Source organism: Mongoliitalea lutea, from assembly GCF_014652135.1.
Lineage (GTDB): Bacteria > Bacteroidota > Bacteroidia > Cytophagales > Cyclobacteriaceae > Mongoliitalea > Mongoliitalea lutea.
In genome coordinates, this window is record NZ_BMYF01000007.1 from 115344 (window position 1) to 173014 (window position 57671).

At 39.2% G+C, this 57671-nt stretch carries 52 protein-coding genes (1 of these 52 only partly in view); 27 read left to right on the forward strand and 25 right to left on the reverse strand.

What is annotated here, in order from left to right; all coding sequences use genetic code 11:
* A protein-coding gene (typA, locus tag IE080_RS07245; RefSeq protein WP_189579993.1) for a translational GTPase TypA crosses the window boundary here: on the forward strand, positions 1-1258 show its 3' portion. 548 nt of this gene lie to the left of the window's left edge; the window shows 1258 of its 1806 coding nt (coding positions 549-1806); its start codon lies beyond the left edge, outside the window; the stop codon is at positions 1256-1258.
* A 535-nt stretch (positions 1259-1793) separates the two neighbouring features.
* Here the strand turns inward: typA and IE080_RS07250 are convergent.
* Complete coding sequence (locus tag IE080_RS07250) at positions 1794-2972, reverse strand: DUF4221 family protein (protein ID WP_189579996.1); 1179 nt, start codon at positions 2970-2972, stop codon at positions 1794-1796.
* 198 nt (positions 2973-3170) lie between these two features.
* On the opposite strand from IE080_RS07250, the gene IE080_RS07255 reads away from it, so the two are divergent.
* Complete coding sequence (locus tag IE080_RS07255; RefSeq protein WP_189579998.1) at positions 3171-4079, forward strand: hypothetical protein; 909 nt, start codon at positions 3171-3173, stop codon at positions 4077-4079.
* Positions 4080-4174: 95 nt separating this feature from the next.
* Here IE080_RS07255 and hslV read toward each other — a convergent pair whose 3' ends face one another.
* A complete protein-coding gene (gene hslV / locus IE080_RS07260; RefSeq protein WP_189580000.1) occupies positions 4175-4717 on the reverse strand; it encodes an ATP-dependent protease subunit HslV in 543 nt (180 codons plus the stop codon).
* 73 nt (positions 4718-4790) lie between these two features.
* The gene (locus IE080_RS07265) at positions 4791-6608 is read right to left on the reverse strand and encodes a tetratricopeptide repeat protein (protein WP_229800543.1); all 1818 of its coding nucleotides are present in this window, start codon (positions 6606-6608) and stop codon (positions 4791-4793) included.
* Between the two features lie 51 nt (positions 6609-6659).
* On the opposite strand from IE080_RS07265, the gene IE080_RS07270 reads away from it, so the two are divergent.
* Positions 6660-6878 carry a PspC domain-containing protein gene (locus IE080_RS07270; protein WP_189580003.1) on the forward strand — a complete coding sequence of 73 codons (219 nt, stop codon included), beginning with the start codon at positions 6660-6662 and terminating at the stop codon, positions 6876-6878.
* Here the strand turns inward: IE080_RS07270 and IE080_RS07275 are convergent.
* Both IE080_RS07275 and IE080_RS07280 read right to left on the reverse strand, forming a co-directional pair.
* Positions 6867-7871, reverse strand: coding sequence for a glycosyltransferase family 2 protein (locus IE080_RS07275; RefSeq protein WP_189580006.1), 1005 nt, complete (start codon positions 7869-7871; stop codon positions 6867-6869). The genes IE080_RS07270 and IE080_RS07275 overlap by 12 nt on opposite strands.
* The gene (locus IE080_RS07280) at positions 7871-8203 is read right to left on the reverse strand and encodes a YbaB/EbfC family nucleoid-associated protein (RefSeq protein WP_189580008.1); all 333 of its coding nucleotides are present in this window, start codon (positions 8201-8203) and stop codon (positions 7871-7873) included. Before IE080_RS07280 ends, IE080_RS07275 begins: the two co-directional genes overlap by 1 nt.
* Positions 8204-8530: 327 nt before the next feature.
* Here IE080_RS07280 and IE080_RS07285 point away from each other — a divergent pair, with 327 nt between their 5' ends.
* A complete protein-coding gene (locus tag IE080_RS07285; RefSeq protein ID WP_189580011.1) occupies positions 8531-8812 on the forward strand; it encodes a hypothetical protein in 282 nt (93 codons plus the stop codon).
* Positions 8813-8881: 69 nt separating this feature from the next.
* Here IE080_RS07285 and hisS read toward each other — a convergent pair whose 3' ends face one another.
* Entirely contained in the window at positions 8882-10252 is a 1371-nt protein-coding gene (gene hisS / locus IE080_RS07290; RefSeq protein ID WP_189580014.1) for a histidine--tRNA ligase, read from the reverse strand.
* A 90-nt stretch (positions 10253-10342) separates the two neighbouring features.
* Between hisS and IE080_RS07295 the strand changes: the two genes are divergently transcribed.
* Positions 10343-10486, forward strand: coding sequence for a hypothetical protein (locus IE080_RS07295; protein WP_189580017.1), 144 nt, complete (start codon positions 10343-10345; stop codon positions 10484-10486).
* An 81-nt stretch (positions 10487-10567) separates the two neighbouring features.
* Here the strand turns inward: IE080_RS07295 and IE080_RS07300 are convergent, their stop codons facing one another.
* Positions 10568-11071, reverse strand: a complete 504-nt coding sequence (locus IE080_RS07300) for a metallophosphoesterase family protein (protein WP_189580020.1) — start codon at positions 11069-11071, stop codon at positions 10568-10570.
* Positions 11072-11127: 56 nt separating this feature from the next.
* On the opposite strand from IE080_RS07300, the gene IE080_RS07305 reads away from it, so the two are divergent.
* Together IE080_RS07305 and IE080_RS07310 are read left to right on the forward strand one after the other, a co-directional pair.
* Positions 11128-11553 carry a rhodanese-like domain-containing protein gene (locus IE080_RS07305; protein WP_189580023.1) on the forward strand — a complete coding sequence of 142 codons (426 nt, stop codon included), beginning with the start codon at positions 11128-11130 and terminating at the stop codon, positions 11551-11553.
* 110 nt (positions 11554-11663) lie between these two features.
* Positions 11664-12641: a pyruvate dehydrogenase complex E1 component subunit beta gene (locus IE080_RS07310; protein ID WP_189580026.1), complete on the forward strand. Its 978-nt coding sequence runs from the start codon at positions 11664-11666 to the stop codon at positions 12639-12641.
* Between the two features lie 58 nt (positions 12642-12699).
* Here the strand turns inward: IE080_RS07310 and IE080_RS07315 are convergent, their stop codons facing one another.
* Complete coding sequence (locus IE080_RS07315; RefSeq protein ID WP_189580028.1) at positions 12700-13599, reverse strand: sugar phosphate isomerase/epimerase family protein; 900 nt, start codon at positions 13597-13599, stop codon at positions 12700-12702.
* 124 nt (positions 13600-13723) lie between these two features.
* Between IE080_RS07315 and IE080_RS07320 the strand changes: the two genes are divergently transcribed.
* Positions 13724-14479: an LOG family protein gene (locus tag IE080_RS07320; protein ID WP_189580031.1), complete on the forward strand. Its 756-nt coding sequence runs from the start codon at positions 13724-13726 to the stop codon at positions 14477-14479.
* Here IE080_RS07320 and IE080_RS07325 read toward each other — a convergent pair.
* The 9 genes from IE080_RS07325 to IE080_RS07365 all read right to left on the reverse strand — a co-directional run bounded on the left by IE080_RS07325 (position 14476) and on the right by IE080_RS07365 (position 24741).
* Complete coding sequence (locus IE080_RS07325) at positions 14476-16251, reverse strand: SLC13 family permease (RefSeq protein ID WP_189580034.1); 1776 nt, start codon at positions 16249-16251, stop codon at positions 14476-14478. The genes IE080_RS07320 and IE080_RS07325 overlap by 4 nt on opposite strands.
* Positions 16252-16261: 10 nt before the next feature.
* A complete protein-coding gene (locus tag IE080_RS07330) occupies positions 16262-17089 on the reverse strand; it encodes a ZIP family metal transporter (protein ID WP_189580037.1) in 828 nt (275 codons plus the stop codon).
* A gap of 48 nt (positions 17090-17137) precedes the next feature.
* The gene (locus IE080_RS07335; protein WP_189580040.1) at positions 17138-17560 is read right to left on the reverse strand and encodes a DsrE family protein; all 423 of its coding nucleotides are present in this window, start codon (positions 17558-17560) and stop codon (positions 17138-17140) included.
* A gap of 50 nt (positions 17561-17610) precedes the next feature.
* Positions 17611-20157, reverse strand: a complete 2547-nt coding sequence (locus IE080_RS07340) for a TonB-dependent receptor plug domain-containing protein (protein ID WP_229800544.1) — start codon at positions 20155-20157, stop codon at positions 17611-17613.
* 201 nt (positions 20158-20358) lie between these two features.
* Positions 20359-21621 (reverse strand): NAD(P)/FAD-dependent oxidoreductase, encoded by a 1263-nt coding sequence (locus IE080_RS07345; RefSeq protein ID WP_189580043.1) that lies wholly within the window; start codon positions 21619-21621, stop codon positions 20359-20361.
* A 151-nt stretch (positions 21622-21772) separates the two neighbouring features.
* Positions 21773-22303, reverse strand: coding sequence for a hypothetical protein (locus IE080_RS07350; protein WP_189580046.1), 531 nt, complete (start codon positions 22301-22303; stop codon positions 21773-21775).
* Between the two features lie 12 nt (positions 22304-22315).
* Positions 22316-22792 carry a nucleoside deaminase gene (locus IE080_RS07355; protein WP_189580049.1) on the reverse strand — a complete coding sequence of 159 codons (477 nt, stop codon included), beginning with the start codon at positions 22790-22792 and terminating at the stop codon, positions 22316-22318.
* Between the two features lie 141 nt (positions 22793-22933).
* Positions 22934-23671 carry a LytR/AlgR family response regulator transcription factor gene (locus IE080_RS07360; protein ID WP_189580052.1) on the reverse strand — a complete coding sequence of 246 codons (738 nt, stop codon included), beginning with the start codon at positions 23669-23671 and terminating at the stop codon, positions 22934-22936.
* The gene (locus tag IE080_RS07365) at positions 23668-24741 is read right to left on the reverse strand and encodes a sensor histidine kinase (protein ID WP_189580055.1); all 1074 of its coding nucleotides are present in this window, start codon (positions 24739-24741) and stop codon (positions 23668-23670) included. Before IE080_RS07365 ends, IE080_RS07360 begins: the two co-directional genes overlap by 4 nt.
* A gap of 244 nt (positions 24742-24985) precedes the next feature.
* Here IE080_RS07365 and IE080_RS07370 point away from each other — a divergent pair, with 244 nt between their 5' ends.
* Positions 24986-27493: a TonB-dependent receptor gene (locus IE080_RS07370; protein WP_189580057.1), complete on the forward strand. Its 2508-nt coding sequence runs from the start codon at positions 24986-24988 to the stop codon at positions 27491-27493.
* 53 nt (positions 27494-27546) lie between these two features.
* On the opposite strand, the gene IE080_RS07375 is transcribed toward IE080_RS07370, so the two are convergent.
* From IE080_RS07375 to IE080_RS07390, 4 genes are all read right to left on the reverse strand, one after another.
* The gene (locus tag IE080_RS07375) at positions 27547-29235 is read right to left on the reverse strand and encodes a potassium channel family protein (protein ID WP_189580060.1); all 1689 of its coding nucleotides are present in this window, start codon (positions 29233-29235) and stop codon (positions 27547-27549) included.
* 54 nt (positions 29236-29289) lie between these two features.
* Positions 29290-31554 carry a lipid-A-disaccharide synthase N-terminal domain-containing protein gene (locus IE080_RS07380; RefSeq protein ID WP_189580063.1) on the reverse strand — a complete coding sequence of 755 codons (2265 nt, stop codon included), beginning with the start codon at positions 31552-31554 and terminating at the stop codon, positions 29290-29292.
* Positions 31551-32285: a glycosyltransferase family 2 protein gene (locus IE080_RS07385; protein ID WP_189580066.1), complete on the reverse strand. Its 735-nt coding sequence runs from the start codon at positions 32283-32285 to the stop codon at positions 31551-31553. The genes IE080_RS07380 and IE080_RS07385 overlap by 4 nt, the downstream gene beginning before the upstream one ends.
* Before the next feature lie 443 nt (positions 32286-32728).
* Complete coding sequence (locus tag IE080_RS07390; RefSeq protein WP_189580068.1) at positions 32729-33655, reverse strand: AraC family transcriptional regulator; 927 nt, start codon at positions 33653-33655, stop codon at positions 32729-32731.
* A gap of 186 nt (positions 33656-33841) precedes the next feature.
* Between IE080_RS07390 and IE080_RS07395 the strand changes: the two genes are divergently transcribed.
* Both IE080_RS07395 and IE080_RS07400 read left to right on the forward strand, forming a co-directional pair.
* Positions 33842-35368, forward strand: a complete 1527-nt coding sequence (locus IE080_RS07395) for an aldehyde dehydrogenase family protein (protein WP_189580070.1) — start codon at positions 33842-33844, stop codon at positions 35366-35368.
* A 226-nt stretch (positions 35369-35594) separates the two neighbouring features.
* Positions 35595-36008 carry a DUF779 domain-containing protein gene (locus IE080_RS07400; protein ID WP_189580072.1) on the forward strand — a complete coding sequence of 138 codons (414 nt, stop codon included), beginning with the start codon at positions 35595-35597 and terminating at the stop codon, positions 36006-36008.
* 418 nt (positions 36009-36426) lie between these two features.
* On the opposite strand, the gene IE080_RS07405 is transcribed toward IE080_RS07400, so the two are convergent.
* Positions 36427-36903, reverse strand: a complete 477-nt coding sequence (locus tag IE080_RS07405; protein WP_229800545.1) for a hypothetical protein — start codon at positions 36901-36903, stop codon at positions 36427-36429.
* A 71-nt stretch (positions 36904-36974) separates the two neighbouring features.
* Here IE080_RS07405 and IE080_RS07410 point away from each other — a divergent pair, with 71 nt between their 5' ends.
* The gene (locus tag IE080_RS07410) at positions 36975-37724 is read left to right on the forward strand and encodes a DUF5995 family protein (RefSeq protein WP_189580074.1); all 750 of its coding nucleotides are present in this window, start codon (positions 36975-36977) and stop codon (positions 37722-37724) included.
* 97 nt (positions 37725-37821) lie between these two features.
* Here IE080_RS07410 and IE080_RS07415 read toward each other — a convergent pair whose 3' ends face one another.
* A complete protein-coding gene (locus IE080_RS07415; RefSeq protein ID WP_189580076.1) occupies positions 37822-38847 on the reverse strand; it encodes a DUF4407 domain-containing protein in 1026 nt (341 codons plus the stop codon).
* A 244-nt stretch (positions 38848-39091) separates the two neighbouring features.
* Here IE080_RS07415 and IE080_RS07420 point away from each other — a divergent pair, with 244 nt between their 5' ends.
* The 5 genes from IE080_RS07420 to IE080_RS07440 all read left to right on the forward strand — a co-directional run bounded on the left by IE080_RS07420 (position 39092) and on the right by IE080_RS07440 (position 46795).
* On the forward strand, positions 39092-39376 hold the full coding sequence (locus IE080_RS07420) for an SGNH/GDSL hydrolase family protein (protein ID WP_189580078.1): 285 nt from the start codon (positions 39092-39094) through the stop codon (positions 39374-39376).
* Between the two features lie 125 nt (positions 39377-39501).
* Positions 39502-40659 carry a hypothetical protein gene (locus IE080_RS07425; protein WP_189580080.1) on the forward strand — a complete coding sequence of 386 codons (1158 nt, stop codon included), beginning with the start codon at positions 39502-39504 and terminating at the stop codon, positions 40657-40659.
* A gap of 2 nt (positions 40660-40661) precedes the next feature.
* Positions 40662-43181 carry an OmpA family protein gene (locus IE080_RS07430; RefSeq protein ID WP_189580082.1) on the forward strand — a complete coding sequence of 840 codons (2520 nt, stop codon included), beginning with the start codon at positions 40662-40664 and terminating at the stop codon, positions 43179-43181.
* Complete coding sequence (locus tag IE080_RS07435; RefSeq protein WP_189580084.1) at positions 43182-43487, forward strand: thiamine-binding protein; 306 nt, start codon at positions 43182-43184, stop codon at positions 43485-43487.
* A 77-nt stretch (positions 43488-43564) separates the two neighbouring features.
* The gene (locus IE080_RS07440) at positions 43565-46795 is read left to right on the forward strand and encodes a response regulator (protein ID WP_189580086.1); all 3231 of its coding nucleotides are present in this window, start codon (positions 43565-43567) and stop codon (positions 46793-46795) included.
* Positions 46796-46853: 58 nt separating this feature from the next.
* Here IE080_RS07440 and IE080_RS07445 read toward each other — a convergent pair whose 3' ends face one another.
* Positions 46854-48251 carry a hypothetical protein gene (locus tag IE080_RS07445; RefSeq protein ID WP_189580088.1) on the reverse strand — a complete coding sequence of 466 codons (1398 nt, stop codon included), beginning with the start codon at positions 48249-48251 and terminating at the stop codon, positions 46854-46856.
* Positions 48252-48365: 114 nt separating this feature from the next.
* On the opposite strand from IE080_RS07445, the gene IE080_RS07450 reads away from it, so the two are divergent.
* Together IE080_RS07450 and IE080_RS07455 are read left to right on the forward strand one after the other, a co-directional pair.
* Entirely contained in the window at positions 48366-49658 is a 1293-nt protein-coding gene (locus IE080_RS07450; protein ID WP_189580091.1) for a serpin family protein, read from the forward strand.
* A gap of 317 nt (positions 49659-49975) precedes the next feature.
* Positions 49976-50686, forward strand: a complete 711-nt coding sequence (locus IE080_RS07455; protein WP_229800546.1) for a hypothetical protein — start codon at positions 49976-49978, stop codon at positions 50684-50686.
* Between the two features lie 448 nt (positions 50687-51134).
* Here the strand turns inward: IE080_RS07455 and IE080_RS07460 are convergent, their stop codons facing one another.
* Positions 51135-52049 carry a glutaminase gene (locus IE080_RS07460; protein ID WP_189580097.1) on the reverse strand — a complete coding sequence of 305 codons (915 nt, stop codon included), beginning with the start codon at positions 52047-52049 and terminating at the stop codon, positions 51135-51137.
* A 58-nt stretch (positions 52050-52107) separates the two neighbouring features.
* Between IE080_RS07460 and IE080_RS07465 the strand changes: the two genes are divergently transcribed.
* The 8 genes from IE080_RS07465 to IE080_RS07500 all read left to right on the forward strand — a co-directional run bounded on the left by IE080_RS07465 (position 52108) and on the right by IE080_RS07500 (position 57662).
* Positions 52108-52671: a YdeI/OmpD-associated family protein gene (locus IE080_RS07465; protein ID WP_189580100.1), complete on the forward strand. Its 564-nt coding sequence runs from the start codon at positions 52108-52110 to the stop codon at positions 52669-52671.
* A 376-nt stretch (positions 52672-53047) separates the two neighbouring features.
* Complete coding sequence (locus IE080_RS07470) at positions 53048-53392, forward strand: PadR family transcriptional regulator (protein WP_130275182.1); 345 nt, start codon at positions 53048-53050, stop codon at positions 53390-53392.
* Positions 53393-53520: 128 nt separating this feature from the next.
* Positions 53521-54195, forward strand: a complete 675-nt coding sequence (locus tag IE080_RS07475) for a hypothetical protein (protein WP_189580103.1) — start codon at positions 53521-53523, stop codon at positions 54193-54195.
* Positions 54192-54872, forward strand: coding sequence for a hypothetical protein (locus IE080_RS07480; protein ID WP_189580106.1), 681 nt, complete (start codon positions 54192-54194; stop codon positions 54870-54872). The genes IE080_RS07475 and IE080_RS07480 overlap by 4 nt, the downstream gene beginning before the upstream one ends.
* A complete protein-coding gene (locus IE080_RS07485; RefSeq protein WP_189580109.1) occupies positions 54869-55537 on the forward strand; it encodes a hypothetical protein in 669 nt (222 codons plus the stop codon). Before IE080_RS07480 ends, IE080_RS07485 begins: the two co-directional genes overlap by 4 nt.
* A complete protein-coding gene (locus IE080_RS07490) occupies positions 55534-56265 on the forward strand; it encodes a hypothetical protein (protein ID WP_189580112.1) in 732 nt (243 codons plus the stop codon). The genes IE080_RS07485 and IE080_RS07490 overlap by 4 nt, the downstream gene beginning before the upstream one ends.
* The gene (locus IE080_RS07495) at positions 56262-56924 is read left to right on the forward strand and encodes a hypothetical protein (protein WP_189580114.1); all 663 of its coding nucleotides are present in this window, start codon (positions 56262-56264) and stop codon (positions 56922-56924) included. Before IE080_RS07490 ends, IE080_RS07495 begins: the two co-directional genes overlap by 4 nt.
* Positions 56925-56987: 63 nt before the next feature.
* Positions 56988-57662 carry a hypothetical protein gene (locus IE080_RS07500; protein WP_189580117.1) on the forward strand — a complete coding sequence of 225 codons (675 nt, stop codon included), beginning with the start codon at positions 56988-56990 and terminating at the stop codon, positions 57660-57662.
* The last annotated feature ends 9 nt before the right edge of the window (positions 57663-57671 follow it).

A 57671-nucleotide genomic window follows, 5' to 3' on the forward strand; every position in this document is an offset into this window, starting at 1 on the left:
TCCACTATTGGATGCTATCATTGAACATATCCCAGCACCAAAAATTGACGAAGGTTCATTGCAAATGCAAATCACTTCCTTGGACTACTCCTCATTCGTGGGACGTATCGCCATTGGAAGAGTAAAAAGAGGAACCATCACAGAAAATGCTCAATTAACCTTGTGCAAGGCAGATGGGGTTTTCAAAAAAGTTCGCGTAAAAGAGTTGCATGTTTTTGAAGGTTTAGGTAAAAACAAAGTTTCAGAAGTACATGCAGGAGATATTTGTGCAGTAACAGGAATTGAGGATTTCGAAATCGGTGACACCATTGCCGCTTTAGAGAATCCGGAGCCATTGCCAAGGATTGCCATTGATGAGCCTACCATGAATATGCTCTTCACCATCAACAACTCTCCTTTCTTCGGTAAAGAAGGTAAGTTTGTGACTTCCCGTCACATCAGAGACCGTTTGATGAAAGAAATGGAGAAAAACTTGGCCTTACGTGTGGAATCAACTGATTCTGAAGATAAGTTCATTGTTTACGGTAGAGGTATTCTTCACTTGTCGGTTTTAATTGAGACCATGAGAAGAGAAGGCTATGAACTGCAAGTAGGCCAGCCTCAGGTAATTTTTAAAGAAATCGACGGTGTACAGTGCGAGCCAATCGAAACTTTGGTAGTAGATGTACCTGAAGAAACTGCCGGTAAGGTAATCGAATTGGCTACTCAAAGAAAAGGTGAATTACTCATCATGGAGCCAAAAGGCGATTTACAACACTTAGAGTTTAAGATCCCATCCAGAGGTTTGATCGGTTTGAGAAACAACGTATTGACTGCTACTCAAGGGGAAGCAATCATGAACCACAGATTCTCCGCCTACGAACCTTTCAAAGGAAATATCCCAGGTAGAATTAATGGTTCCTTGATTTCCATGGAAGGTGGACAATGTACCGCTTATGCGATTGACAAATTACAGGATAGAGGTGTATTCTTTATCGAGCCAGGAGATGATTTGTATACAGGTCAGGTAATCGGTGAACATTCCCGTGACAATGACTTGGTGGTAAATGTTCAAAAGGGCAAGAAATTGACCAACATGCGTGCTTCCGGTTCTGATGACAACACCAGAATCGCTCCTCCAAAAAGATTCTCTTTGGAAGAAGCCATGGAATACATCCAAAAAGATGAATACTTGGAAATCACTCCTAAATCCATCCGAATGAGAAAAATCTACTTGGATGAGAATGAGAGAGCGAGAATGGCGAAGAAAGATTCTTGATAGAGGCGAGAAATTAGAAGCGAGAGCTTAGACAATTAGTCGATAGATAATTATCGTATAGCGATTGAAATATGCTTCGCGAAATAATTGAAATAAGCCTTCGGCGAAATAGTTAGATACAGGTAAAAGTTTAGATTTCTCTTAAAATAAATTTCACGTAAATATCAAACAGACCCCAGAAGTTGGAAGACATTTGGGGTCTTTTTTTTGATCTATAGGATTTCAAGGAATCCTAAAGATTTTGCCACCAAAGTGTACAATTTCAGAAATTAAAGTGGTAAGCATTCTGGTAGCTAGGGGCGTAGCCCTGGAATCTTCGTAGAAATTCATATCAAGAGGAAAACAGAGGCGCGTAGCGCTGATATCTTTTTAAGCCGTTAAGATTTTAGGTAAGATTGGATATTAAATTCATAAGCAAACTATAAATCTTAGAATACAAGCTCAAAAAGACCTCAAAGGTTAGCAAACTCCTTAACCTTTGAGATTTCAAAGAACCTCAAAGGTATTTCAAGGTACAAGGAAAAGAACCTCTCAATTACTCAAACTTATAAATATCCAAGACAACCTCATCCTCGCTAAGGCCTTCATAAAAAGAATTCGTTCGGGAAAGGTAGAGCCCTTCTTTACCTACAAATGAATTGTAAGGTTTATGAATCTTGCCAGGAAACCTCTTTTCAGTGAGGAAATTAAAGTCTTTATCCAATACTATGATGCTGAAATCATTTTTGACTTGAGGAAACTGTTCCTCCAGATCCGAATCATCAACTTCTCGACCAATAGTTACAAATCGGTAGTAAACATCCCTGTAAGCATCATAGATCAAAGAACTATAAGTTGTCTGAGATACTTTTTCTCTGATTTCGACGTCTTTAGGTGCACCCGAAGTAGCAGAATACTTAAGCGGCTTGGCAAATTCACTTTTAGCATGCACTGATTTTACCTGATTCCAATCTTTATCAAAAATCAACAAAGAATCCAACGCAGACCAAGAATAAACCCATAAATCCCCATTTCTGATTCTTGAATAGTTCCCCAAAGCCATGGGCCACACTTTACCATAATAAAATTCAGGAACTGTAATCTTATCAATTCTCACAACTTCATTAGTTAGCAAATCCACTTGGACGGCTGGACGAAATGATTTCATTTCTTCATCGGAATTCAAAAACCCATTCAGCGTCATGTCTGAAAAATATAAATTTCCAGCTTCATAGATGGTCATATTATTAGCTCTTGAATAATGGTTGACCAAACTTTTCATCATTTCCTGGGGATTACTCCTATCCATTTTTTGCGGACTAAACTGAGTGATTACTTCCCCTTGACTATTTACTAAGGTAGTACCATTCAATAGCATTTGGTTAAACAAAAAAACCGAATCAGCATTATGGTAAAAGAAACCATATAATGGACGTATAGGGAACTTTTCATTTCTCTCAATTACTGTCCTTTTAATCATTTCTCCTGATTCCAGATCATAATAATCTAAAGAGAAATTCACCCTATTCAACACTAAAAGTAACTCCTCCCCTTCTTCTTGGATTACCTGAAACTCAGTAAAGTCAAAATTGGAAACGGAGTCAATTGCTAGTTTCAATTGTCCCAAATGAGTAAAACTATTGTTAAAGGACACTTTTTCCAAAGAAGTCTCTTTCTTTGTACAGGCCCAGATGCAAACGCATAAGAAAATAGGTAGCAACAAATGTTTATTCATAATTTTAAGTTGTCTGAAAGAAATAAAACTAACTAAATATTTTTTCAATTACAAATTTAAAAATCGCCCCTTTGAAGAATTTCTCACCAGCTAAATCAAATTTATCTGATGAATCCACCAGAAAAAATCCTCAAAGTGGATGAAAAATACAACCAACTCTTACGTTATTCGTGTTATTAGTGGATTAAATGAATTACTATGAAGAAAGTTACACTATTAACATTTGTATGCTTAGCGTCATTTACTTTTATCACTCAAGCCCAATCAGATAAAATTATCCTAAATGGAGAAGTCAAAAATGTAATCGTAGAGGAAGTTGGAACTAACCATGTCAAATACAAATATCCTGATGAAAACGCTTCTTACACCATAAGTAAACATAGAGTTGAAAGAATAATTTTTGCATCTGGAAGAGAGGAAGTTTTTGAATCGCCATTCAAACCTGTAAGTTCGGTAAATGATTATGAAAATGTATTTCTCTCCTATCAGCCGCAGGATGTGGATGGGTTAAAACCCTTGGGACAAGTATTTTCTAAAGCCAAAGGAGTTACTACTTTAGCAAGCATCAATAATGTCAATAATCGGGCTGTCAGAAAGGTTAAAATGGAGGCAGCAATGCTTGGGGCTAATGTAGTGCTCGTAGGAAACACCTTTCAGCGAGGAAATCAATACGGAAATGAAAACGTACCTGGAAATGCTACAATGACAAGTATTTCAGGCACCGCCTATACCACAAATTCCAGTAATTATAATTTAGATGAAGTTCGGGTCTTTTTGGAGAACTACGAATATGTGCTATTTCAAACTGATCAATTCAATAGAAATGACTTTGACAAAAAATCAAAGCTTCATGAACTATACGACCAAAAATTCAACGTGAATCTGTTCAGGTTGGATGATGTTTATGAAAAGGATGGATTCTTGTATGTTAAAAGCCAAAATTTACGAACCAAAACAGGGGATTTGAAAGTATTATTCGCTTATGAGGAACACATCACCTTAATGGAGCAGCACAGAAACACTATTTACAATTACTTCCTACTAAGCGAAAAAGAACCAAGAGTGGTTCAAATGAAAGCAACCAAAGAACTAAGAAGTAAAAAATGAAATTAGACATTTATTTTCACTTTGCACCATTTTAACAAATAAAAAGCCTCCCAAGAAATCTCTTGAGAGGCTAATTCTCTTTAATCGACACTGAATTACTTAACCACTTTTTCAACCACCAAATTATGATTGGTATAAATACAAACATCCGCGGCAATTCCCAGACTTTCACGTACCATCTCCTCAGCACTGAGTTGTGTCGCAAATTTTTTCAAAGCTCGAGCAGCTGATTGCGCATACATACTTCCCGAACCAATTGTAGCGATTTCCATATCCGGTTCAATTACATCCCCTGTTCCAGAGATAATCAAAATATCTTCAGAATCTGCCACAATCATCATCGCTTCCAATCGGCTTAGCATACGGTCCATTCTCCACTCTTTTGCCAACTCCACAGCTGCACGCTTCATATTGTTACCATATGCCCCCAGCTTTTCCTCAAACTTTTCCAACAAGGTAAATGCATCAGCAGTCGAACCTGCAAATCCGGTTACGATTTTACCACCCTGTAATTTTCGTATTTTATTGACAGAACTTTTTGCCACTGTATTGCCCATCGTAGCCTGACCATCCGCTCCGATGACCACTTCTCCATTATGCTTGATCGCAACGACGGTTGTTGATTTAATTTTTTCCATTGTATTTATAGTTGATTCTTTGATTACTATTTTTTTACTAATAAGATATGAAATAACTAATTACTTTATTAAACTAACTTTCACCACGAATGGCTTTCAAAAACAAATTATCTTCAAAAAATCTATAAAAAACCATATCAGTTGGTGCTAAACTTTTTAGAAACTCATTGGTCTGCACAGCTCTACTGATATAGGTATAAACTGACTCCCTGTCTCCATTAACTGCAGCCACCATGGCAAGACCATAGAAACCATAGCCCGAAGAACGGTTCATCTGGGTACTTTCCTCAAAAGCTAAGACAGCATTGGCATAATCACTGACTAAGAAATAGGCCAAACCTTTATTAAACAGGTTTTCTTCATTTTCAGGTGCTTGCTCAAAACGGATCAATGCCAAGCGATAATCTCCATTGACTATATCCAAAGCTCCTCTTAGTGCTTCATTCATGCGAATAAATTCCCGATCTACGCTTCCACTCATCCCCGAAGCCTGAGAAATTGCGATATAGGCTTCAAAGAAGTTTTGGTTTAAAATATAGGCACGACCAAGATTATGAAACACTTGAGGTGTATTTTGAATACCATTCGCCTGCCTAAATACCCGAATGGCAGCGTTTACCAGTTCCCTACGCTTTTGTTGATTGATCTCTCTTTGGGCCTGATTGATATAAACTACACCTAAGTTATTGTAAGCCAGCACTGAGGGATATAATTCAATCAGTTTCTTGTAAATCAGCTCTTTTTCATTCAATCTTACTGCTTTTTCCCCAGCGTAGATCAAATGCTCTTGAGAAAAACCTTCCATAGCACTTCCTTCTGTCAGAAGTTTGAAGACACTCGCAGCTATCTCAGGATTGGAAAATTCATTATTAGCTAAGGTAATACTGACTTTGGCAGCACGTAGTTTGGGAAAAAGATCTCTGGAGACCTTGGCATATTGAGGCAAACGCTTCAAGCTATTCAACTTACTTTCATAGGAATCCGAGGACGTCAATACATCAAAATAACGCTCTTTCAATTTATCATCTATCCCCTGATATTCTGATAATAATAATCTGAAGTCAAACCAGTCATTCTTTCTAAAATTGGTTTCTATAGGATAATTTCTTCCAAGATTTTCAACTCGTAGGCGAAGAGATTGCGCTCTTTTCTCTGCCAAATTATGGTCCCGGGTATCTTCCACCTCCGGTGAATGCAACCCTATAATCCGGATGGATTTTAAAGTTTTTCCACGCTCTCCTCTTTGTAAGAGGTTTTGAAGAGCTGTTGGTAATTGATTAGTTGATAAGCGATCTCGTCCTAACAAAAATTCCACTTCATACGACCTGTTTTCAGTAGAGTTGATCCCAGAGAAGTCCGTCGTCAAATAAACCCCAATTTCAGGAATAGGCTGATCGCTTCTTACTTGCCCCATACGCGTTAGCAAAGGAGCGGTATTCACCCCAACCCCGATTACTTTTGGCGTACCAGTAAACAGTTTGTTTTTTAATTGATATACAGGCTTTACCTGCAGTTCACCTTTTTCCATGCCTGGAAGAAATGGAATCAGGTAATTATTGGAAAACTGGGCCTCCGTGAATGTCTGATTGAAAACTCCATCAAAGGGAATGATTTCTCCTAACCTAAGGGCATTGTCCCCATAAACATATTCTGGGTAAAGAAGAATTCTGGCGTCTTTATTGAGGAATTTAATGGGAATGGCACCTGAAATAGTGAAACGTAGGGAATCCCTATGTAAAGTCAACACTTCAGGAGATACTTTTACCCCATCTAATAATCCATCAATAGATTGAATGCGCGGACTACAAGACGACAAATAAAGAGCAGAAAAAAAAGTAACTAACAGAATTTTATAACTTTTAACCATTTGATTCACAAATAAATTGCGCATATGAAATGTATTTTATTTAATTTGCAGATATAACCAACACCACCAACTATTATGAACAAAATTAAACTCTTTTTCGAAGAAAGCGCTTTCGGCGTTTGTAGCAAGTTAGGTGAGAAACTTAACTTTCCTATTGACAGTATCCGTTTGTTTTTTATTTATAGCTCATTCATTACCTTGGGCTCTCCGATTATTGTCTATGTCAGCATGGCGATGCTCATGAAAATGCGGAAATACCTTCGCAAAATGAATAATCCGGTGTTATTTGATTAATCCCGAATGGAATTTTCGGATTCGTAGACCATAATAATGCCAAAGTATAGAATAAGGCCTATTTTTCTTCCATACTAATTTGCTACCCCCAGAAATCAACGGCTTCATATTGAGTATCCGGTAATCTCTATGGGCTTTTAAAACCGCTTTGGCAAAGCCAAATTGTCCTTTGAGTAGAAACACAGCTACTGCCAATAGGTCTAAAACTATCCGGTGTGTCCATACCCACCAAAACTCCAATCCCTGGAGATTTTTTCGGTTCATGAGCAGACTATTTCGGAAATTCAGATAAACTTTTGTGCTATTACTCCGGGAAAGTGTTCCTCCTCCAAAATGGTAGACTTGAACAGCCCCGTTGTAAAAAGGTTGTTTTCCAGCATTTCTCCAACGCCAACAAAGATCAATCTCTTCCATATGGGCAAAGAATGCACCATCGAAACCATTGAAACCAAAAAAGTCTTTTGCTCTGACAGCCATGCAAGCCCCCGAAGTCCAATCAACAGGAATCACATCATTGTATTGACTGGCATCCTCTTCTATTAATTCTAATATTCTCCCCCTACAGAAAGGATACCCAAGACTATCTAAAAACCCCCCTCCCGCTCCTGCATAATCAAATTTGGTAGGCGTTATTGCAGAAAGAATTTTGGGCTGTACACTTACTGCCGTAGGATTGTTCTCCAACCAAGAAATCAGTACCTGATCCCAATTAGGCGTAACTTCCACATCAGAATTCAATAATATAAAGTACTCGTATTCACCTCTCAATTCCTCCAAAACAAGATTATATCCTTGGGCAAATCCATGGTTTTTTTCCAGTAAAATGAGTTGTATGGAAGGGTAATGTTCTTGAAGAAACCTAACTGAGTCATCTTTACTCGCATTGTCAGCGATAATGATTGGAAAAGAAGAATACTTAACAACAGAAGGAAGATACTTTTCCAAGACCTCCCTTCCGTTGTAATTCAATATGACAATAGCTGCGTGTTGCATCAAAACATATTTCCAAAATCCATTCCTGGAATATTGGGAATCATACCTTCAGTAGCAGCCTTCATTTCGTTTTTGATCTTGCCCTCGATTTCTTCCATAGCCTTGTTAGTCGCAGCCACTATCAAATCGCTGAGCATTTCTTTGTCATTTGGATTGATAAGGGCATCATCCATTTCGATTTTCATCACTTGTCTGTGGCCATTCACCTCCACCTTGACCATTCCTGCACCGGACTCTCCTATAGCACGTAAATGCACCAACTTGGCTTGAGTTTCTTTTATTTTTGCCTGGGCTTCTTTCACCTTGCCCATCATGCTCATCAAATCAAACATAGCTTGTGTGTTTTTCTTACAAAGGTAATTTTTTAATCGATTTTCTTCTAAATCTCCTTCCTGCAATTCTTGATTTCAGCTATCTAAGAATTGAAAAACCGGACACTAGGAAGCGATATTCTTCGTTAATTATGCTAGAACACTGAAAATAAGATGTATTGATCACGATTCCTTAGGCTGCTAAATCCATACACGCACCTTACCGTTCACCCGTTTTTGCTACCACTTATACTGACCATAAAAAAATTAAATACATCAAATGTAACTATTCTCGAAATATTGAAGTAAAAATATAGTATATTGTACAATCTAATAACACTGAAACCTATGAAAACCATCGAAAATATCGAAAAAGAACTTATCACACAGTTAAGATTCTCCAAGAATGAGGTATTGGATAGTGCCGAGGCAATTAAAAAAAGAGAATTTGATTTAAACAGGGCCTTAGCGCTTGGTAATCTACTCAAAAACAAAGTTGACATCACTTTCCAAGACGCAGAACAAAGAACCTATCGCGTGCATACGACGATTTGGGCTGTCGGTTCTGATTTCGTTTGTCTGAAAGCAGATATTTGCATCCCTATTAAAAGTATTGTAGAGATTGAATGATAAAAAGCCTTGTAATGCTAGCATAACGCTGACATGTACAAGGCTTTTTTATAAAAATGGTTTCTTGTGTTATTCTAAAATTTGCTCGATAAGAGCTCCCAATGCTACAGTTTCCTGTTTTCCTGATGCCATATGTTTGATGGTTGCGGTCTGATTGACAAGTTCATCATCCCCTAAAACCAAAACATATGGCACATTTTTTTTATCAGCATAGGTCAATTGCTTTTTGAATTTGGTCACATCCGGGAATAATTCTGAACGAATACCCGCTTCTCGCAAAAGCTGTAATACTTTTAGCCCATATTCAAATCCAGCCTGATCAAAGTGACAGATCAACACCTTTGTTTGGTCCAAGTTCTCCTGCGGAAATAACCCTAATTCATCCATCACGTCATAGATTCGGTCCACCCCAAAAGAAAAACCTACACCCGATACACCATCCAATCCAAAAACACCTGTCAAATTATCGTAACGCCCACCTCCACTGACAGAACCAATCGATACATTGTTTACTTTCACTTCAAAAATAGCCCCTGTGTAATAGGATAAACCTCTCGCAAGCACCACATCTACGTCCAAATGCTCTTGGGATTCTCCATAAATCGTTAATAATCGGGTTACCTCTTCCAATTCCTGTACTCCTTGCAAGCCTACTTCAGAAGTTGATAAGAAGCTTTTCAAGAAAGCTAACTTTTCTTCATTCGAGCCATTTACTCCGATAATGGGCTCCAGTTTTTTTACTGCATCTGCTGAAAAATTACGCTGAGCTAACTCTTCTTGTACTTTTTCCCAACCAATTTTATCTAATTTATCGATTGCCACACATAACTCTCCTTCTCTACCTTGTTCACCGATAACTTCGGACAAGCCCGTTAAAATCTTGCGGTTATTCACTTTAACGCTGTAATCCGAGATACCAAGCTGCGCAAAAACACGCTTAATCATCAATAATATTTCTACTTCACAAAGTAGACTATCCGTCCCTACCACATCCGCATCACACTGATAAAACTCTCGATACCTACCTTTTTGAGGACGGTCTGCTCTCCAGACGGGCTGTATTTGAAAACGTTTGAAAGGAAAGGTGATTTCATTTCTATTCATAACAACGTATCGGGCAAAAGGTACCGTCAAATCGTAACGCAAGCCCTTTTCTGAGACTTTTGGAAGGACATGTGCTGTTCCTTTTTCCAAATCAGTAGCCTCCACATCCTTTAAGTAATTACCCGAATTCAAAATTTTAAACAACAGTTGATCACCCTCATCTCCGTATTTCCCAGTAAGTGTGCTCAAATTCTCCATAGAGGGTGTTTCCAATTGCTGAAACCCAAATAACTTAAAGGTATCCTTAATAGTATCTAGGATAAAATTCCTGCGAGCCATTTGAAGAGGGCCAAAATCACGGGTTCCTTTCGGAAGACTTGGTTTCTGAATCGACATAATTATTTTTAATTTTGCCCAAAGGTAAGTAAAATCAAAATTTTATTTTAATTTTGCGCTTCATTTGGAATCACATAAACAGATAAGACGATGGCTGTTACTACGTTAAAAAGAAAATTGAGAAGAAAAAGACAAGGTCAAAATACAAGAGTTATCAAAATTAAGCAATTGAGCGCTAAGCCGGTAATCAAAAATGTAGACATCGAAGAGTTGAAAAAAAGCTTCGAGGCCTAATCTTGTCCAACAAAAATTCAAGCACTTCCCAAAGGAAGTCAAAATAAAAGGGTTGAATCTGACGATTGAACCCTTTATTTTTTACATCCTCCCTCTCCTACCAAGTTCGACCACTCTTAGGTTTTGAACTTTAGCGTTTGCTATTTCGAATTTCAATAGCGTTCTCACTTGGTGAAACCCTTGGTGTCCAATAGCTCCGGGGTTCATGTACAAGCACTGCAGGTCCTGATCAAATACAACCTTGCAAATATGGGAATGCCCACAAACCAAGACCTTTAATCCTTCTTCTTGGATTAGTTTTTTGACTCCCTTGGCATAGCGTGGGGGATTGCCTGCTATGTGCAACATACCAATTTTCAATCCTTCGATCTCAAAAGAAGTAAACTCCGGATATTCCAATCTTGCAGCTTGATCATCAATGTTACCAGTGATGATTCTATGGGCAGCAGCTGAAGGAAGTAAACTTAATATACGGATATCACCTATGTCTCCCGCATGCCAAATTTCATCTACATCTGCACAGTGTTTGACAATCTGCTCATCCATAAAACCATGCGAATCCGAAATCAATGCTACCCGTACCAATCTGTTTATTTTAAAATGTTTATTTTTGATGTATAAACCAAAACTAGTCCTGACAAATGAAAAAGCAAACAGCCTTCACGAATTTACTTCTTAAATTCACCATAGTCTTAATCGCACTCTTCATGTACAGCTTTCAATCCTATGCTCAGGAGGGGGCAAAAGCACTAGCTCCAGATGCTTTTGAGGCTGCTGCTAAGAAAAAGAAAAAAGCTGTTATACTCGATATTCGCACACCCAATGAAGTAGCAGAGGGGCATATTCAAGATGCTGAATTTATTGACTTTTTAGGAGATGATTTTGAGAAAGGCTTGGAAAGTTTGGATAAAAAGAAAACTTACTACGTTTATTGCAGATCTGCCAAACGTACGATCCCTGCCACAGAAAAAATGAAGGAAATGGGCTTCAAAAAGGTCTACATGTTAGAAGGCGGACTCAATAATTGGGTGAGTTCAGGGAAAGAAATCGTTAAAAAAGAAGAATAAACCCTGTTAGAAGCTTTCTATTTCTTTCATTAATGGCATTTATGCCTTCGTGAAGTTTTGGAATTGAGGGATTACTTTCTATTTTTACGGGCCAAAATATAGATTTTGAAATGAGAGTTATCCAATTTAGAGAAGCATTAAGAGAAGCTATGTCAGAAGAAATGAGACGCGATAAGAACGTGTTTCTCATGGGCGAAGAAGTAGCTGAATATAACGGTGCCTACAAGGTATCCCAAGGTATGTTGGACGAGTTTGGACCGGACAGAGTCTATGACACGCCGATTGCCGAACTTGGATTTGCAGGCCTAGGTGTAGGCGCTGCGATGAACGGATTGAGACCTATCATCGAGTTTATGACTTTCAACTTTTCCTTGGTAGCTATTGACCAAGTGATCAACTCGGCTGCCAAAATGTTGGCAATGTCTGGTGGTGCTTACAGTGTGCCAATCGTATTCCGAGGCCCAACTGGTAACGCCGGGCAATTGGGTGCTACCCACTCTTCCAACTTCGAAAATTGGTTTGCAAACACCCCTGGTCTGAAAGTAGTAGTACCTTCTAATCCGTACGATGCAAAAGGATTATTAAAAGCTTCCATCAGAGATAACGACCCTGTCATCTTCATGGAATCTGAGCTCATGTATTCCGATAAGGGTGAAGTACCTGAAGGAGAATATTTATTACCAATCGGAGTTGCTGATGTCAAAAGAAAAGGTTCAGATGTAACGATCGTATCCTTTGGTAAAATGATGAAAGTAGCCTTGGAAGCAGCAGAGGAATTGGCTAAGGATGGTGTAGAAGCAGAAGTTATTGACTTGAGAACAGTCCGACCAATTGATTATGCAGCAGTGGTAAATTCTGTTAAGAAAACCAACAGATGCGTAGTCGTAGAAGAAGCTAATCCATTGGCTGCAATTTCTTCTGAAATCGCTTACCACTTACAAAGAAATGCTTTCGATTACTTAGACGCTCCTGTGGTTCGTGTCAATTCTATGGATGTTCCGTTAAGTTATGCACCTACCTACATTGACGCAACCATTCCAAATGTGAAGCGTACTTTGGAAGCGGTAAAGCAGGTGATGTACAAATAAAAATATTTTAACAAAAAAGAGGCTGTCAGAAAAACAGCCTCTTTTTTTACTTACAATTTCAATTAAATCCTAACTCTACAATTTTTTGGTGGGAGATTTGAACAGATTCAAAAGGAGTCATTCCATCAAAAGTTTGGTCTTGCTCGACAAAATAATGAACCATTCCTGCCTTGCTTTGATGGGTTAAGATTTCCGCAAAATCTATAGAACCTTGCCCAACCGGTGCAAAACGCTCTTGATCATCCATATCTTTTAAGTGCCAAGCAAGAAATCTTCCAGGGTATTTTTCAAAATAGGCAATAGGGTCTGCCCCAGCTTTCACTGTCCAATACAAGTCAATCTCAAAATTGACATGAGCAGGATCGGTATTATCCAAAATGTAATCTGTTAAAATCAGCCCATCTTCTCTAGGTACAAATTCGAAGTCATGGTTATGATAGAGCAGCTTCAAACCTGCTGCTGTACATTTTTCTCCGATTTTGTTCAAAATCTGAACAAGCTCTTCGGGAGAACCTTTCATCCCCAATCCCTCAGGACCGTAAGTAAACATCCCCATTGGTGGTACCGGAATGACAAAGTAGGTAAAACCAGCGGCTTTTGTAGCAGCAATCAGTTCATCGGCATTTTCCAAGTTAACACCTCCCATATGGGCGCTTTTAGCAGTAAGTCCTATAGATTCCACATAGTCCTTAAATTCTGCAGGCTCCATTCCATAAAATTTCCCATCGGCATATCCCGCTGCCTCAATATAAGCATAGCCTATATCTGCTACTCTTTGCAAGGTAGCCTTGGGGTCCTGACCCATAGCCTCTCTCAACGTATATAGGGCAATACCTCCTCTTTTTGAAGTGCTTTTTTCCATAGTTTCCTCCTCCTCAGCCTTTTCGGCCCCACAGGCCATCATTACTTGTGTACTGATCATTGCGAGTACTAAAATAAACGAATTGATTTTTTTCATAGTCTGATTATTTGGTAATGTAAGTTATCCAAAATGTTTCCAAAAAAAATGGATTTTTGTAAATCTCTGCATTTTCAAAGTATGAAAGGTTTCTTATCTTTCTCCAAGCTAAACCCAAAACTTCATGTTAAAAGACAACCCCAAGAGTTTTTCGCCCCTCGTAAACCCTGAAGAAGAAGCGTTTTTTGCAGGTCCTCAAACCCGCTGGAAAGAACTCAAAATGATCATCAAAGTCATGTTAGAATTTATCCGTGGATTTCGAATGCTTCACTTTGTTGGTCCTTGTGTGACAGTTTTTGGATCGGCCCGATTTGAAGAAAATGATCCATTTTACCAATTGGCTGTCCGAGTTGGAGAACAGGTGAGTAAAATGGGCTTCACAGTGATGACCGGAGGTGGGCCAGGCATCATGGAAGCAGCCAATAGGGGTGCCAAAAATGTGGGAGGAAAATCAGTTGGCTGCAACATCATTTTGCCCTTTGAGCAACATCCCAATCCTTACTTGGATAAGTTTATGAATTTCAAGTATTTCTTTGTGAGAAAAGTACTGCTTTCTAAGTATAGCTATGCTTTTGTTGTGATGCCAGGCGGATTTGGAACCTTGGATGAGTTTTTTGAAGCACTCACCTTGATGCAGACAAAGGTCATGCGAAGATTTCCGGTGGTATTGATGTGTTCAGAGTTTCATCAGCATTTGTATGACTACATCGTTCACTTGGCAGATTACGGAACCATCAACAAAACAGACTTGGAGCTATTTCTAATGACAGATTCCATTGAAGAAATGGAAGCTCATATTCGTACATATGCAGTAGAGGGATTCGGCCTCAAAAAACGGGAAGATATTGAACCACAACCACTATTTGGAGAAAACGGCTAAATTGGCCAGAATAGGAGAATCAAAGGAATGGATATTAGGATGATCAATAGCTCTAACGGAGCACCTAACCTCAAGTAATCTGTAAACTTATAGCCTCCAGGCCCCATAACCAATGCATTACTTTGATGTCCAATTGGTGTGAGAAACGCACAACTACCTCCGATAGCCACGGCCATTAAAAATGGATCTGAACTTACCTGCAAGCCCTCAGCTACATTCAGAGCAATCGGCGCCATTAAAACAACAGTGGCTGCATTATTAATCACGTCTGACAAAAACATGGTTACTAACAAAATAACTGTTAGAATACCCCAAACAGGAAAACTTTCTTGTAGCATCAGTATTTTCTCTGCTAAAAACTGTGCTCCTCCTGTTTTTTCCAAAGCAAAACCCAACGGCAATAAAGCACTCAAAAGAATTAAAACAGGCCAGTCAACAGCTGTATAAATTTCTCTCAAAGGGATTATTTTCGACAATATCATCAAAAGGGCCGCCAATGTAAATCCAACTTGAACGTCTAATACACCGCCCACGATCAACCCCAAACTCATTATAAATATTCCTAAAGACAAAAAGATGTTTTTTGGTTCTCCAAAAGAAATTCCCCTATCTGCCAGAGGAAGGCAACCCATGCTTTCAAGAGCTTCATCAATTTTATCGTTATCACCTTGCAGCAACACCACATCACCAATCTGAAATTTCACATGATCAATTCTCTTTCTGATTTTTTGGTTTTGCCTGGATATCGCCAATAAATTCACCCCATACCTGAAACTCATCATCATATCCGCCGCAGATCTGTTCAAAATAGGACTATTTTGCATCACTACAGCCTCTACTAGCTGAACACTATCCATAGATGATTGACCAGTGGTATCTTTTTCAACCTGTTCCCCTACCAAGGTGGTCTTTGTATCTTTGATAAATGCCTTTAAATCATCAGAATCTCCCTGAATACTGATAATATCACCTTCCTTAAAAACAAAATACCTGCCTGGAGCATACGTAAACTGCTTATCCCTTATAATATTCAAAATCTGAACATTCCCCTCAACAAGTTTATAGATTTGATGATGTGGCTGATCTTTTAAGGTAGACTCTTTTGTAATAATTACCTCGGTGATATAGTCATTTACATTAAACTTATTCGAATTATCTTCTTTTGAAATCCTTTGTGGAACAAGTTTCCAACCTAAAGTGACTATAAATACTAATCCAATCAAGGCTACACCAATTCCTACAGGGGCAAAATCAAACATCTTAAATGGCTCGCCTAATTGCTCTGCCCGAATAGTAGAAATGATGATATTGGGAGGAGTACCAATAAGAGTTATCATTCCACCTAAGAGGGAAGCAAATGCGATGGGCATCAAATAGGAAGATGGTGACATCTCTCGCTTTTGTGCCAAAAAAACAGCCAAAGGCATAGTCATTGCCAAAGCTCCAACATTATTCATAAAAGCAGACGCAACACATACAAATACACATAACAAAATCAATTCCTTTGAAAAACTTAGCTTTTGCTCCAAAAGAACTTTTGCTAACTGCTCGATTAAACCTGAACGAACAAGCCCATGACTGACTACTAAAATCATTCCGACGGTGATAACTGCTGGATGAGAAAATCCTAAAAATGCTTCCTCAGCAGACAGAATAGATGAAAAAACCAATAACAATAAACAAATAATAGCCACTAAATCATAGCGTATTTTACCCCAAGCAAAAAGCACTAAGGCCAAAAATAGTATCGCAAAAACAATATACATTTCCATCTCTAATTATTTACGCCCAAGCTACATCCAACACCATCATCACCACAAAACCAATCATAAAACCTAGCACAGCCAAATCAGTATATTTATCCCGTTGGGTTTCGGGAATCACTTCTTCTATCACCACAAAAATCATGGCACCTGCAGCAAATGAAAGTGCAAATGGGAGAATATTCTGCATAAAAATTACAGCAATTGCGCCTACTACTCCAGCCATAGGCTCAACAATAGCAGAGAGCTGACCATACCAAAAACTCTTTTTCCTGCTCATACCAGCTCTCCTCAGAGGCATGGATACAGCCATACCTTCGGGAATATTTTGAATGGCAATACCTAATGCTAAAGCTACAGCAGCAGTAATGGATGCACCTTCTAGTCCCAGTGCAGCGGATCCAAATAAGATACCAATGGCCAAACCTTCAGGGATATTGTGCAAGGTAATCGCCAGCAACAAAAGTGTAGATTTATGCCAAGATGTTGGAATACCTTCCTGTTCGGCCTGACCAAAATTGATATGTAAATGAGGAAGCAGTTTATCCAAAGCAAAAATAAATAAGCCCCCTAAAAGAAACCCAGCAGCAACCGGCAACCAATGCATGGTGGGAAAAATCTCCTTAGCATACTCCAAGCTGGGATTCAGAAGGGACCAAAAGCTTGCAGCAATCATAACACCTCCTGTAAAACCTAGCATGGTATCGAATACCGCACGGTTAATGGTCTTAAAAAAGAAAACGATGGAGGCACCCACAGCTGTCATCAACCATGTAAAGATAGTTGCCACCAAGGCAGCCTTTACAGGTCCAAGTTGTATTGCAGTTTCTTCTAAGAATTCGAACATAGCTTCCTTCAAAAATCAACGAAAGCTACACATTTTTAAATAAAAGTACTAAATACCTGCCTTTATGTAAATCCAACCTTTTTCTTGTTTCATGACTATCTCCAAAACACCTGCTGGCACAAACCCAGCCAGCTCCAAAAATTGCCCTTTCTCCAATTTTCGCTGAGCTAACGTGTTCTCACAAATCATAAATTCGACACCCTTCTCTACCAAAGCTGCAATCCTTTCTGTGTACAGATTATTTGTATTTCGCATCAAATCTATACCCATTCCATGTGTCACCACTTCTATCTGAGCATTGGGAGCAGCTCTGAAAATATTTTCTAATTGTCTCAAAAATTTCTCATGTACATCTACATCTCCATCTGTTAATTGATAGATGATTCTATGAGGTGCCTCTGATACTACTTGAGCATGTGAGAGGATGGATAGAGAAAATAAGAATAGGGCAAGTGGCAGGATCTTTTTCATAACCTTAAAAATAAAAAATTATTCACAAATATAGCGTGCGCAGAATCACCTTAGAAATCAATATTGACACTTAACACAAAATTCCTCCCGGGAGCAGCAATGCCCGAGCTATAGGTTCTATACCTCACATCGGTCAAATTCTCCAAACCAGCATTTATCGTAACCCATTGAGGGAATCTATATTGAGCCTTGAAATTAAGAGTGGCCCAGGCAGGACTAAAGGGGCTACCAAAAGCATCTACAGCATATAACTCAGGTTTGGCCCGCTCTTCCAAAGGCAATTGCTCAAATGTAAAAGAACCTGCATACTCCGCAAATAACTGCAAGCGAAGATTTTTTCGCTGATAATCCAAACGGGTAAGGCCAAAGGTTGGTGGTGCATGGCGACTTGGACTCTGTACACCATCTTCCATTTCTTCAATCCCACGCTGAAAATTCAGTTTTGATTGAATAGTGAAAAATTTGGACACTTTGTATTCTACGCCTATTTGGACCCCTTGAATTTGAACAAATGCAGCATTTTGCAAACTTAACACCTGACTGAGCGTACCATCATAGAAGATACTATCCTGACCATTCAACTGACCCGGTCTTCGAACCAACGCATTGTTTAAATAGGTGTAGTAGGCTGTTGCATCAACTAAAAACCGGTCTTTTATCACTTTCCCGACATTTAACTCCGCATTGTAGGCATCCTCAGCCTGCAAGGTAGGATTAGGCACCATTACAGCACCTGGTTCGGAATCGAAAAATTTCCCAATATCATCCACATTGGGAGCTCTAAAACCTTTGGATACATTGGCATGCATTACCCAACCTTCTGCTGAGGAAAACACATATCCCAAGCTTCCTATGAGTGCAGAATTTTGTAAAGATGTTTGCTCAAAAGGAAGGGGGTAAAAGGCAAGATTATTGGTGAAATCTGCATCCAAGGCAAAAAGATTGTAGCGTAGACCTCCTTGAATTAAGGAGTTTTTATTCAGTTGAAATTGAGATGTAAGATAAGCCGCTGCGGAACTCCAGGTTGCATGTGGGTACCTAGCCGGACCAATGCCGCTCTGCTCGTTGATTATATTGATATCCATTCCTTCCGAACGTACATCATTGATCACACCTTCCAAACCGTAGAACAGTTGTATATCTTTTGAGACACTTTTGGTCAAATCAACATTCAAAGAATATGCGTCTACCCGCTCCTCCCGCTCTCTACGGATGAAACTTCCAAAGTTCCGATCTATTCTACTTTCCTCAAATCGCTGATAAGCCAAATTGATTGATAATTGATCATAAAAGGATGAGGTCTTGCTTGAATGCTGCACACTGAAATGGTGCATAGCCCATATTTGGGGACCGTACATCCATTCAGCACTTTGCGGTAAACCATTCGGGCGCAGGCGAATCAACCGGTCATATCTTGGAAAATTACTGGTCTCAGAAAAATGAAATGCATATTGAAAATTCCATCCATTATCCGTTCTCAAGGCCAGTTTCTGCATAAAATTGCTTTGTTCATATCCTGAGGGAATTTGTATCAAAGGATTAGGATTTTCTACAAGCATATCCTGCCCTTGAACTCTTTCAACAAGTGTAGGTCTTAGAAATTCTTCAGGCCCTCGGCTTCCCATGCGTGAATCCCCAAAATTATATCTGGAAAAGCTGCTAACCCCAGCCCAGCGATGATTTCCATAACGCAAATGCACATGACCCGTTTGCTCCTTATTGGCAGTAATTCCACGTAAACTCACATTCCCATCAAACTTAAACTCTTTACCTTCTTGAAAAACAGGCTTCAAAGTCTCAAAACTCATCACTGCGCCGATGGCATCTGAACCATAAATAATAGAGCCTGGGCCAAAAAACACCTCTGTATTTTCAATAGCAAAAGGATCTAAAGAAATGACATTATGCAGATTTCCACTTCGGAAAATAGCCGTATTCATACGAACACCATCCACCGCATACAAAAGACGATTGGTCGAAAATCCCCTAATCATGGGGCTGCCCCCACCCTGTTGGCTTTTCTGGATAAATACATCTCCCGAAATGTTCAATAAGTCCGCAGCAGTTTGAGGATTTAAAAATAACTGTTCCTCTTTAGAAATTTGACTGATTTTATTGGGTACTTGCTGCCTAGATTGTGTCCATCGGGTAGCAGAAACTACCGCTCGCTGCAAGGTCAACTCACTGACTTGCATAACCACGGTAAAATCAGCTTCTAAAAGCTCCTCCCAAGTAAGCTGCTGAGCTTGATAACCAAATAGTCTGAACTGAACATTCCCGTTTTTAGCACTCAAAAAACTGATATCCGCTTTCCCCTCTGAATCAGTTTGAACAAAGTTTTGGCTAGAACCTAAGGAAATCATCACAAACTCCAGCCCTTCCTTGGTTTGAGCATCTTGCACCCATACCACCTGAGCCCAGACAGGTAGCAAGGAAATAAAGAAAAATACAAAGAATCCAAGTAGCTTCATCACAGGTGTAATCTTCTGTAAATGTAAGAGATTGCCTAAACGGTTAAAAATACTTTTGACTCCATAGAAAGTAACTATACGTGTGAGATTTTTTTCTAGCAAGATATTTTTAGGTAAAGATACCAAGCTATTGGTTTTATTTCAACTTATATCGCGCAAGCATATTTCATCTTGATTCTTGTTTCTTGGCTCTTGCCTCATTGATTGAAGGTCCACAGTCCACTGTCGACAGTTACGGTGGTTGTTCAAATACGATTATTCTTTTTTATTTCCTGCCCCCCTACTTGGTACATGGTACTTGGTACTTGGTACTTGGTACTTGGTACTCTAAGCTCTTCCCTTCAACATTCCTTCCCAGTACATAATCGGCAAGACATGTTTTTTCAAAAGCCACATGCTGTATTGCTCCTTGGTGGTGTCGACAAATTTGGAGATGAATGGATCTGAATCACGAACATTGTTGTATTTAAATTCCGCTAATACCATTTTACTGTAACCTGTCACCAATGGACAGGAAGAATAGCCCTCATATTTTAAACCAGCAATGGCATTAGTACGGATCAAATGAATTAAGTTACCCACCACTACTGGTGCTTGCTTTCTTACAGCAGCACCCGTTTTTGCTGTAGGCAATGCTGCCACATCTCCCAATGAAAAAACATTCGGGAATCGCTTATGCTGCAGGGTATTGATATCTACATCTACCCAACCTTTGCTAGGGCCATCTTGCATGGAAACTGAAGAGTTTCTAACAAAATCAGGTGCTTGCTGAGGAGGTGCGATATGTAACATATCAAACTTCATGACAATCTCCGAATCTCCAACCAAGCTTTCACCTAATGCAGGGACAATTGTATCCGCACATTGAGCGATGTTTTCATGGGTGTATTTGAAGGTGATCTCCTGTTTTTCAGCATCAATTTTAATTGGAGCATAATGAGGTTTGAACAAAATATCTCTTTCTATAATAATTTTATTCAAAGTTTTGGCAAATTCTTTTACACCAAAAATCACTGTTCCCGGAGTCGCAAATACCACATTTGTTTGTTCACGTACACTAGCTTTGCGGAAATACTCCTCTGCCATGTACATGATTTTTTGAGGAGCCCCTCCACATTTGATTGGCGTAGTAGGTTGTGTAAATACAGCATTCCCACCTTTAAAATTCTTCAATACTTCCCATGTATGTTCAGGATCTGTATAATTGCTACAGACTACTCCTTTTCCTAAAGCCTCTTTCAAACCTGGTATTAATTCAGGCGCCATAATCAGGCCAGGAGCAAGCACTAAATAATCATAGGTAATCTCTCCATTTGTTGCCGTCATCACAGCATTACTTTCAGGCGTAAGACTGACAGCCTTATCTTTAATCCATGTGACACCTTTGGGAATATAGTTAGCCTCAGGACGCTCGGTCTCCTTGAATTTATAAGTCCCGGCACCTACGAGTGTCCAAGCAGGTTGATAATAATGCTTATCTGATGGTTCAAGAATGGCAACTTGTAGGTCTTTTGCTTTTTTTCTTAATTGGGCAGCTACGGTGATTCCTGCTGTACCTCCCCCGATAATTAAAATTTGATAGTGGCTCATGGAGTTATTGTTTGATTGATGGTATAAAAATACCCTTCTCCATCATCAAAAACGGTGATATTCATCACAAAAAAAGGCTGTTTCCAAAGGCGCTATTTTTTTCAAAATTCACCTCCGAAACAGCCCAAAATGGGTTCTTTTATTAAGCAACTTACATTACTGGTGCATCAATGATGATATCTAAGTCCACCAACTCAGGTTCAATCTCCAACATCACAGGCGCCTCATCCTCGGATATTACACCTCTGTCGATTAACTCAGCAATCATGTCCATTTGGATACCCAACTCCAAACCATCTGCATGACCTGTTTTAAATTTCTTTAGAAGCTCCTCATCACTTACTTCTGCATACCGAGCTTTTCTAGCATCTTTAATTTTTTGCTTTTTGGCCTCTAGCAATTGCAATTTCCGGTCTTCCATTCTTTTGTTAAGTTCCTCCAAGTACTCTGCAGAAAAGGTTCCTGAATAAAAAGGAGACTCCTCTAATGGAATTTTCTCCACAGTACCATCTGTGTGTACTACCGTAAATTCTTCAATATCCTCCAAGATATACTCATCTCCAGTTTCTACATCCACAATTTTATCCGCCTCAAAAACGAAGCGCTGTTCTATACTTTTCTCGCCTGCGCATGCAGCCAAAAAAGAGGCGATCAAAACTCCAACAATCAATACCTTTTTCATAATTTCTATTAGTTAATAAAGTGTTTTATCTGATTTACTTTTCCATTCTTCAAATACCTCCCAAGCCTCAGCATTCATCAGTTGTTCAAAAGGAATTTTGCGCTGCTCTAAAGGCAACTCTAATTCCTGGTAAATAAATTGATCATCAAAATCAATACGAGCCGCATCGATTTTAGTATTTGCGTAATAGACTTTTGCTGGTCTAGCCCAGTAGATAGCTCCCAAACACATGGGGCAGGGCTCACAGGAAGTGTATAAGATACACCCGTCCAATTGAAAATGTCCGAGATTATTGCAGGCATCTCGAATAGCGACCACCTCTGCATGCGCAGTGGGATCATTGCTACTGGATACTGCATTGGAACCTTTACCTACTACTTTCCCGTCTTTGACGATGACGCAGCCGAAGGGTCCTCCCACGCCTGACCGCATTCCATCTCTGGACAGGTCAATAGCCATTTGCATGAATTTTTGATGATCTGAATGCATAGTTGAGATTTACAGTACAATATACGGAAAATCAACCGAAAATGTTCCAAATTTCCAATTGTTCTGCCCTACAATCCAACATGATTTCAGAATATTCTACTTATTTGAATCCTAAAAAAACCCGTTTATTTCAAAAAGGGGTTATTTCATCCACTTTTCGATAAATTTCAAAAACCCTTCTTTGTAGTGTTCGCTAACTGCTAAGTGGGCATCTCCCACCTGCAACATATTTTTACTGATGGCATCTATATGGTTGACATTGACGATATAAGAGCGGTGAACCCTAAGAAAATCATTCGCAGGAAGTAACTCCTCCATGTTTTTCATACTTGTCAAAGAAAGTAATGGATTAGGTTTAGACTTTAGGTGGACTTTAACATAATCCTTGTAGGCCTCTACATACAAAATGTCTGACAGCATCACCTTCACTAATTGGTATTCTACTTTTAGAAAAATGAAGTCTGATGTGGTGATACCCAGACTTACTGCTTGTTCCAGTGTTTGTTTTTCATAGAATTCATAGGCTTTTGTCGTGGCCTTCAAAAACTCCTCATAACTGAATGGCTTCAATAAATAGTCTAGTGCATCGACCTTATAACCTTCTATTGCAAACTGATTGTAAGCCGTGGTAAAAACTATTTTGGGCTTTTTCCTTCCCTGTTTACCATCAATGATCCTAGCTAATTCCATACCTGACAAATCCGGCATTTGGATGTCCAAGAAAATGAGATCTACCTCCGTGGAATTAATAAATTGCAAGGCTTCAATTGCATTGTCAAAACGGCCCAATAACTCTAAAAATGAAGTTTGTCCTATGAATTTACAGACCAATTCCAAAGCTAAAGGCTCATCATCTACTGCTATGCAAGAGATTTTCATGACAGGTCTAGGGTTAGTTCAATTTCATAATGCGCATTTTTCAAATCCTCACGTATCTGAAGGGTAAATTTACCAGGATACAACAAATCTAATCTCCGTTTGGTATTTGCCAAACCAATACCGCTAGCTTTTGCTTCGGGAGAATCCTCTGCTATTTTCACAATCGAATTCTTTGTTACAAGGGTAAGCATATGCTTTTCCTTTTTCAAATGTATAGAAATCGGACTATCTTGTTGGGAGCTTATGCCGTGTTTGAAGCAATTTTCAATAAATGGTAATAGAATCATGGGAGCAATTTCTGCTTCCTCTACCCTATCCGGAATTTGTACGTCTAATTGTACCTTGCTTGTCAAGCGTAAGCGCATCAACTCCAAAAAGTCTTTAATGAAATCAAGTTCCTTACTTAAAAGCGTATGGTTTTTCTCAGTTTCATACAACACATAACGCATCATCCTGCTCAACTTCAATAAAGCTGTTTTAGCCTTTTCAATGTCTATATTGGCCAGTGAATAAATATTATTGAGCGTGTTGAAGAAAAAATGGGGATTGATCTGGGCTTTTAGATATAAGAGTTCGGAATTGGTTTTTTCTTGCTCCAGTTCCAAGCGAAATTTTTCATCCGATTGCCACTTTAAAATAGTCGCCACACTGGTGCTGATACCGGCAGACATAAAGAAAACCAGCAAATTGGATACGTCATAGTAATAATTCCGGGGTCTCGGGGTATAGGGTATGTTAGGCCTAAATACCTGATGCATCAACTCCTGCATTCCAAATAATTCATCATAGACTATCAAAATAAGGATATAAACTATCCCAGCTGCAAAATTGTAAATCAAGAATTTAGCAATCTGATTTTTAAACAAGAACTCTTGAGTAAGGTAAAAATAATTCAAGTAAAAAATTCCAATCAACATAGCAAACATGATGATTTGCTTGATCCAATAAGGCAAAGGAAATGACAATCCTGAGGAAATCGGAAAAAGTAGGAATAAAATAAACCCAACCAATGCCCAAATGAGAATATGGACAAGGAGCGAGATATTTCTTTTAAAGGCTAAGTTTTGCATATGTTCACTGTCAATCGAATGTAAAGAAAAATATTATTTCACACAATACCCATTCTAATCTACCAAACAGGGCAACTCACCGACCAAACAGAACTTTTAAAGGATAAAATTCTGAATGATCGTATCGATTTGTTTTCATCTGTCAAAAACCCAAACTCGTCGAGACATTTCCCCAGCCTGTCTAGTTCGTTTTTTTTTGATTCCTGCCTTTTCTTCCTTTGTTGCCGTAAACTATCCACGAAAAATGAAAACGCTAAACCAACTATTGATTGCTTTCCTTATACTGAACGCTATACTTGTCCAACAGACACATGCGCAGACGACGGAAGCAGTTAAGCCCGTATATCAAATACTCGGGAAGATTTTTGAAAAAGACAAGGATGAGCCAATCCCTTATGCAGCTGTATCATTAATTGATGCGACAACAGACAAAACGGTTGCAGGCGCAGTAGCTGGATTTGATGGGGAATTCATCTTGGCAAATTTTGGCGACGGAACCTATAAAATCCAGATTTCATTTATGGGTTTTCAGTCTTACAGTTCTCAACCGATCACTATCAGCGCAACAAATTTCAGAGTGGATTTAGGAAAAATCCAATTAGAAACCGAAGCTGTAGCCTTGCAAGAAGTAACCGTAACGGGTCAGCGTGATTTATTTGAAGAAAAAGTTGACCGAACCATCTATAATGCCGAAAATGACAAAACCTTGATCGGTGGAGATGCAACTGACGTGATGAGAAGAGTGCCTATGCTATCAGTGGATATGGATGGCAATGTTTCCATGAGAGGAAGTAGCAATATTTTGGTATTGATCAATGGCAAACAGTCAGCAATTGTCGCCAGCAACGTTGCTGATGCATTGAAACAAATTCCGGCCGAAGAAATCAAATCCATTGAAGTGATCACTTCTCCATCTGCAAAGTATGATGCTGAGGGAACAGGTGGTGTTATCAATATCGTAACTAAAAAGAACAACCTACAGGGAGCAACGTTAAACATCAACTCCAGTGCAGGTCTTCGTGGTAGCAACCTTGGTTTGAATGCGAGTTTGAAAAGAGGAAAAATGGGCTGGACCTTGGGTGGTTTTGGAAGAGCGGGATATAATATTCGTGGCTTTTTTGATAACCAACAGACCGTAACCAATGCAGACGGTACTGCTTTGCAAATCAATCAGTATGCCGATACACGTAGCAACATGATTTTCGGTAGATACAACCTAGGTTGGGATTATGAGTTGGATAAATATAATTTCTTGACTGCCTCTGTAAGTTTGGGGTTACGCAATATGCAAAACTGGCAAGATGGATTATCTACAGAAACTTTCTTTGAAGAAACATTAGTCAGTTCCGTTTTGAGAGATGTAAGCGTTAACAACCTTTCTAATAATGTTGATGTAAACTTCAACTACACCAAGACTTATGAAAAGCCTTTGAAGGAATTTTCCATCTCTGGCTTATACAGTCAAAACAACCTAACCAATGATTTTATCAACAGCCTGTACAATGGCACCTTTGATGATATCCTAAGCAGAATTAAAAATAATAACTTAGGAACAAATCAAGAATACACCATTCAGTTGGACTATGTAACGCCAATAGCCAATAGCAAAAACAAAATTTTAGAGTACGGAGCGAAAAACATTTTGAGAAGAGCAACCAGTGATTTTGCTTACTTCACCGCAACGGGCTCCGATGGAGAATTTGTAGAAATTGACGATGTCAACTTTTCTAATGAATTTACCTACGATCAAAATGTAACTGCAGCTTATGCTTCTTACACTACCAATTTCCTGAAAAAATATGCTTTCAAAGGTGGTTTACGTTATGAATACACCACCATCAGTGCTGATTTTAGAAATTCAGAAATCGAAGCGGATATCCCTTCCTATGGTGTAATCGTCCCTAGTGTCAATTTGAGCAGAAGATTGGAAAATGGCAGAATGATCAAAGCTGCTTATAATAAGCGTGTGCAGAGACCTTCTCTCAACTTCCTGAATCCAAACATCAATGCGGCCAACCCTCAGCAAATCTCCCAGGGTAATCCCTTGTTGGATCCTGAATTGACGGATAACTACGAGCTTTCTTACAGTACATTCAGTAAGGGAACTACCATTAATTTCACGACGTTTTTCAGAAATACGACTGGTTCCATTCAGCCTGTAAGAACGGTGCAGGAAGATGATATCATCTTTACTACCTTCGAAAATATTGGACGTGAAAAAGCATACGGCTTAAGCATTTTCTCTAACATCACACTATCGGATAAATTCTCTTTGAATGGTAGTGTGGACGGATACTATGCACGCTTAAATAATGGCTTGGACGATCCTTTGTATGCAGCAGCTAATGATGGATTTGTATTCTCCGGTAGAATCTTCGCTAACTACTCCTTACCTAACAACTGGCAGTTACAGTCTTTCGCCTTTATGCGTGGAAGGCAAGTTCAATTACAGGGAACAGCTGGAGCCTTCGGGATTTACAGTTTGAATATCAACAAGCAGTTTAATGAAAAGAGAGGTAGTATTGGATTTGGCGCTGAAAACTTCTTTACCCCAGTGTTTAGAATCAACAACGAATTGATCACTCCTACCATAATGCAGCAAAGTACCATCGGGATGCGCAACATGAACTTTAAGGTTAACTTTAATTATAGATTGGGTAAATTAACGATGGAGCCTAGCCGAAGAAAACGAAGAGGAGTCACCAATGACGACTTGAAAGGCGGAGGTGAAGGCAATGAAAACATGAATTAACATAGATTGATAATTTGAACAGCTGCCGGAATATTTCTGGCAGTTTTTTTATGTCAAACTTTGTATTCCTTAAAAAACTTATTTTCCGCTTCCACTGTACCGATCAATACCATTTCCGTTCCTTCCTCTAAGATACAGGTAGGTTCAGGATTGACCTCCATCCCTCCTGCACGTTTCAAAGCTATTACGGTACAACCTGTCTCTTTTCGGATATCACTTTCAGCGATGGTTTTACCGGCCAAGGCTTCAGGAACCTTGATTTTTATTAAATCCAAGCCCTCTGCCACCATCAAGGTATCGCTACGGTTCAGTAAGTTCAAGATGTTGTTTGAGCCCATGGACGCATAGGAAAGCACAAAGTCTGCACCTGCACGATGAATGGTACTCAAGTTACGGTCATAGGTAGCACGCGTGATAACCTGAATATCCGGACGCAGTTTACGGCAATAGATAGTCAAATAGGTATTGACATCATCTTCGTGGGTAGAAACAATCACACAAGGCGCTTCCTGAATACCCGCTCTGCAAAGGGTCTCATAATCCGCTGCATCTCCGTAGACGTACTTGCCCGTATCTTTGATTCTTTCCTGAACTTTTTCTACGATTCTATAATCCAGGCCTCTTGCAGCAAGAGCCCTACCGGTCGCCCTACCAACCCTTCCTCCCCCAATAATTACGAGCGGTGCAGTAGTAGGCTTTTTAACACAATAATTTTTGTTATAATTTTCAATCTGTTCTTCCGTTCCTGCCAATACTAAGACTGTATTTTCTTCTATCAAGGTCTCCGGGAAAGCTGTTTCAAAATACCCTCTTTCCCAAATTCCCAATACGCTTACACCGACTTGTTCTCTTAATTGTGTTTCTCGAAGCTGTTTACCTACCAGTTGGGAGCCCTTTACAGAAGCTTCCGCAATATGTAAATCCTCAAATTTCCCGATAATCTGGGCAGAGGCATCTCCCCCACTTGCCCTTCTAGCCAAAAATATCCCCATATTTTCACCTAAACGTAATACATGATTACATCCGGCTAATTCAAGAATATCTTCTGAAGCCTCAAAATTACAGCTTGCAATGATAGGAACTCTCGGGCTAACCTCCCTAACTGTGAAGGCAACGGAGGTATTCATCACATCTGTGGTCGTGGTCGCCACCAATAAAGCATCATTGACACGGGCATTGATGTAGGTTTTTGGATCATCGAGCTCACCAAGCATCACTCGGATATCCATTTCCCTCAATTTCAAGCCTTCTTCGAAGGTTTTAACAAGTACCACATAAGGCACATTGATTCGATTGAGCTTTTTAATCAATGCCTGCGTTACAGGATCATAATTTGTTAAAATTACGTGGCCTTTCGTACCTTCCTCCAACTCCTTAGGAACTCTTGTTTGCTCCTGGGCCTTCATCCAAGGCGAATAAAAGAAATTGATAAAGGTAAATGGGAAAAGGATTAACAAAAACAACATCCCCGTCAGCAATACAAAAACACTGTAAGTTCTGCCCAAATCAGTTTCAAAGGTTATATCTCCAAAGCCCAATGTTGACATTACCGTCAACGTCCAATAAAGGCCCGTCAACCATGAATATTCCCTGCCTTCCAAATACATCAAATAATGAAATGCAGCTGTAAAAATTGCAATGATTAAAAAGAGAACGATTGTGAAATTAAAAAGCAACTTTAAATTCCTTCTATCAGGCTTGTTTTTGATGAAATAACTGATTTGGGTCAATAAAATTTTCATTTGTGTATCATTTTGTATTACCTCACTGGTTAAATGTAGAAAAAGAGAGCGAAATCACATATCTTTTTTGAACAACAAGACCCACTTTCCAAAATCTTCTTTCACATTGAACTGTTGCAGTGGAAATTTTTCAGGAAACTTTTCCAATTGGTTTTTACGCACCATGAGAATCACATTTCCCATATCGCGTTGGAATAACCATTCAGGCTCTTCCTGAAGATTGATCAGGTTTTCCTTCCAAGCATCTGTACGTTCAAATTGGGTTTCCCGATTCAAACTTTCATCCCCATCATATAAGGAGATGATATTTTTATCTGTAAGGAAGGCCATAGAAGGCATACGCTTATTGTAAATCAATACATCAGCTTTCTCTGGGAGCTCTTCTTGAATAAAAGCTGCGATTTGTTTTTGATCGTTGACCAAATCAGCATTTGCTCCAAAAAAATACGTGGAAGCAGCCGTGATGCCCATCACAAATAAATAGGCTCCAAAAACCGAACGGTCTGCCACTTTAAATGGAATCACCCGAATTGAAATTAAGACAGAGGCGGTGATGATTAACAAGAAATAAAATTTGTAACTCAGCACTAACTTCGGTTCTATCAAAGGACTAAGCGCTAATCCCAATAAAATCAAGACTTGAAAAGCAAATAAGACCCTATCCCATTTTTTTTGCGTTTGTCTTGAAAGGCCTATCCAAACCGCAACCGCTAATAAGGCAATCCCCGGATAGACCGGAAGGATATAGAGAATAAGTTTTGACTTGCTGATGGAAAAGAAAATCAAAGGAATGATCGTCCAAGCCAACAACCAAAACTGAACAGATTTTTTATCGACTAGCAGTTCTTTGATCTTCGAAAAAACTATCAGAATCCACGGAAAAGCCGTTCCCAAAACAATCGCTCCATAAAACCAAAATGGCTGACTTCTGCTAAATGTATCTGTTGCAAATCGCTGTACCGTGTGTTTAAATACGAAGTAATCCAAGAACTGTGGATCTTCCAGATAAAGTAAGATAAACCAAGAAAAGCCTATCCCTACAAAAATTAAGGAGCCCAACAAATGCCAAGAAAGCCCCAAATCACCCTTCCTCCCCTGAAATCTCCCAACTACAAGCAAAATCACAGGAACGATTAACACCACCGGACCTTTGGTTAAGAACCCTAACCCTAGCATGCAATAAAAACCCAAAAGTTGTGCAACCTGGGCATCTTTTAGATACTTCAACCAAAACCATACTGCCCCAAGCACAAAAACTGCCAAGTATGCATCCGTCGTCAGTGCTCTGCCTCCAATAATAAAAGCCGGAAAGGAGGCATACAGCATGGCTGCCAAGAATGCTTTTTTATCTGTATGTAGCAGCATCTTGCCGATTTTGTAAACCAACCAAACTTGAAGCAGCAAGGCTACTTGCAGAAAAAACCGTGCAGACCAGGAAGAAACTCCGAATATCTTGTAAGCCAAAGCAGTAATCCAATAAGTCATCGGGGGTTTGTGATAATGGTAAATCCCCATTAAGGTCGGGTGCATATAGTCCCCTGACTCCACCATTTCCATAGGGATCAGTGCGTAGCGCGCTTCTGAACTTTCTGTCACCTCCCAATTCCCTAAATTAAAAAACAACACAGCTGCTGTAAATAGCATTAATGCAGGAAATCGGTAGGCTTTAAACTTCCGAAGAAAATCCATGGAGCGCTCTAATCTTGCCGCATGATGGAGCATGAGATTTCTACCATATACAAAAAGCCCAAATGCCTGCCCTATGAATAGCACCGCATCTTTTCGGAATATCGCATAAACAGCAATGATACTTGCCCCAACCAAACTGATGTACCAAAATGATACGGGAAAAGCTGATTCTTGCTTCTTTTCCGAATACAGCCATTGAACGACGAAGCGGGAGGTAAAGATAAGTTGCCCTAGCGTCCCCCATGTTAACAATAAACCCTCAATCTCAGGGTTATCCAAAAACTTATCCCAATTATAATCAATTCCAAAAACTAAAAATAACCCCATCAATGCAGGAAGCAAAAAGGCAGTCCAACGGATAAACGTAGGCAAACCATCCCAATCTCCCTTCAATTGCAGGTTGCGGATATAAATCAGATAGCCCACCAATTGCCCCCCAACAATAACCAAATCGGATCTAAAAAATCCATATACCATTAATAATAAAGAGGCCAGTAAACTCAATTGCCAAAATAAGCTGGGTGAGACTACTTTATTTTCTCTCTCGGACTGCAACAATTGCACGATGAAACGTGCAGAAAACAAGCCTTGGGCAATCAGGCCCAAACCAATGACCAGAAAATTACTCATTTGACAGGAATCTGAGGTTTTTGGGATGCTGCAATGTTGTATTGTATGAAACGCTTTTTAAGTCTATGCACTAGGAGCGTATCCAATAAGGGTTGCACAATCCGATTGAGGGCATTAAACTTTGAAACACCAGCTTGACGGGGAAAATGCTGCACAGGAAGCACTTTCACTTGGCCTCCATAAATCTGCGTAAGGGCAGGAAAGAAGCGATGCACACCATTAAAGTAAGGCAATTTTAATGCAAACTCCCGTTGGAATATTTTTAACGGACAGCCTGTATCCTTCATCCCATCCTGTAGAAAGCTGTTCCGAAACCAATTGGCAAAATTCGATGAAAAACGCTTCCCTAGGCCGTCCTGTCTATGTTGACGCTCTCCTGTAACCAATTCATAGCTTTCAAGAAAAGGTTCGAAGGAACAAAAATCTAAAGGAGATGTTTGTAAGTCTGCATCCATATAGCCTACATAATCAGTAGTCGCATAATCTATCCCTGCCTTAATAGCAGCACTTAAGCCTCTATTCTTATCAAATGAAATAAATCCCATATGTGTGTTGGCTTTACAAATTTGCTGTATCAAAGCTAAACTTGTATCGGTAGAACCATCATTTACAAAAAGTGCACATACATTTAAAGTGGACTTTTCTAGGTATTGATTCAAGGCGTCTTGAATTCTAAAAATATTTCCTTCTTCGTTGTAAACAGGTATGATGATGGTTAAAGCTTTAGGCATAGTATGGGAACGCATATACAAAAGTAACCAACTTTTAACCTAAGGCCTATTTTTTTTGTTAAAATACCCCAACAAAGAATAAGATTTGGATTAAACCACAATTAGTACGTAAAGACCAAACAAATCAGAAATAGCCCTGATTTTAAAGCACTATGATATAAGTTTTTTACAATTTGAATTATACTAGTTAAATTTTAAACCAAAAAAATAAAATTTGATGTAAAAAAAGATATTTATGGTTATTTTTTTAACCAAAAAAAAAGGAGTCTTCAAAAAAGACTCCAGGTTTGGGTTAAATTGTAACTGACTATAGCCATATAAACTTTGGCGATTTCTTGATTGATCGTAATTTTAAAACACCAAAATTTTCTAAACCTAACAAAAACATAACAAAAATCAATAAAACTTTTAAGAAATTTTATTTAGACAATAAAAAAAAATGGTCATCCATAAGACAAATGGGATTGAAATACTTTAGGAGTCACCCCAAACTCTTTCTTAAATGTCCTTATGAAATACGTAGTATTATTAAAACCTGCCATGAAACATACCTCCTGAATTTGATGAGAGCCCAATTGAAGATACTGTCTGGCTAATTTTAATCGTTCTTTTAGTATGTAATCCATCGGACTAAGGCCTAATTCATTTTTGAAGGTCCTGCAAAAGTGAGCCTTACTCATACAGGCTTTTTCCGCGAGTTTTTCTAAGGTAAGATGTTCACGTACATTATTTTTAATAAAATCTACCACAAAACCTAGACGATTGGACAGGGCAAGCGTTTGATAGGATTGCTCCAGTAGTTCCCTTGCTTGGGTTTGGGTGAGACGAATCAGCAATTCTTTCAGGGCAAAGGATGCAATCAGGTCCTTTTCACGGGAACGTTCCTTTACGCCTATTTTGATAAATCGATTGATTATTTCTGACAAATCGTTGGTATTGATCAAATGAAAATAGGAAAGGTCCAAACCCCATTCAGCGGTAAGCTCTTTTTTGGGCAATTTCTCATTTAACATATTAAAGGTATCCTCGATCATTTCCTTGGAAATGGATAAGGCGATACACTGCGTAGGATTATCCAGTTGTGCTTCGGGGAAATCAATCTTCATCACTTCATTGGGTGGAACGATCACGGATTCTCCAGGTAGGTAATCAAAACCAGGTCTATCAATTAGGTGCATAACCTTTTTCCCCTTCAACATGGTTGTCAAGACCAAGTCACCAAAACATAAGTTGACATCGGCTGCCTGTTGATGTGTTTCAAAAATATTCAGTTCACAATTGCTCAGCGTGTAAGTAGTCCGGTTTTCCACTAATGTCCGGAGGTCCTTTTCATTCCTCCAAGGTACTCCTGCAATAAATTGTGAACTCATGATTCTTTTGGGTTTAATGTATCAATAATAAGAATTTTATTTAAGGATTACGAGCCTTGAGGCCAACTTGTTTCTAGCACAAAATTACCGATTTATCAATAGAGGTCTATAATCCCGCAATAGAGGTGGATTTTTTTAAAATTTTATAGAAGAAATTTGACGAAACCTAAAATCAACCTCAAAATTATGTCAACATTAACCTTATCACAGGCAAGCCCTGTTGAAAGACCTCAGATTAAAGAAAAGTATGACCATTATATAGGTGGTCAGTGGATCGCTCCTGCTTCAGGAGAATATTTTGATAATATCTCCCCTATTGACGGGAAGGCTTTTTCAAAAGCAGCGAGAGGCAACAAACAAGATGTAGAAAAAGCTCTGGATGCAGCACATGCTGCATTTCCTGCTTGGTCAAAGACCTCTGCTGCAGAACGTAGCCGCATCCTAAATAAGATCGCCGATGTAATTGAAGCGAATCTGGAAATGCTTGCCCGTGTGGAAACTATTGACAACGGAAAGGCACTTAGGGAAACCCGCGCAGCTGATTTGCCATTATGTGTGGACCATTTCCGTTATTTTGCAGGTGTTATCCGAGCAGATGAAAGCTCGATTTCAGAGCACGATGAACATACCGTTAGTATTGCCTTGCATGAACCACTAGGAGTTGTTGCCCAAATCATCCCATGGAACTTCCCACTTTTGATGGCTACCTGGAAAATTGCTCCAGCCTTGGCAGCTGGGTGTTGTACTGTGGTAAAACCAGCAGAACAGACACCTACGAGTATCATGGTATTGATGGAACTGATCGGTGATTTACTTCCTCCGGGGGTATTGAATGTGGTCTCCGGTTTTGGACCTGAAGCAGGAAAACCTTTGGCCACCTCACCTAGAGTGGCAAAAGTTGCCTTTACGGGAGAGACTACTACCGGTCGTTTGATCATGCAATATGCTTCCGAGAACTTAATTCCCGTAACCATGGAACTTGGTGGAAAATCACCGAATATCTTTATGAAATCCGTGGCTGATGCAGATGATGAATTCTTCGATAAAGCTGTGGAAGGTGCTGTGCTATTTGCGCTGAATCAAGGGGAAGTATGTACCTGCCCATCCAGAATTCTGGTACACGAAGATATTTATGATAAATTTATGGAGCGCGTAGTTGCCCGAACCAAAGCCATCAAAATGGGGCATCCTTTGGCTGAAGATACCATGATGGGAGCTCAGGCATCGAATGACCAGTTTGAGAAAATTCTTTCCTACTTAGATATCGGTAAACAAGAGGGTGCAGAAGTACTTTGCGGTGGTGATAAGGCTGCCTTGAACTCCGGACTCGAAGGAGGTTACTATATCCAACCAACCATCTTTAAGGGTCATAACAAAATGCGTATCTTCCAAGAGGAGATCTTTGGCCCGGTGACATCCGTAACCACTTTCAAAACTACCGAGGAAGCTATTGCTATCGCCAATGATACGATGTACGGTTTAGGTGCAGGCTTATGGTCTAGAGATGCCCATGAATTGTATCAGATCCCAAGAGCCATCCAAGCAGGTCGCGTATGGGTCAATTGCTACCATGCTTATCCAGCCCATGCACCCTTTGGAGGATACAAGAAATCCGGTTTCGGTAGAGAAAACCATCTGATGATGCTCAACCACTACCGTCAGACCAAAAATATGTTGATTTCGTATAATAAAAATAAGTTAGGCTTTTTTTAGGAGAAGTTAGATACGAGAGGCTAGAGATTAGAGAGAGTATGCAGTGACAACATTCGGTGGCTGAGCGAAGTCGAAGCCACCGAAGTGTTGACAGTGAGCAGTCTCTTTAGGAACTTTTCCAAAGTTGCAACTTTGGAAAAGTTCCTTAGTTCCTAATATTTCTTAATACTGTCTCTTTTCTCGTCTCTCGCTTCTAATTTCTCGTTTCTAAAATCTAAAACACCTCATGAAAAACCACATCCCCAGAGTCATCTTAACCGAAGCAGCTATCGAAACCATAGATACCTTGCGGAAGCGTTTTGGAACGGATCTGATGTTTCATCAGAGTGGGGGCTGTTGTGATGGTTCTTCTCCTATGTGTTTTGAAAAGGGGGATTTTAAAGTTGGGGGAAGCGATATTTGGATGGGTAAGGTTTATGGTTGTGATTTTTTTATGAATCAGGATCAGTTTGAATATTGGAAGCACACGCAATTGACCTTAGATGTTACGCCCGGTAGGGGTAGTAGTTTTTCCATTGAGATTCCAATGGGTATCAGGTTTATGATTCGGTCGCGGTTATTTACCATGGAGGAATTGGAAAATCTGATTCCAACCAAAACGGGGGAAGAAATGATGGAGAAGGGGCTTTTAAAAATGTAAATCGTGTGAAATTCAACTCCTCCGGAGTTGGGAGGGCCAAAATTGTATAATTGCTTGACCCCGAGTTGGCACTCGGGGCTAATAACCTGCGGTAGTTAACTCCTCTGGAGTTAGATCATTTGTGCTAACTCCAGAATTAGCCAACCTTAGTTTAAATCCTCTGGAGTAGGGAGGGCCAAAATTATATGACTTGCTTTACCCCGAGTTGGCACTCGAGGCTAATAAACTGCGGTAGTTAACTCCTCTGGAGTTAGCTCATTTGTTTTACATCCAGAATTAGCCAAGCTTTGTTTAACTCCTCCGGAGTTAAGGGCCAAAATTGTAAAACACCCTTTTCCCCGAGTTGGCACTCGGGGATTAATAAAGTTCAATATCACATAACAACTCCGGTGGGAGTTGAACTCATGCTATAGGTCTGTCAATCCACCTGAACCATTCTCGAAAAAAACATACGGGTGATAAATAACCCTGTACTATCTCCTTCTCCGGCATGACTTTCAACGCCTGAGGTTACATACACCAACGAAAAGCCTTCTGATTCTAGCTCCATGATACGGGCACCAATCATAGCATCATTGGATGCGATATTCTGGAAATTAATACCAACCCCGGAGAAAAAATTTAAAAGCTTAGTCTCGTCAAACTTATCCACTTTCAATTCCTTTCGGCTGACAGATCGCTGACTGGACCGCTTCCCATCTGTTCGAGAAGTTCTGAAAACCTCGGTATCAACATCCGTCATATTCTCAATTATTCGAGAGCGACCAAGGCCCATGGGTACAATGGATTCAACCACGGTTACAATTTTCCATTCTTTAACTGGATTATTGGCTTCTTGCGCAAATGTCAACATACTTCCAAAAAGGAAAATTAACAGAAAACATAATTTTTTCATACCTTAGAATTGTTTATAATATTTTGAGCAATTGACTCACAATAAAAGAAAATTTTAAGTCCCTGCAAAATATGAACACAATTACAGAAATCATTTATCGTTTAGATCAGATTATCGAGGAATGTAAGGTTCAAAAAAATCGTGTAGGGTATTTCGCGGTACTTTACCGACAAGTGACTATCCGAATAAAAAACGGAATCGACAGAAAAGAATTCGAAGACAATCCCCGCATGGAAAAGCTGGATGTGATCTTCGCCAAACGCTTTATCGATGCCTACGATGCCTATATACAAGAGGACACTCCTACCCAAAGTTGGCTGTTAACGTTCCAAACTGCGCCCAATAAACAGCTTACAGTCATGCAACACCTGCTTTTAGGCATGAATGCCCACATCAATTTGGATTTGGGAATTGCAGCGTCGGAGACAATGAATCATAAAGATTTATACCTAATTGAGGCAGACTTCAATTACATCAACGTGGTCTTAGGGGAATTGGTTGATGATACCAAACAACAGATCAGCAGATTTTCCCCGCTTTTCAAACTGCTTGTACCTTTAGCCAAAGGAAAAGATGAGATTTTGGCAAATTTCAGCATCAAAGTGGCTAGAAAAGGCGCTTGGAAATTCGCCAATGAATATGCTAAGAGCAACAACCGTAGTCACAACTTGCATCAACGGGACCTCGTCATCGCTGGGCTTGCCCAAGGAATGATTACTCCTGGAAGGCGCATCAGTTTTATTATGCGACTGATTGCACTCACGGAATGGAAATCTGTTCCTTCCATTATTGAAGACCTCGAACACATCGGAGGATCTTGAATCTAGTACCCCATGTTTGAATAATCCTGACAAAGGGGCTGGTTTTTTGAGCTCTTGGTTTTAATCTATTTCGGAAAACCCATCCTTACCCCATCATCTACCCTTCCACAACCTTCCCGAATTCAGCTATACGCTGCTCAGAAGCTTGCTCAAGCTTGAAGGTTTGCTCCTGGGCAAACACGGATACCCTTCGTTCGGTTAGTTCTAACAACTCGTCATAAGGCCCTCGGGGAGCTAATAATTTCACTAAGATGGGGGCACATTCCAGGGCAATCAATAACAACATGATCATCGTACTTGCCAAGGAAATACTGGGGCGTTCCTCTCCCACTGCTCGTAAAGCATCCAAGCGTGCACCTAGTCCATCAAAGCCATCAATAGAAGGCTGGATTTTTGCCAATTCTTGGGTTTTCAAGTCTTCCAAGTATGCAATACGTCGATCCAGGCTATCCTTTTTGGATTGAACATACCCAGAAAAAACTTCTAGCTCCCTTTGCGCAGCATCCAACTGGGCTTCTTTCTTTTTGGCATTGGTCCCCAAACCTACCATCCCGCTACTGCTGGACGATTTCACCCCAAAGCGCTCGAAGTCATATTCTTCCTGCAATTTATCCCGAAAGGCAACCTTATTTGAAAGGTCTAGATCATAGTTACTTTTTTCTTCCCGAAGCTGTTCAATTTCTTGAAAACCGGCTTCCAAGGCTAGCTTACTGGCTTTAAAAAGCTCTATACGCTCCTCATCCAGTTTTCGATCGATTTCCCGCTCAAAGACCCGCAACTCCAAAGGTTTGGCAATGACCATGGCAAGCAAGACTGCAAAGACTATTCGCGGAAAAGCTATTTTCAACTCTGACCAAAAACTGTTCTTCTTGCGGATAGAAGACACAATAAAACGATCCAAATTAAAAATCATCAAACCCCAAACTAAACCAAACACGAGTGCCAAGCCCATAGACTGAAAAATGATCCAACAAGCATAACTTGCAGCAAACACTGCCAAGAGTGCCGTAAAGAAAATAGTGGCTCCTATACCTGCTACTTTCTGCTCCTCACTGGGACAGCGCTTCAACAAAGGCAAGTAATATCCGGATGCAAATAGAAAGAATTTTTTGAGTGTGTTCATACCTGTGTTCGTGTACGTCCAACCTCTCAAAAAGCGGACAAAAAATCAATAGAATAAGAAGATAAGGAATCACTAGGGATAGAAGGGCCATTTCCGGTGATTAAATGCCTTTAGGAAGAATTAAAAAAATTGAACTCAAGGCCCTTGTTTGTTAAAATTAGCTTTTGGACTGAAAATTGTGCGTAATTTTGAACAGTTACTGTCTCATTTACGGACATTATTTTCTTCAATTAATTCATAATCCATGAAAGTAATACTTAGCATTTACTCCATCCTTTGCTTCTTTCTATGCATCAGCCGCCGGCATCTAAAAACTGAGTATGAAGAATTGAATAACCTCCTCAAGCTATTTACAGAAGGTCAGTCCTATTTAGAGTTTATCGATCGTTGGTCAGCTCTCTTAAATTCACAAGGCGAACCCAATCCTGATTACTTTATTGAAGATAATTTGCATCTCAAGGAACAAGGATATGAACAGTGGAATAAGGTAATCAAATTTTTTCTACAATCAAATGAAGATGAATCATAAAAAAGGCTAGAAATAATGACTCAAACTGTTTTTTATTGCATAAAAATTAGTTAAATTGCAATTACACCCACCAAAAATACAATAGTCACCAACTATCTTTTACACATTATTAAATGAAACCACATATGAAATCTTTTATCTTATTGACCCTTTTCTCATATTGTATCATTCATTCAATTGATGCTCAGGTCACTGGAGTTCGGTTTAACATTATTTCCAATGAAATCAACAATAATCGAGCATTGCCTTCTGAAGAGCGCTTTTACATCAGCGGTCAACTTCCCATTGGCGTGGAAATGGTAAGTTTGGATGTATTCAAAACTGGAAAGCGGTCAGGACAATCCTATAATTGGAGAAAGGCCTTTGACTTTGAAGCGAATGATTTCGAGATTTTGATCAGCAACCCCCTGCGAAACAATGAAAACTATGATCTGATTTTCCAATATTTTATTCGGGCGGATGAACAACAGATTGACTTTGTGAATGATGCCATTACAAAAAATTTAGAGGCTTATATAAGAGGTAACTTCGAGGTAAGAAAGAGCGGCATCAAGAGCAACAATGGCCTAGGAGTCGTACAAAATCAACTCGAACAAATCGTTATCCAAGGTTTGATGGATTATAGAAACTTTTTAGGCAGGGATTTTAATGGCTTCAGCGATGTGGTCACCCAAAAACTGAATCAAAGTAAACAGTTGAAGCTCAAAAGAGCGAACCTGAATATTCTGAGAAAGAATGCTGGAGATAACACCAAAGCCCAATATGCGGATAAATACTTAGAGGAGTTAACAGCCACCGTCAGCAATGAGGTAAAGCAATACCTAGGAAATAATCTCTTGGTATTAGCGGATGAACGGAAAGTCCTGAATTATATCACCGAAAAGAAACAGAATTCGCTTCCTTTGAATTTCGGATATGCTACCATTCCTATCAAACGGCAATTATTCTCAACTGAATATCTACATGGTCCTTATGTGGGATTTTCTGTTCCTTTAGGCAACCGAAACTTTACCAAATTCCTCGGTAATGCCTCTTTTTCCACTGGTATTTTCTTAACCAATTTTGAAGCTTCATCGGGAGAGTCCATCAAAGGAGACCTCATAGGTCTTCCTATTTATGCTGGTTTGGGATATAAAGTATTTCAAGTATTCCGATTCAATATAGGAGCAGTAATGCTTAATATGGATGAAGTAGGCGGTACAGGTCGACAAACCTATATTCAACCTTTTGCCGGATTGAGTTTGGAGTTCAATTTATGGTTGGGACTTAAAAACAGGAGGTAAGCATGCATCCTGTTAAAAAAATACTGTTTTTTTTTCTTTGTTGGATCAGTACACATGCGTTATGGGCCCAGCAAAAGGAATTCAATTGGAGATTAGGCGCGACCTATGGGTATAGCAATTATTATGGAGACTTGACCCCCTACCGCTTCGAAGGAATCCTAGATTGGGAAGCCATCAGACAAGTGCTGGACTACAACCCCAATAAAAATTTGGGAGCTTCTTATCAGATCACCTTGGAGCGAAGGCTGAGTAATACTATTGGTTTTTATCTGCGCTATGGTTTTTATGATTTCTCTATGAATGATCGGTTCACGGATAAAAATGGAGAGTTGTGGCTGGATGCACCTAATTTTGACAGAGGCCTTAACTTCCGCAATCAAAGCCGCGATTATGGAATAGGGTTCTCTTTGAAAACGGACAATGACCGTTTCCTTTCTTCTACTGCATTTATCGCTCCATACCTCAACTTGGGATTTGGGATGCTGGACTTCAAGGTATTCGGAGACCTATTGGATGATGTTGGAAATTTCTACGACTTCACCCAAGCAAACCTGATTCAAAACAGACAATTTGAAACAGCCCTGCATGAATTGGAGGCAGAACAGGCCTTTGATCAACGGACGTTCTATGCCAATCTAGGCTTGGGAATTCGGTTTCGCCTTTCTTCTAGGCTTGAATTATTCCTGCAAACAGATATTTTACGGGCTTTCACCAACCACTTGGATGATGTGTCGGGCAAATACCGGGAAAACTTTGACAGTGAACTCCAGGCACGCGCATCCAACCCTACCGGAATTCCTGTAAATTTATTGACAGATTATAGAGGAAATCCAAATAATCGAGTAGATTGGATCATTAATCATGGGGCTGGTTTACGCTTCAACTTTGGATTCAACAAAAAGAGCTTCGTAGCTTCCTCCGTCATCCCACTCCGACCATTTACTCCTCTTGCGATTGTGGAAGAACCAGTTGAAATATCGGTGGCATCTACTGATGACAAACGCTTTGTTCCGACCGATATTTATTCAGAAGACAGAGAGATCTTGAGTATTCGAAATGCTCAGCTTCAACTCTTGGATAGACAAATTTTATCCGAGCAGCGAAAGGTTCGCTACTTAGACTCTGCGCAAACTTCCAGCAAAGCTATGATGCGGGATTTTCAAGCACAAAATGAACAGCTAAGAAATCGGTTATTGGCTAATGAGCTATCCACCAAAGAACTTGACTCAGCAGCATTTGCAAACGCACAGAAATTGCAAAAAAGCTTGGATTCCATGCAATTGGTCAAAAATAAAAGCTACTTTAAAATTGATAGTTTGATAGCTGAGAAAAGTAATGTTTACCAAAATAAGTTTGTTGAGCGGTCAGCTTTGGATGACTTCAATCCATTAATTCCCGCCAATACACCAATCTCGCCTGCACCTCAGCAAAAAAGAGCTCCCATGAATGAATCTTCAGGAGTGAGCAGTATTGAAAGCAGCAGGACATCCATGGAAAGCAGCGCTCCTGCTACTCGGACTTCTCCTGCAACAGGTTCAAATGATGCTAGCTCCCGTAATCAGGCTTCGCAGCCAACAGAGAGCCGACCAAGCAACAGCGTCACACAAAGCAATGAGTTAGCTCAAAGAAATGCTGCTTTGGATAATTTTTACTTATCCGAAATCCAACGACTTCGACAGGAAAATGCTACTTTACGTCAGCAACCGACGAACACAAGCACTCCTATAACAAGCACGCAAAACCAACGGGTTATCGTAGATGATAGCGGAAGTGCCCGAAGAAATGCCAGAGCTATTCAGAAAGAAGAAAGAAAAGCAATTAGAAGAGAAGAGCGTCGTGCCAATGGCACTTCCTTCCTGGGAGGACTATTTGCAGGGGCTGCTGTCAGTTCTGTTTTATCTTCAAATGATAGAAAAGAAGAAGATGAATTAAAAGTTGAAGCTGAATCTCTAACACCAATAGCTGAACCTCTTGCCTCAGATAGTTTAAATGTGCCTGTGTTAAAAATCCCTGTGGATGAATCAGTTCCAGCTAGATTAGCATGGACCGGGACAACACTCCTATCAATGGATTGGGACTCCATTGCTGTAGCCCCTAAAAATTTGGATTCTTTGGCTACAGAGGAAAAGGAGGAACTTATAATTACCCCTTCACCGGAGGTTGAAAGCATACGCTTAATCCCTTCTAAAGTATTGATATTCTTTGACATCAATCAGCGAGTACCTTCCGAGCTTGAGTTAAAAAAATTAATGCCATTGGTCGAATTTATCAAGGACAATCCCAATTATTCCTTGAGCATTTCAGGTTATGCCGATAACACGGGAAGTTTGGCATATAATCTCAAGCTAGCGGATGAACGCACGAAATCCGTGGGGAAAGCTTTGGTTGATTCTTTTGGACTAGATGCATCTCAACTGGAATTCTCAGAAGGGGGAAAGATTGTAAGAGGAAATACGCAACGCTCAGATTCACAAGATCGGAGAGTAGAAGTCATCATTATCGAAAAAACAGCACAAAAATAAATGGAACAGCACATCAATTTAGGCATCCAAATAGTCCCAAAAAGTAAAACACTCGATGCTTATTCGTTGGTAGATCGAGCCATAGAAGTTATACAAAAATCAGGGGTTAGTTATGTGGTGACTCCATTTGAAACGGTTATGGAAGGACCTCAGTCCTTACTCATGGAAATAGCTAAGCAAGCGCAGGATGCAGTATTAGAAGCAGGAGCGGACGAAATATTGGTCTATTACCGTATGCAGGTTCGAAATAAAGCTGACGTAACTATGGAAGAAAAAACTAGTAAGTACTCCACAAAACAATCTTAATAAAATTTACATAGTATTACGAGAATCTAAATTATATTGCAATAATAATTTATAAATTCACTTTAGCATTTCCTTTCATGGATTCACCCGTACAAAACCCTGATAACCTTACACTTTTAAAGCAATTGATGGATAACACTTCGGATGCGACACAGGTTTCTTTGGAAAATGGAAATTTGTTTTACATCAATGAGGAGGCCTCTAATAGGTTGGGAATTCCAAAGGAAGATGCTAGCAAGTATTATGTTTGGGATTTTGAAGAGATTTTTAAAGATCATTCCGTTTGGCATTCGCATGTTCAAGAATTGAAACAAATTCCACATATGATCATGGAGGGCACTAACGTGCATCAGCAATCCGGAGAGAAGTTTCCTGTGGAAGTCACTGTCAAACACTTATCCATCGAAGGTCAGGGGTATATTGTTGCCACTTCCAGGGATATTTCCGAACGCAAGAAAATCGAAGAGGAACTAGTCTATACCAATGCATATTTAAAGAGAGCCGTGAGTATGGCAAAAATGGGCTCTTGGGAGTTAAATTTAAAGACCAGGGAGTTAAAGTGGACTGAAAATCTTTATAAAATTCATGAATTACCTGAAAAAAGCGGAATGGATCTGGAAAGGGCATTCAGTTTTTACACTAAGAAAGATCAGGTAAAGATTCAGAAGATTTCAGAAGAGGTTATTGTTACAGGTAAAGAAGCTGAATTTACAGGTAAAATTCATTTGAAGAACGGTACATTCAAATGGGTGAAACTAAAAATTCTACTCATTCAAGAGGAAGGCACCCCAAACAAACTTATTGGGCTGACACAGGATATCACGGATCAGCAATTGGTCAAAGAGGAGATCGATAAACAAATCGAACTTCAGACCTTGATGATCGATATTTCTTCCACCTACATCAACACCAAAATTGAAGACCTATCCAAAACAATCAACGAATCTCTTTCCAGAATTTCAAGGTTTGTGCAAGCGGACAGAGGCTATGTTTTTGATTATAATTTTCTGGAAAATACAGCTTCCAACACCTATGAATGGTGTGCCGAGGGTATCAGTCCAGAAATTGAAAACTTACAGGGTTTACCGATTGAGTTTATCCCTTCATGGATTGAAAAACATCAAATGGGATTACTATTCGAAGTTCCCGACATTGAAGTTTTAGAGGATGAAAACTTAAAATCCATTCTTGAACCACAAGGTATAAAAACGCTGCTTACTTTCCCTATGCTGAATGAGGGCAATTTGATTGGATTTGTTGGATTCGATTGGGTACATGATGTTCATAAGTTTCAAGATTCAGAAAAAAAGCTTTTAAAAATATTTGGTGAATTATTGGTCAGTGTTAGCACTAAAAGCGCTTTAGAACGGTCTTTAATTGAGGCTAAAGAAGAAGCAGAAAAATCAAACAAAGCAAAATCAGAGTTTCTTGCAAATATGAGCCATGAAATCCGAACTCCTTTAAATGGAGTAATTGGCTTTACTGACTTATTGATAAATACAGAGCTATCCGAAGTTCAACTCCAGTATGTTGAAAGTGCCAACTCCTCTGCTCATTCATTACTTGGCATCATTAACGATATTTTAGACTTTTCTAAAATTGAAGCGGGAAAACTAGAATTGGAAGAAGTAGAGACTGATATTGTAGAACTAATAGAACAAACTGCTGACATCGTTAAATTCAATACATCTTCTAAAGATTTAGAATTACTACTCAATATACAGGTTGATATTCCTAGATATATAATTGTTGACCCCATTCGCCTTAAGCAAATACTTGTCAATCTTTTGAGTAATGCAATAAAGTTTACGAACAAAGGTGAAGTAGAGTTGATTGTGAAATTTGAGGATTATCCAACAGAGCAAGAAGTTGGAAAATACACCTTTTCAATAAGGGATACAGGAATAGGTATCTCAGAAGAACAACAACAAAAACTATTTAAGTCTTTCTCTCAAGCTGACTCTTCTACCACTAGAAAATTTGGAGGGACAGGTCTAGGTCTGGTTATATCTCAAATGCTGGCTGAAAAAATGGACTCTCAAATTGAAATTTCGAGTCAAGTGGGAGTTGGCTCAACTTTTTATTTTTCAATAAAACGACCTTACAAATCAAAAGTAAACAATAGAATAAAAGAATTTTCTAGTATTAAGAAAATATTATTGATCGATGATAATGCAAATAACCGAAAAATTTTATCAGATATTTTACATCATTGGAAAATTGAAACAGAAGAGGCTGATAACGGTTTAAATGCTTTGCAAATCCTTGATGAGGAAAAAAAATTCGATATTCTCATAGTAGATTATCATATGCCTTTTATGGATGGATTAACTACGATAGCAGAAGCTAAAAAGATAATTGCAACCTTTAAAGGGAAAAAACCAAAAATACTCCTTTACAGTTCTGTGGATGATATCCAAAGTGATGAACGCTTTTTGAATTTAGAGATTGATGCAAAATTAATTAAGCCTGCAAAAATATCTGAATTGTTTAATTGCTTACTTAGTCTTGCAGATGACAGAGATTTAAAAAACAACCTTTCTAAATCAAGTGAACAAAAATTTGAACTACATGCCGATGGTCCTTTCAAAATACTAATTGCTGAAGATGTACCGTTAAATATGATATTGATTAAAACCATTTTAACTTCCTATTTCCCCAAGGCAGAAATCATTGAAGCGCAAAATGGTGAAGATGCGGTAAATGCTTTTGAGCTAAATCAACCGAACCTGATTTTCATGGATGTTCATATGCCAATCCTAGATGGTTATGAAGCAACAAAAAAAATACGAGAGATAGAATCGGGTTCTTCATCCCAAACACCTATCATTGCACTGACAGCTGGTGCATTGCAATCAGAAAAAGAAGCGTGCTTAGAGGCAGGCATGAATTATTTCATGACTAAACCATTAGAAAAGCAAAAGATTCTGGATTTAGTAAAAGAAATATTCAAACGAGTGGAGAACGATGACTCTCCTCTTAGGAAAGAAGAGTTTGATTATGAATCTCTATTAGAAATGTTGGCCAACGATGCTGAACTTTTGCGCAGCATTATGCTTCAAGGATTTGCAGAAATTGAAGAAAGTCTTGAAAAGCTTTGTAAAGTTGTCATGGTAGATGAAAAAGAAAAGTTTAACCTACTACACAAACTAAAGGGATTAACCGGTAGCCTTTGTATGAGTGAATTTTCCCAAAGCATCCGTGCAATGGAGGAAATGGATAATCCTGTCATGACTATTGCTGCAAGTAAAAAAGCCTTAGCTAATTTTAAAGACTTGAAATACAAGATTGAAAAGAAGTTGTTGTGATTTTCATTCCTAGAAACCCCTATCTTTCTTTAAATTTGGATAGGGGTTTCTAGGATGGCTACTTTTTAAAAACAATATTCAAAGGTAATTTATAACCTATTTCCATTACCCAACCGTTAAGCGTACCTGCAAATGTCTCACTAAAATTACCTTTTGAGAATTCTCCCTCCAACAATACACGACCTACTTCTGGGCTTCCAAAATTTCGGGAAAAATTAAATGTAAACATACTCGAGTTAAAAACAGGAACTTCTGCAAATACTCCCGCATTAAAAAAAACTTTCCCCAACACTTGCTGTTCAATTGGCACTGAGGCGAGGTCGTAAATCACTTCTTCACCCCTACGGGCAAATGCAAAGCTGCTCCAATAAGGTCCTTCGGAACCCAAAATTACCATCGCCGCCGTAGAAGCGCCCACTCTTAATCGTTGACGTGTTCCTAGATCTAGGTGATATCTTAACCTTAATGGAATGACATCCATACGATAATCTGTAGGTGTATGATTGTTTACCCCCTCTAATAGAATGACATTCGTATATGCACGCCAGCGATTATATCCAGATTCCAGACTCCAAGACCCTTTTGTATATCCAACTAAAAACTCATTCCCACCGGAGATATGTGAGAATTCAAGATTTTGTTCCCGTTCGTATTTAGGCCTGAATCTCAGCAAGCCCGAAATCATTATATAGGATCCATTACTCCATGCTAAATTCCGTTTATTGATCTTCCGCTCTTCTTTCCCAGATTTCCATAGTTCCTTTTCTTCCTTTGTCTTTCCTTTAAAATCAATCCCATACCCCAATACTAATCCCGAATACGACCCTCTCCGTTGAATCGTAGAAACAGGAGCATTGTTAAACCAATTGAAATCGGTAGGATATAAATCATTGAACCCTTGTTGGTGACGAAGACCTACTAGAAAATAGTTTTTATTTTTGGTATAAAACTTCATACCAAGCTCCAAGCCCTTATTTAGACTGATAGAAGTTCTCGTCGTCAAAAAGTTAAATGAGGCAAGTGTATCATATTCCGAATAATCAATAAACCTGCCCTTGGTAATTCCAAGCATCGGCTGCATATAAAGCGCATGATCTCCCTTCTCCCAAGATTTTCTAAGTCCTAGTCTATGGTTCCATAACTGCCCCCCTCTTGCAGTAAACCTTCGGGAATCATCCACAGATGGAAAATTAGGATAAAAAGTATAACCATACGCAATCCCAGTAAACTCGGACTGTATGGCAAGTTGCCAATCTGACCTAATACTGTAGAGTATTCCTAAACCTAAGTGGTTGGCTAATTTTGGTTGAAACTCAATACTTGGGCGGGAGTCATTCACTAGTTGCTGATAGCCTAATTGAGGGCCAGTGTACAATTCCAATTTTAAGGCGCTTTGAGCATTTACTTGACTGAAAATACTGAAAAGTAAAAGCACTATGAAAATACGATGATTCATCATAATTTTTTTTGTAAAAATAACTAAAAACCCCATAGATTCTGCTGATAAAAAAAATAAATGTATTGTAGCGTTTGCAAAGTTTCTCTCGTCTTTACTTTTAAATGCCTTGCTATGAAAACAACTCTTGAAAACATCTCTACTTCACAATCAATCTCATCCAAATTAGGTGTACTGTTATTGATTATCTTTGTAGTTGCTTGCTTACCGGGAGAGCCTCCGCTTTCTGGTAGAGTTGAACCCAACTTAAGGGTACTTTCTACTTCTGAGGAAAAACTTTCTGAGTCAAGTACACAGTTTGCCATCAATCTTTTTCAGCAATTGGCCAAATCATCACTCTCTGAAAATCAGTTTTTCAGTCCCTACTCCATTCATCAGGCCTTGGCGATGACTATGAACGGGAATGAAGGAGAAGTATTACAGGAGTTTTTGGAGGTGCTGCAAATGCAGGGTATGAGTTTAGAAGATGCCAATCAAGCGGTTAAAGACCTGACAAATTTCTTACTGGAAGTAGATGAAAAGGTCAAACTCAACATTGCCAATGGTATTTGGTATAAGGAAGGGTATCAGGTAAAACCACCTTTCAAAGCCGCCGCCAATCGCTATTTCAATGCAGAAGTGGCTCCTTTGGATATGTTCAATCCAAACTCTGTAAATGTCATCAATAATTGGATTGCCCAACAAACCAATAATCTGATTCGAGAGATGCTGGACCAAATTCCATCGAATGCTGTGATGTATTTGGTCAATGCTATTTACTTTAAGGGAGACTGGACCTACAATTTCCCAAAGGCGAACACTAAGAAGGAAAAATTCCGCTTGAGAGGTGATCAGGAAATCATGGTTGACATGATGGACCTTAAAGATGCTTCGGATATGAAGCTTGGCTTTGGTCATGGAGCAACTTATCTGGAGATACCTTACAGTTCGGGACAGTACTCCATGGGCGTCTTGTTCAATGAATCGGGGGATCTATCACAATTGGCTCCCTTGCTGACCTTGAACAATCTACGTGAATGGAGAAACAATGCCCAAGAAAGAGGGATCATTCTCAAAATGCCCAAATTCAAAATTTCCTATAAAATGGAAAATATGAAAAATGATTTAATGGCCATGGGCTTGGTTCGACCTTTCTCTTTTCATCCGGATAACTTCACTGCTCTATTTTCCAACCCTACGGATGACTTGAAGATAAGCAGGGTCATCCATCAGGCTTTTATAGAAGTGGATGAAAAAGGTACGGAAGCTGTCGCCGCAACGATAGTCGAAGTAACAGAAAGGTTCAGTGCAGGACCCTCAGGACCATTGAGAATTACATTGGATCGTCCATTCATCTTCTTTATCCAAGAAAAACACAGCGGAGCAATCCTGTTTATGGGAAAACTCGAGAATCCATTAGAGGGATGACGGAAAGTGAACAGTGAGCAGTTGGCAGTGAACAGTGAGTAATGAACAGTGAGAAGTGATAGTGGATAGTTCAGAAATACAAGACTTAATTCCCTTAATACCTTAATGGTTATAAAAAACCTCATTCAACTACTAATGTCACAATGGTAGCGAAACCATTAAGAAATTAAGGAGCATTAAGAGAGGTATAATTCTCTCAACACCTGCCGAACTTTGGAAAAGTTTCTCATTATCAGTAATTTATATGTTAGCTCTTACTTCTTGATTCTTGCCTCTTGGCTCTTGATTCTTGATTCTTACCTCTTAATTCTAACAACATGACAAAACTCCCGTATCTAATTTCTCGCCTCTCGTTTCTCGCTTCTGGCCTCATGCTTCTATTCATCAATTGGTCTTGTATTGATGCTGATGAGTCTACATCCTTACTCGAGGAATGTGATATTTTAAACTACCGGATTTACCAAGGAGAGCAGTTAACTTTGGGAGAAGTGTCTCGAGAATTTATATTTATCGGGATAGACAAAAGTTATACTGACGAGGATATTAGTGATTTTTTACAAACACAAAATTTTTTAGATCAAGGTTTTAACTTCACGATCCATGAAGATGCTCAATACCAATTCAAACAAATCCCCGTTCGATTAAACAGACAAAGAAACTGTTCCGAAATCTCGGTGATCCTTGAATCACTCGAAGGTAGTGATATCATTGCCTATGCCCACCCAACTTTTGAAACAGATGATTGCCAAGATGCCATCGGTAACCCTGTGGGAGAGCAATGCGTAAGGGTGTACGTCAGTTCCTTTTTTGTTCGAGTTCCTAACCCTGAAGAGTTAACAGCGCTCCAAGAATTGATTGCTTCCACTAATACCGAGTGGCTTGGTGCCAATCAGTTTATGTCCAATTGGCATGAAATCCGCGCCACCAAAAACTCCCAGGGAGATGCTCTAGAAATGGCTAATTTCTTTCTACAATCCGGAGTAGTGAATGCCGTTGATCCAGGTATTGGAATTTATCCGGTTAGGTAGTGAGCAGCGAGCAGTGGATAATGTGGAATGAAAAATGAGAAATGAACAGTGAGCAGTTCAGAAACACCAGGCTTAATCCCCTTAATACCTTAATGGTTATAAAAAAACCTCATTTAACTGCTAATTTCACGATCATAGGAAAACCATTCAGAAGTTAAGGAGCATTAAGAGAAACCTCGTAAAAGACTTAATCCCCTTAATACCTTAATGGTTTCAAAAAACCTCATTCAACTGCTAATTGCCCAATGGTAGGAAAACCATTCAGAAGTTATGGAGCATTAAGAGAGGTATGATGCTCTCAACATCTGGTGAACTTTGGAAAAGTTTCTTGGTCTCTGTACATTCATCCTTCCTTCCTTCATCCTTTGTTTCTTGATCGGTCCATGAACCTGTCAAAAGGTTCGCTTCAATCAGTCATCAAGTTCAAAATAAAGAAATAGCTAAAAGTTTAGAATAGCGAGAACGACAATTTATCCGTCAACAATTCCAGCGCTTGAATCGCCTTGACAGAATTCCCTTTTTCATTGAGTTCGGGGCTCCACACGGCAATGCTAAACTTATGAGGCATAACAGCAGCAACACCACCCCCTACACCACTTTTTCCAGGCAAGCCCACTCTAAATGCAAACTCCCCTGCTTCATCATAAAACCCACAGGTGAGCATCAAGGCATTGATCCTGCGTGCATGACTTTCAGAGACAATTTCCCGTTGTGCAAATATAGAATAGCCGTCATTAGCCAAAAATGAGAAAGATTTGGCCAAGTCCACACAAGTCAGCTCCATGGCGCAATGTGAAAAATACACATCCAATACCTCCTCCACATCATTATCAAAGTTTTTATAGGCTTTTAGGAAATAGGCCAATGCTGTATTTCGCTCCCCATGATTTTTTTCAGAATTTTTCACAGAGGGATTGATACTAACACATGTCTTACCCGCCAATTCATTAATAAAATCGGATACCTGTTTTGTGGCATGCTCAAATTTACTACAAAGTGCATCTGTAATGACCAAAGCTCCCGCATTGATAAAAGGATTTCGCGGAATACCCTTTTCAAACTCCAATTGGGCAATAGAATTGAAAGGGTTGCCACTTGGCTCAACATTCACCCGTGACCAAAGCTTGCTTTTAAACACATGAAAGACCATGGTAAGCGTGTGCACCTTACTGATACTTTGGATAGAAAAAGGAACTTCATAATCCCCTACCCCATAAACATTCCCTTCCAAATCCACCAATGCGATCCCAAACTGATTCGGATCTACACTTGCCAACTCAGGAATATATGTAGCCACTTTTCCTCTTAAATTTTTCTCCTGTACTTCCTGGTATACTTCTTCTATAACTTGCTGATAATTCATACTATCAAAGGGAAAGATTTTTTACTACAAATTCAACAGCTTTTTCTTATTTTTCACCATGAAATCAGCAGCTAACGATTGGACCGAAGAACTCAGTGCCCTCCAAGGATTATTGGATGAAACCGAGCTTACCCCTCTCATTAAATGGGGAATTCCCGTGTATTGTCATGAAGGCCAGCATGTGGTTGGCTTGGCAGGGTTTAAAAATTTTGTTTGTTTGTGGTTTTACCAAGGCGTATTTTTATCTGACCCAGATAGAGTTTTATTGAACGCTCAAGAAGGAAAAACCAAAGCCCTCAGGCAATGGAGATTTACCGAAAGCTCGGAAATCAACCCTGAACAGATTCGTTCTTATGTAGCAGAAGCTATTTCCCATGCCAAAGAAGGCAAAAAACTAGCTCCTGTTCCAGCAGGTGAAATCATTGTACCCGAAATCTTAGAAAAAGCCTTCCAATCATCACAAGAATTTCAATCCGCCTTCGATCAACTCACTCCTGGAAAACAGCGGGAATACATCGAATACCTTAACCAAGCCAAGCGTGACGCCACCAAACAATCCCGACTAGAGAAAATCACCCCCATGATTTTGGAGGGAAAAGGATTGAATGATAAGTATAAGTAGAGAAGCGAGACTTACCTGCTGCAAGCAGGAGTCGAGAAGCGAGAAACGAGAGGTTAGTGATATGTCCTGAAATTACTTGACACTTTTTTAAAGAATAATTCTATTGTTTACACGCCCCCAATATATCGCCGATAGGCATATATCAACTTATATCGCGCAAGCATATATCACTCTCTACCTCTCACAATCTCTCTTTCTAGCAGTCTCATCCTTTATTTCTTGACTCTTGTTTCCTGTCTCCAAAACTAAAGTCGGCTTCCGAGTAGAATCGAGTCTAATCTCTCCCTTCTAACCTCTCGTCTCTAAAAAAACATACCCAAGTTTCTTATGTATATAATTTTTTTATATATTTAGCCATCCAATGTACTTAAACACCATGTCGAATAACAATCTAATCAAGGGAAGCCTACAGACCATCATCCTCAAACTGCTGGAAGAGAATGAAAAAATGTATGGGTATGAGATCACCCAACGGGTTAAGGAACTGACCGAAGGAGAGATCAAAATCACCGAAGGTGCCCTCTACCCTGCCCTGCATAAGTTGGAGGCAGAAGGACTCCTGACTACCGAAATCCAGCAAGTAGACAACCGGGTGAGAAAATACTACAGCCTGACCAAAAACGGACAAAAGGAAGTCAGCGCCAAGATGTCCGAGTTGCAGAGTTTCGTAGGTAATCTCCAACGCATCTTGGATCCTGAATGGAAGCCGGGTTTGGCTTAAAGGGTTCACGCAGCGTTCGCAACTAATGACGCAATGAACTCAAAACATATATTAAACAATTGCAGCCTTAAAAGTACCCTTAGCGCACGTGGCGCAAACTTTGCGCCCGTTGCGAGAAACAAAAATTTATGCGCCAACTAACCGACATAGAACTTCAAGAAATCCGCAAGGCAATCATGCGGAAAGAGATCTCCTCAGCTGAGATTCTGATGGAGGTGTATGACCATTACATCAGTCACTTGCAGGAGTTTCCCAAGGAGGAATTCAATGAACAACTTTTTGAGTTGGAACAGAAGTTCACCTATGCCTATTGCCATGCCCTGCAGGCTAAATTCCATAAAAACATAGATATAGGAAAAGCCCAATGGATGGTGATCAAAAAATATTTCTGCACTTCAAGAATACTTTTCCTAGCAGGCATTTTAGCCGTTGTAAATTTTGTAGCGACACAAGCAAGAACTGAACAGGAAATTAAATTTCTTTTGATGTCTCCTTTGGCTCTACTGTTTATGATGCATTTAGCCTTAGGGTATCAGTGGTTGAAAAGAATTTTACCTATTAAAAAATCTTTTAAAGGAAATGGAGTACCTATTAAATCCTCTTTAATGACACCACTTTCTATGCGCTTGCTTTGGCCCTTATTATTGGCGAATTTGATATTCTACCCAAAAATCGTTCTGGAAAATTTTGATTCAGAATCAATTTTACCTGCTGCTGCAGTTATGACAACAGTCTTGCTTTTATTCTATGCGATTTCACTAATGGAAGTCTGGAAAATCAAATCTAAATCAGCTTTGGTATGAGAAAACTGGAGGAAAAAGAATTAGAAAAAGTACAATTGGCAGTTGGCCAAAAAGATATTGGCGTTATTGAACTTTTGGCAGAAATCTATGACCACTATGTGAGTCATTTGGAAAAGTTTTCAGCTGAGGAGTTTGAAATCGAACTTAATGCTTTGGAAATGAAATTCACCTCCAAATACTGTAAAAAACTGGAGCAAGACCTTCTGCATATGTCTAGAAAAGAAATGTTCAGATTGGCTTGGCAACAAGTTATCTTATTATTCACTTGGCCTAAAGCCCTTCTCAGCCTTGCGCTTGTACTCGCAATCATTATTTTCTGGCCTCTTATGGACAAAAATCATCAAATGCTTGCTTTAATGGCTTTATTAGGAGCAACATTGGTTTTTCATTCTATTATCTGGTGGCACTCACATCAAAAAATTAAAACCTTTAAAAATTTCTACAAAGGAGATAATTTATTGATTTCGGTTCACATCTCCTCCATGATGAATACTATATTCTTACCCACATCTATATTTTCACTATTGGTAACTTCCCCTAAAATATTGGGATTCTACAATATAGTTGATACCCCATATTTCTTTTTAATCAGCATGGCGTTTTTCTTAATCCTAGGATTATTAAACATAGGAATATTTCAAGTCTGGAAAATCAAATCAAAAACAGCATTGGTATGAGAAAACTAACTGATGTAGAATTGGAAATCATTAAAGACAGGCTTGAAAACCTGAGTCTTTCATATGTAGAAATCTACAATGAACTTTTAGACCATTATGTAACAACCTTGGAGCAAGTAGATCCAGAGGGGTTTGCGAAAAATAAGGAAATTTTGGATGATGAGTTTACTTGGTCGGTGGTTCGGAATATGGAAAAAGAACTTCTAAAAAATGTCAGCCAAGAACTTCAAACTTCACAATTAGAAGCATTGAAGTTTTGGAAAATGGACATTTGGAGAGTTTTTGGGATTTTCACTTACACAGTTTTATTAATTGTTATTTATAAAACGATAAGTCTTGATGTGATGATGGCTTTTGCATTTTTGCCTGGATTCGGGGTTATAACAGCCTTGCTTTATCACTCAGGTAATAATTTTTGGTTTTCTTTCAATCCAAGTTATTTCAGACCTAGAAATGTAATTTTACAGGCAGCTGTAGGAAGATACCTCTTTGCTTTAAATTGGAGTAATTTCTTTTTTTTCATCACTTCAATTATATTGAATAACAATGGTCTAGAAAATCCAGCAATGATTCTGATTCTATTCTACAGTACATTTTTGAATCTCTATGCGCTATCTCTTTATCACTCCATCAATTTGAAAACCTTCAAACTGATCATGCCATGAAGTTAAATAAAGACCAAATTGAGCAATTGCATTACCATATCAATACTAAACAGATCCCTTACATTGAGGTGAGAGATGAGGTATTGGATCATTATCAGACAGCTTTAGAGTTGGAGCAAGAACGTCCTGTGAAAGAAGTCTTGGCTGAGTTGGATCAGACTTTTACCGTAGGGTATTGTAAACAATTATCAGGCAACTATCTAAATGAATTACATTCAGCATATCCAGAAGTTTTCAAAAAGAAATTAGTCGATTTACTAATAGGTAAAAATTGGTGGGTCGCAGTCCTATTGCTCGCATTTTCCTTCTCACTACCATCTTGGGTTGACAAGGCTAGAAACCTACAGTTTTTTATCACCATATCAATATTGTTCAGTACTGTTTTGGTTAGCTGGACAATTGATAGGGCCTACCCGAAAAGAAAGATAAAACACCAATACAGATTAGTAGATGACAAACCCATACTAGCCATGTATCATGTAGGCAAGCCAAGGGGTATTGCTTTGATTGTTGCGCTCATGCTACTTCTTGTTGCATTGCCCATCCTTATCCTGAGCACACTTGAGTTTTTTACAGAACACTCAATAGTATTCCTTTTCCAAGCTCCTTATGTGTATTTCACGGTTGGATTGATTTGGTTATTTTTCATAGCAATCATTGCCAGAGCCCAAGCAATTATTTCCATGACTAAAGCATATACTCCGAAATTAAACTGTGGTATTCGATGAAAAGAACCCTGTCTGCTATAGAACTACAAACCATCAAAGCCCGTCTCGATCGCTGCCAGATTAGCTATCAGGAGGTCTATGATGAGCTGTTTGACCATTATGTTTCGGTATTGGAACACGCTTCCGAAGAGGAATTTCCACACAGGAAGGAAGCGTTAGACCACGCTTTTAACTGGTCCACCATTCGTCAAATGGAAAAGCAACAAGTAACACTAGCAACAAGAGATTTAGACAAGCTATTACTTACAAAAATATCATTACAGATTTTCAACAAATTAACAATGGGTATCCTTGCCTTGCTTTTGGCATTGAATTACAGCTTGTATTGCTTCATGGGCTTTCATTCCTTTGCCAATCTCACACTACTGATGGTTTTTGCCCTACTTGCTTTTGCAGCCTATGCCTCACAAAACATTCCTTTTTTGTTGGTACAAAACAAAGCGAAAAAGGCAATCCATGAAGCAGCGTTCAAAAAGCATTTGTTCTATTTCAATGTACTGAACTTTGTTTTGCTAGTTCCCTCGTTTATGCTCCATCACCATGGTTATCAAAAACCTAGTCAAGTACTGATCATTGGATATGCAGTTATTGTCCTATCTATAGCCCTATTAATTTACAGCACAATCAACCACAAACCCTTGGAAATAACTCATGAATAATTCCAACAACAAAGCATTCTAAAGACATTGCCTAAACCACTTAAAAAGCTATTCTGAAAATCCATGAGAACGCTATCCGAAACCGAAATTCAAACCATCCAAACCCGACTCGATCGTTGCCTGATTGCGTATCAAGAAATCTATGATGAGTTGTTAGATCATTATATATCGGCTTTAGAACAAGTTCCGGTTGAGGTGTATTTACAAAAGAAAGAAGAACTGGATAATACTTTTTCCTGGTCCGTTATCAGGGGCATGGAAAAAGCATTAGAAAAATCTGCTAGGAAGGAGTTTTTACGCACCGCTCGCTCAAGCTATAAAATCTGGACTTTAGGCTGGAAAAAACTAAGCATACTATTAGTAGTGGGTCTACTATTTACTCCTGTTTTTCTTTTAACTGGCCCGGAAGGCACGTACATCGTCTCTGCTTTAGTACTTTTTTCTATGGTTGGCTTTTCCCTCTATTTTAATAAAACCAAATATGGATTTAGCTGGTCTTTGGCTCCTGGCGTTCATAAACCTAGATATGTCTTGGCCCATCAATTCTTTGGTTCTCATGTTTTCATCTTTGGGATCACCAATTTATTTGCCCAGCTACTCCCAAAACTCTTGGAAAACACTTCGTTCGCTTATTTGACTCCCTATTTTTTGCTCTTATTCAGCATGATTTTACTGACATTTTGCTGGGTGATTTTCAACGCTATTAATCTGAAAACCTTAAAGCTGATAAAATATTAAAACTAAACT

Bases quoted from the DNA above. Each gene is read 5' to 3' on its own strand.
- IE080_RS07405 (WP_229800545.1), bottom strand. From the start codon at position 36,903: ATGAAAAAATTATGTTTTCTGTTAATTTTCCTTTTTGGAAGTATGTTG.
- IE080_RS07445 (WP_189580088.1), bottom strand. From the start codon at position 48,251: ATGAATCATCGTATTTTCATAGTGCTTTTACTTTTCAGTATTTTCAGT.
- IE080_RS07390 (WP_189580068.1), bottom strand. From the start codon at position 33,655: ATGAGTTCACAATTTATTGCAGGAGTACCTTGGAGGAATGAAAAGGAC.
- IE080_RS07460 (WP_189580097.1), bottom strand. From the start codon at position 52,049: ATGAATTATCAGCAAGTTATAGAAGAAGTATACCAGGAAGTACAGGAG.
- IE080_RS07440 (WP_189580086.1), top strand. From the start codon at position 43,565: ATGGATTCACCCGTACAAAACCCTGATAACCTTACACTTTTAAAGCAA.
- IE080_RS07350 (WP_189580046.1), bottom strand. From the start codon at position 22,303: ATGAAAAAGGTATTGATTGTTGGAGTTTTGATCGCCTCTTTTTTGGCT.
- IE080_RS07360 (WP_189580052.1), bottom strand. From the start codon at position 23,671: ATGAAAATCTCTTGCATAGCAGTAGATGATGAGCCTTTAGCTTTGGAA.
- IE080_RS07305 (WP_189580023.1), top strand. From the start codon at position 11,128: ATGAAAAAGCAAACAGCCTTCACGAATTTACTTCTTAAATTCACCATA.
- IE080_RS07450 (WP_189580091.1), top strand. From the start codon at position 48,366: ATGAAAACAACTCTTGAAAACATCTCTACTTCACAATCAATCTCATCC.
- IE080_RS07310 (WP_189580026.1), top strand. From the start codon at position 11,664: ATGAGAGTTATCCAATTTAGAGAAGCATTAAGAGAAGCTATGTCAGAA.
- IE080_RS07365 (WP_189580055.1), bottom strand. From the start codon at position 24,741: ATGCAAAACTTAGCCTTTAAAAGAAATATCTCGCTCCTTGTCCATATT.
- IE080_RS07325 (WP_189580034.1), bottom strand. From the start codon at position 16,251: ATGGAAATGTATATTGTTTTTGCGATACTATTTTTGGCCTTAGTGCTT.
- IE080_RS07315 (WP_189580028.1), bottom strand. From the start codon at position 13,599: ATGAAAAAAATCAATTCGTTTATTTTAGTACTCGCAATGATCAGTACA.
- IE080_RS07455 (WP_229800546.1), top strand. From the start codon at position 49,976: ATGACAAAACTCCCGTATCTAATTTCTCGCCTCTCGTTTCTCGCTTCT.
- IE080_RS07250 (WP_189579996.1), bottom strand. From the start codon at position 2,972: ATGAATAAACATTTGTTGCTACCTATTTTCTTATGCGTTTGCATCTGG.
- IE080_RS07330 (WP_189580037.1), bottom strand. From the start codon at position 17,089: ATGTTCGAATTCTTAGAAGAAACTGCAATACAACTTGGACCTGTAAAG.
- IE080_RS07500 (WP_189580117.1), top strand. From the start codon at position 56,988: ATGAGAACGCTATCCGAAACCGAAATTCAAACCATCCAAACCCGACTC.
- IE080_RS07375 (WP_189580060.1), bottom strand. From the start codon at position 29,235: ATGAAAATTTTATTGACCCAAATCAGTTATTTCATCAAAAACAAGCCT.
- IE080_RS07385 (WP_189580066.1), bottom strand. From the start codon at position 32,285: ATGCCTAAAGCTTTAACCATCATCATACCTGTTTACAACGAAGAAGGA.
- IE080_RS07380 (WP_189580063.1), bottom strand. From the start codon at position 31,554: ATGAGTAATTTTCTGGTCATTGGTTTGGGCCTGATTGCCCAAGGCTTG.
- IE080_RS07345 (WP_189580043.1), bottom strand. From the start codon at position 21,621: ATGAGCCACTATCAAATTTTAATTATCGGGGGAGGTACAGCAGGAATC.
- IE080_RS07275 (WP_189580006.1), bottom strand. From the start codon at position 7,871: ATGCAACACGCAGCTATTGTCATATTGAATTACAACGGAAGGGAGGTC.
- hisS (WP_189580014.1), bottom strand. From the start codon at position 10,252: ATGTCGATTCAGAAACCAAGTCTTCCGAAAGGAACCCGTGATTTTGGC.
- IE080_RS07425 (WP_189580080.1), top strand. From the start codon at position 39,502: ATGAAATCTTTTATCTTATTGACCCTTTTCTCATATTGTATCATTCAT.
- IE080_RS07465 (WP_189580100.1), top strand. From the start codon at position 52,108: ATGAAATCAGCAGCTAACGATTGGACCGAAGAACTCAGTGCCCTCCAA.
- IE080_RS07435 (WP_189580084.1), top strand. From the start codon at position 43,182: ATGGAACAGCACATCAATTTAGGCATCCAAATAGTCCCAAAAAGTAAA.
- IE080_RS07285 (WP_189580011.1), top strand. From the start codon at position 8,531: ATGAAAACCATCGAAAATATCGAAAAAGAACTTATCACACAGTTAAGA.
- IE080_RS07495 (WP_189580114.1), top strand. From the start codon at position 56,262: ATGAAAAGAACCCTGTCTGCTATAGAACTACAAACCATCAAAGCCCGT.
- IE080_RS07355 (WP_189580049.1), bottom strand. From the start codon at position 22,792: ATGCATTCAGATCATCAAAAATTCATGCAAATGGCTATTGACCTGTCC.
- IE080_RS07490 (WP_189580112.1), top strand. From the start codon at position 55,534: ATGAAGTTAAATAAAGACCAAATTGAGCAATTGCATTACCATATCAAT.
- IE080_RS07415 (WP_189580076.1), bottom strand. From the start codon at position 38,847: ATGAACACACTCAAAAAATTCTTTCTATTTGCATCCGGATATTACTTG.
- IE080_RS07430 (WP_189580082.1), top strand. From the start codon at position 40,662: ATGCATCCTGTTAAAAAAATACTGTTTTTTTTTCTTTGTTGGATCAGT.
- IE080_RS07370 (WP_189580057.1), top strand. From the start codon at position 24,986: ATGAAAACGCTAAACCAACTATTGATTGCTTTCCTTATACTGAACGCT.
- IE080_RS07270 (WP_189580003.1), top strand. From the start codon at position 6,660: ATGAACAAAATTAAACTCTTTTTCGAAGAAAGCGCTTTCGGCGTTTGT.
- IE080_RS07480 (WP_189580106.1), top strand. From the start codon at position 54,192: ATGAGAAAACTGGAGGAAAAAGAATTAGAAAAAGTACAATTGGCAGTT.
- hslV (WP_189580000.1), bottom strand. From the start codon at position 4,717: ATGGAAAAAATTAAATCAACAACCGTCGTTGCGATCAAGCATAATGGA.
- IE080_RS07320 (WP_189580031.1), top strand. From the start codon at position 13,724: ATGTTAAAAGACAACCCCAAGAGTTTTTCGCCCCTCGTAAACCCTGAA.
- IE080_RS07295 (WP_189580017.1), top strand. From the start codon at position 10,343: ATGGCTGTTACTACGTTAAAAAGAAAATTGAGAAGAAAAAGACAAGGT.
- IE080_RS07280 (WP_189580008.1), bottom strand. From the start codon at position 8,203: ATGTTTGATTTGATGAGCATGATGGGCAAGGTGAAAGAAGCCCAGGCA.
- IE080_RS07395 (WP_189580070.1), top strand. From the start codon at position 33,842: ATGTCAACATTAACCTTATCACAGGCAAGCCCTGTTGAAAGACCTCAG.
- IE080_RS07265 (WP_229800543.1), bottom strand. From the start codon at position 6,608: ATGCGCAATTTATTTGTGAATCAAATGGTTAAAAGTTATAAAATTCTG.
- IE080_RS07475 (WP_189580103.1), top strand. From the start codon at position 53,521: ATGCGCCAACTAACCGACATAGAACTTCAAGAAATCCGCAAGGCAATC.
- IE080_RS07335 (WP_189580040.1), bottom strand. From the start codon at position 17,560: ATGAAAAAGATCCTGCCACTTGCCCTATTCTTATTTTCTCTATCCATC.
- IE080_RS07410 (WP_189580074.1), top strand. From the start codon at position 36,975: ATGAACACAATTACAGAAATCATTTATCGTTTAGATCAGATTATCGAG.
- IE080_RS07400 (WP_189580072.1), top strand. From the start codon at position 35,595: ATGAAAAACCACATCCCCAGAGTCATCTTAACCGAAGCAGCTATCGAA.
- IE080_RS07420 (WP_189580078.1), top strand. From the start codon at position 39,092: ATGAAAGTAATACTTAGCATTTACTCCATCCTTTGCTTCTTTCTATGC.
- IE080_RS07485 (WP_189580109.1), top strand. From the start codon at position 54,869: ATGAGAAAACTAACTGATGTAGAATTGGAAATCATTAAAGACAGGCTT.
- IE080_RS07470 (WP_130275182.1), top strand. From the start codon at position 53,048: ATGTCGAATAACAATCTAATCAAGGGAAGCCTACAGACCATCATCCTC.
- IE080_RS07255 (WP_189579998.1), top strand. From the start codon at position 3,171: ATGAAGAAAGTTACACTATTAACATTTGTATGCTTAGCGTCATTTACT.